This window comes from Methylobacterium sp. EM32, assembly GCF_040593685.1.
Lineage (GTDB): Bacteria > Pseudomonadota > Alphaproteobacteria > Rhizobiales > Beijerinckiaceae > Methylobacterium.
In genome coordinates this window covers 1-57,671 of record NZ_JBEXZS010000019.1, presented here as the reverse complement: position 1 = coordinate 57,671, position 57,671 = coordinate 1, and the positions used below count along the sequence as shown (strand labels likewise).

Genomic DNA, 57,671 nt, shown 5'->3' with positions numbered 1-57,671 from the left:
CGGTTCGAGCGGTGCTCGTCGAACCCGATTTGCGCCGCCACCGGCCCGGTGAACAGGGTGAAGCCGCCCGAGACCAGGGCCGTGTAGGCGCCGTGGGCCTTGAGGGTGCGCACCAGGGTGCGCCCGCCTGGCGTCAGGGTGATGCGCGAGGCGATCACCTCGTCGATGGCGCCTAGCGGCAGACCTTTGAGCAGGGCGACGCGCTCGCGCAGGGCCGGCTCGAAGGCGATCTCACCCCGCATCGCCCGCTCGGTGATCGCCGCGACATGGGCCTTGAGGCCGACCTGATCGGCGAGCTCGTCGATGCATTCCTGGCCGATCATGGTCGAATCCATGTCGGCGAGGAACAGCCGCTTGCGCCGGTGCGAGCTCATGACCTGCACCGCCACGTCGATCGGCTCGGCCTGGAGCGCCGCGCGCAGGCGCTCGGCCAAAGCCGGCGCCGCGGCGGGAGCGCCCTCGACCAGCACCTCCGCCGCGACCTCGCCGTGCAGGATGCGCGGCTGGTGCTCGGTCGCCAGCACCCGCCGGGCTTCGGCCAGCACCGCGTCGGTGATGGCGGGGCGCTCCGGGTTTGCTATCAGGGTCGCGACCAAGGTCATTGAGAAGCTCGGGTTCGTCGTCGGTGGCGTCCCGGCCGCGCGCGAGAGGGGCAGGCATGGACGGGCGGGTTCGGGCGATCCTCATCGCAGGGCCGACCGCCTCGGGCAAGTCGGCCCTGGCGCTGGCCCTGGCGCGCCGGCACGGCGGCGTGGTGATCAACGCCGATTCGATGCAGGTCTACCGCGACCTCCACCGGCTCACGGCGCGGCCGGCGCCCGACGAGGAAATGCAGGTCCCCCACCGCCTCTACGGGACCGTGGACGGCGCGGTGAATTTCTCCGTCGGCCATTACCTTGCGGAGGCGTGCCGCGTTCTGCACGAGACCTGGTCAACGGGTGGCCTGCCGATCGTCGTCGGCGGAACGGGCCTCTACTTCATGGGCCTGACCGACGGGCTCTCGGAGATCCCGCCGGTGCCGGACGAGGTCCGCGCCATGATCCGGGAGGATGCCGAGGGGCGTGACACGCCCGACATCCACGCCGCCCTCGCCCGCCGCGATCCCGACGGTGCCGCCCGCCTCGATCCCAACGACCGCCTGCGGGTGCTCCGCGCCCTCGAAGTGCTGGCCGCCACCGGCCGGCCGATCGCCGCCTTCCACGCCGCGCGCCGGCCGGGCCCGCTTACCGGCCTCGCCTGCCGCAAGCTGTTTCTGACCCCGGACCGGGAGGTGTTGCGGGCCCGGATCGACGCCCGCTTCCTCGCCATGATTGCGGCGGGCGCCCTCGACGAGGTGCGGGCCCTCGCCGCCCGCGACCTCGACCCGATGCTGCCGGTGATGCGCGCCCACGGCGTGCCGGGGCTGATCGCGTATCTGCGGGGGGCGCTCCCGTATGACGAGGCGGTGGCCCGGGGGCAGGCGGATACGCGGCGCTACGCCAAGCGGCAGGTGACGTGGTTCCGGCACCAGGCGGGGGCGGAGTGGGCATGGCTGACGCCGGAGGCGGCGATGGCGGGGGTCGAGGCCGGGCTGTGGGACGGGGTGGGCTGACCGATAGGCAACCCACGATGTCATCCCGGGGCCGCGCAGCGGAACCCGGGATCCATAACCGCTGACATTAAAAGACGAAGCGAATCGCGCTCAGCCTCCTTTTGCATCGTCAGCGGTTATGGATCCCGGGTTCTCGGCTTCGCCGAGCCCCGGGATGACCCGGAGGGTGGTAGTGCCGTATTCAGGACTACGATTCGGCACGCCCTCACACCCGCCCGCGCCGTCCTTCCACCAGCCACATCGCCAGCACGGCCGCCGCCAGCGCCGCCAGCGCTGCCAGCCCCAAGCCCAGCGGGTAGACCGAGACGCCCCGCACCACCGCGCTGTCGCTCGGACGGAAGCCGATCCAGTCGGAGCCGGAGAGCCGGCCCGAGCGGGCGATCTGGAGCCGTGGAATCGCGATCCCGCCGCCCGCCTCGGCGAGGCGGCGGACGGAGCCGCCGGTGGCCTCGGCGATCGGACGCAGGCGCTCGGTGTCGCTGAACACGTCGACCAGCTCGCGCGGGTTGGCCGGGCCGACGCTGACGAAGGCGATGAGGGTGCCGGCCCGCAGGGTTTGCAGGCCGAGCTCGTCGGCCTCGAAAGTGGCGGCGAACAGGCCCGGCTTGTCGGGATTCAGCGTCAGGGTGCGGGCCTTGCCGCTCGGCGCCGTCACGGTGACGGGCTCGGCGGTGTCGGCCATGGTCTGGCGCTCGACCCGGACCTCGCGGCCGTGGCCGGTGGCCGAGGCCCGCAGAGCTTCCTCCTCCAGGGCCGGCTCCTTCATCAGCCAGTGGCCGAGGCGGCGCAGCAGGTCGAGATGCGGCCCGCCCTCCTGGTAGCCGCGGGCCCAGAGCCAGGCATGGTCGGAGAGGAGGAGCGCGACCCGACCCTTCTCCTCGCGGGACAGGGCGAGGAGCGGGAGCGAATCCGCGCCGGCCATGATCGGGGTGATGCCGGGGCGGACCTCGGCGCCGATGAGCCGCAGCCAGTCGCCCCAGGCCGGGGGCGAGGCGTCCGAGCCCGGCAGGTCGCGGGTGACCGGATGGCGCTGGCCGCTATTCGTCAGCGCCGCCTTGTAGGGCCGCTCGACCACCCGCCCGTTCGGCTCGCCCGGCAGGATCGCGGCGAGGCGCGTGCGGGCGAGGCTGGCGGCGGAGGCGAATTCCGGCCCGGCGGCGATCAAGAGCGCCCCGCCCTCGCGCACGTAGCGCACGATGTTGTCGAAGTAGCTCGACGGCAGCACGCTCTGGTTGGCGTAACGGTCGAAGATGATGAGGTCGAAATCCTTGATTTTCTGCTGAAAGAGCTCGCGGGTCGGGAAGGCGATCAGCGAGAGTTCGGAGATCGGGGTACCGTCCTGCTTCTCCGGCGGGCGCAGGATGGTGAAGTGGACGAGATCGACGTTGGCGTCGGATTTCAGCAGGTTGCGCCAGGTGCGCTCGCCGGCATGCGGCTCGCCGGAGACGAGCAGCACCCGCAGCTTCTCGCGGATGCCCTCGATCGGCAGCACCGCGCGGTTGTTGGCGGTGGTGAGCTCGCCCGGCAGCGCCTCGGCCTCGATCTCGACGACGTTGGGACCCCCGTGCTCGACCCGGAGCGTCAGGTTGAACGGCTGACCGGTGCGCACGGACTGGCGCACCACCTCCTCGCCGTCGCGGCGCACGGTCACGACGGCCGAGCCGGTACCGCCGCGCTCCATCACCTCGGCGCGGATGGTCTGGTCGCGCCCGACGATGCCGAAGCGCGGCGCTTCGATCAGGCGGATCTGCCGGTCGCGCTCGTCGGGCCGGCCGGTGACCAGCACGTGGAGCGGCGCCTTGAAGCTCGCCGAGGCGAGGTTCGCCGGGATGTCGTGGACGACGCCGTCGGTCAGCATCACCACGCCGGCGAGGCGGTCGGGCGGCACGTCGGCCAGCGCCCCGGAGAGCGCCGTGAACAGCCGCGTGCCCTCGTCGCCGCCGGATTCCGGCACGTCGACGAAGCGCGGCTCGATCTGGTTGAGGGGGCCGAGGCGCCGCTCCAGCTCGGCCCGGACCCGGTCGGTCATCGCCGGCCGGTCGCCGAGCCCTTGCGAGCCCGACCGATCGACGACGACCGCGACCACATCCTTGACCGGCTCGCGCTCCTCCTGGACCAGCGAGGGGTTGGCGAGCGCGAGCAGCACCAGGGCGAGGACGAGGACGCGCAGCAGCGCCACCGGCCCGCGGGCGAGGAAGGCGACCACGGCGAGGATCGCGGCGAGTCCGGCCAAGGCCCAGAGGACCGGGACGGGGACGAGCGGGGCGAGGCTCAGGCTCAGCATGAGAGATACCGTTCGGTGACGCTGTGCTTCACTGCCCCAATCTCTCCAGCAGCGCCGGCACGTGGACCTGATCCGCCTTGTAGTTGCCGGTGAGCGCGTACATCACGAGGTTGACGCCGCCGCGGAACGCCATCTCGCGCTGGCGCGGGTCGCCGCCGACGAGGGGATAGAGCGCCTCGCCGCGCCGGCCGACCGCCCAGGCCGAGGCGAGGTCGTTGCCCGTGATGACGATCGGCGAGACGCCGTCGCCAGCCCGGGCCGGGCGGCGCTCGCCCCCCTCGCCGGCCGGCGGCAGCGCCTCGACCCAGGTCTGGCCGGTGGCATAACGGCCGGGGAAGCCGTCGACGAGGTAGAACGCCTTGGTCAGCACGTGGTCGCGGGGCACCGGCTCGAGTTCCGGCACTTCCAGGGTCGCCAGCATGCGCTGGAGATAGAGGGCTTCGGGCGTTGGCGGACCGCCGGGGCGGGCCGTCATCGCGTCGCGGGTGTCGAAGATTACCGTGCCGCCGTTCTTCATGAAGGCGTCGATCCGCCGGATCGCCGCCTCGCCCGGCATCGGCCGGCTCGGCACGATCGGCCAGTAGATCAACGGGTAGAAGGCGAGCTCGTCCCGCGCCGGGTCGATGCCGGCGGGCTCGCCAGGTTCGAGCGCGGTGCGGCTCGCCAGCATCGTGGTCAGGCCGGCGAGGCCCGCCCGGCTGGTCTCGTCGACGGTCGCGTCCCCGGTGACCACGTAGGCGATGCGGGTGACGAGGGCCGATTCGATGCCGTTCGGCCGGTTGGCGGCAGGCTCGGCGGCCCGCGCCGTCTCCGGCGCGGCGCCCAGAACCAGGAGGCCGAGGATCAGGGCCGCCGCGGCCGGCCGGCGGCGCAGGCGCGCCGCCATCAGCCCGAGGAAGCCGCCGAGCCACAGGCTCGCCAGGGTGTCGAGGGCGAGGAGCAGCAGGGCTGTGAGAAAGAACGGCCCGCGCAGGTCGCGGGTGCGCGCCTCCTCCAGACCGCCGAATCGGGCGCCGGCGAGCGCCTTGAGGTCGAGGGGCTTCAGCCGGTCCTCCACGGTGAGCGCGTTGACCGCGAGGCCGCCATCGGCCGGGCCGTAATAGCCCGGCGGATGCTCCGGCGTCGCCCGCTCGGTCCAGGTCGCCGGCACGGCGCGCGCGGTGGCCGGGGGGCCTTTCAGCGCGCCGAACCCGTCGAGGGTCAGGCGCGGGGCCAGCACCGGCGGGGGCGCACCCGGCGCGGCGCCGGTCGTCGGCGGCGTGGTGCCGGCGAGCGCCACGACCCGGCGCAGCATGGTGACGAAGAGCCCGGAGAGGGGCAGGTTTGACCAGGTGGTGTCGGCAGTGACGTGGACCAGGACCACCATGCCCTCCCCCCGCTTGGCGGCGGTGACGATCGAGGTGCCGTCCTGCAGGGCGGCCCAGGTGCGCCGGGCGAGTTCGCCGTCCGGCTCGGCGAGGATCTGGCGCCGCACGCCGATATCGGCCGGCGGCGTCAGGCCCGCGAAGGGGCTCTCGGGTACGAAGGGCGCGAGCGTCCGCGGGCTGTCCCAGGACAGGGTGCCGCCCAGCGTCCGCCCGCCGCGGCGCAGGCGCACCGGCACGAGGTCGTCGCTGCCGGCGGCGAGCCGGGGACCGGCGAAGCGCAGGAGCAGCCCACCCTTGTCGACGAAGGCGGAGACCCGCTCCAGGGTGGCGGGATCGAGGGCGCCGACATCGGCGAGCACCAGGACCGACACTTGCGAATCGAGCATCTGGCCGATCGACTCGGCGACGCCGCGCCCCGCCCGCGGCTCCTGCACGTCGGCGAAGGGCGTCAGCGCCCGCGACAGGTAGTAGGTCGGCGAGAGCAGCGGCTGGGCCTGGTCGCTGGTGCCGCCGAAGACGAGGCCGACCCGGCGGCGCCGGCCGCGCTCGTCGGCCAGCACCACCGCGCCGGCCGAGTGCTCGCCGCCGATCTCGAACCGCGCGATGGTGTTGCGCAATTCCACCGGCAGGTCGAAGCGGACCTCCGTCGCGGTCGCCTCGCCCGAAAACGAAAAGTTCGTCTCGGCCAGCGGCAGGCCCTTGGAGTCGAGGGCGCGCACGGTGCCGGAATCGCGGCCGTTGGCGGCAGCCCGCACCACGCTCACCCCAAGCTGGCCGCCGGAGGAATCGGGGCCGGCGAGCGCGAGCGCCGGCGGGCGCTCGGCCTTGAGCACGGTGACATCGGCGCGGCCGCGGGCGGCGGCCTGGGCGAGACCCGCCGGGAAGCCGTCGCCATCGGGGCCCGCGACGCCGTCATGGATCCAGACCACGGCCGAGCCCGGCGCTCGCTCCAGGAAGGCGGAGAGCGTCGCGAGGTGGGCCGAACGGTCGGCGAGGTGCGGCAGCGGCGCGATGGCGCGCAGGCGCTTCAGGGCCGGGCCGGGGCCGGTGGCCTCGAGCGCCACCGGCGCCGAGGCGGTGGGAAGCAGCGCGACGGGGCGGCCGGCTCGGGCCGCCGCCTCGACCTCGGCGGTGGCGACGCGGACCCGGTCGCGCCAATCCTGCGCGGCGGTGAAGCCGTTGTCGAGAACCAGGACGAGGGGATTGCGCCCGTCGCCGGCACCCTGCTGCGTCGGGTTCCAGACCGGGCCCGACACCGCCAGGATCAGGCAGGCGGCGGCGAGGAGCCGGAGCGCCAGCAGCCAGGGCGGGGTGCGGGCCGGGGTCTCGCGCTCCGGCAGCAGGTCGGCGAGGATGCGCAGGGGCGGAAAATCGATGCGGCGCGGCCGCGGCGGTGTCACCCGCAGCAGGTACCACAGGGCCGGCAGGGCGATCAGCGCCGCGAGGGCGGCGGGGGCGGCGAAGCTGAGGGGCAGTCCGAACATCAGGTGCGTCCTCAGCCCGCGCCGCGGGCGGCGGCGACCAGGGTGACGAGGCGGAGCGCGGCCTCGCTCGCTGGCCGGTCGGTGCGGTGCAGCGTGAGCGTCCACCCTTGCGCCCGGACGATCTCCGCCAACGCGTCGCGATGGGCGCGGATCCGCCGACGATAGGCCTCGCCCCAGGCCGCCGCATCACCGACCCGGAGCGACAAACCGGCTTCGAGGTCGTGCAACTCGGCCTGGCCGGAGAACGGAAACGTCTCCTCGACCGGATCGACGATCATCACCAGGTGGCCGCGGCTTCCGGCGGCGGCGATGGCCGCGACCGAGGCCCGCACGTGGTCGGGGGGCGAGAGGAAGTCGCCGATCAGCACTGCTTCGTCGAAGCGACCGACGGGTGCGCGCGGCGGCAGGTCCTCGTCGAGGCCGGAGGTGTCGGCCGACAGCGTCTCCGCCAGCCGCTCGACGATGGTTCGGGCGGCCTGGGGCCGCGACAGGCCGAGCAGCCCGACCCGCTCGCCGGCCTCCACGAAGGTGTCGCCGAGCGCCAGCGCCAGGACGAGGGCCCGCTCGATCTTCGGCGCCTGGGCGAGGACGGAGCCGAAGCCCATCGAGGCCGAGCGGTCGACCCACAGCCAGACGGTGTGGGCGGCCTCCCACTCACGCTCGCGGACGTAGAGCCGGTCGTCCCTGCCTGAGCGGCGCCAGTCGATCCGGGTCGCCGCCTCGCCGGCGACGAAGGGGCGGAACTGCCAGAAGCTCTCGCCCGGGCCGGCGCGGCGGCGGCCGTGCAGGCCGTGCGCCAGGGTCGCGGCGACCCGGCGGGCCTCCAGGATCAGGCGCGGCATCCGCTCGGCGAGCGAGAGGGCGCTCTCGGTCTCGCGCCGGCCGGGGGCGCGGGCAGCGGCGTCGAGGACGCGCGTCGTGGCCACCGGGTCAGAGCCGCCCGACGAGGCGGCCGATCAGGCCGGGGATGGTCTCACCGTCGGCCCGCGCAGCGAAGGTCAGCGCCATGCGGTGCTTGAGCACCGGCTCGGCGAGCGCCGCGACATCGTCGACGGAGGGCGCGACCCGGCCCTCGATCAGCGCGCGGGCGCGCACCGCCAGCATCAGGGCCTGGCTGGCGCGGGGGCCGGGCCCCCAGAGCAGCTTGTCGGCAATGGCCGCATCGCCCCCGGCCGGGCGCGCGGCGCGCACCAGGTCGAGGATCGCCTCCACCACCGCCTCGCCTACGGGTAAGCGCCGCACCAAGCGCTGGGCCGAGAGCAGGGCGTCCGTGTCCATCACCGCCTGCGGCCGATGCTCCTCGGCGCCGGTGGTCTCAAGCAGGATCCGCCGCTCGGCGGCGCGGTCGGGGTAGCCGACATCGATCTCGAGCAGGAAGCGGTCGAGCTGGGCCTCGGGCAGCGGATAGGTGCCCTCCTGCTCGATCGGGTTCTGGGTCGCCAGCACGTGGAACGGCCGCGGCAGGTCGTGGCGCTCGCCGGCGACCGAGACGAAGCGCTCCTGCATCGCCTGGAGCAAGGCCGACTGGGTGCGGGGGCTCGCCCGGTTGATCTCGTCGGCCATCAGCAGCTGGGTGAAGATCGGACCGCGCACGAAGCGGAACGAACGGTGCCGGTCCTGGTCCTCGTCGAGGATCTCGGTGCCGAGGATGTCGGAGGGCATCAGGTCGGGGGTGAACTGCACCCGGCGCGCGTCGAGCCCGAGCACGGTGCCGAGCGTCTCGACGAGCTTGGTCTTGGCCAATCCCGGCAGGCCGACCAGCAGCCCATGCCCACCCGCCAGCACGGTGACCAGCGCGAGGTCGACCACCGTCTCCTGCCCGAAGATGACCCCGTGGATCGCCTCCCGGGCGCGCCCGACGCTGGCGAGGCAGGCCTCCGCGGCGGCGACGATGCCGTCATCCATCGGGGTCGCGGCGGCCGGCGCGCTGGCTTCCATCATGCGGGGTCCTCGTCATCATCCGGGGCGCCGCTGGCGCCGGTCGGGGGATCCGCGAGTGTGGATCCCTTCCGCACCGCAAGGCAAGGTTGGCGCGACGACGCAGGGCGGTAGGGCGAGGGCTCAGTTCGCTCGGCGTGCGGGCTCTCGCTCCACCGTCCTCGTGTACTGCGCTGATCGGTGAAAGAACAGGCGCGGGTGTTCCCCTCTCCCCGCGGGCGGGGAGAGGGCCGTGTCTCCGTTCAGGAGACACGGCAAGCGGAGGCGAAAGCCGGAGCGAGGGTGAGGGGGTATTCCCGGATGAGGCTCCTCCGGCACCACCCCCTCACCCTCGGCTGCGCCTCGCTGCGTCCCTTGAACGGGGACACAGCCCTCTCCCCGCAACGAAGTCGGGTCTGCCCGACTTCGCTCTTGTTTGCAGATCCCGGGCAGGCCCGGGATCTGTCGGGGAGAGGAGGAACCCCCGCGCTACTCCTTTTCCCCGAACAGCCCTGCGCCCGCGGGGAGAGGAGATACCGGCGCGTCCGGATACCCCTCCTCGCGCAGGATTGATCGACCGCCTCGCCTCACGGCGCCTGGCAGGCGAAACTCTCCGCCCGCTCCGCCTCGCCGCCCTGGTAGCGCGCCTCTTGCGGGTACGGGCAGAGCGGCCGGGTCCGGCCCGGGAAGGCGGTGCCGCGGGCGAGCAGCCGGTCGGGTGCCTCGCCGCGCTCGACCCAGGCTTCGATGGCGGTGAGCGGGTCGAAATCGTCGAGGGCAGGCCCGCCGCCGCAATGCGTCATGCCCGGTACCAGGAACAGGCGCGCGGTCTCCGAGAACGCCGCCCCGCCGTTGCTGCGGGCCAATTCCTGCCAATGCGCGACGAGGTCGCGGGCGGAGAAGACCGGGTCGGCGACGCCCTGGTAGACGAGGAGGCGTCCGCCGCGGGCGGTGAAGGTCGACAGGAAGGTGCCGGTCGGGTCGTTGAGGGCGGCGGTCTCGGCGGTACGCGGCGGGTCGCGGTCGAAGTCGAAGCGGAGCGCATCGAAGCCGGGATCCGGCGGGGTCAGGAAGTAATTGGCGATCGCCGCCGGACCCAAGGTCGCGTTGCGGGCGTTCGGCGTCGCGGTCTTCGAGGTGCCGAGCTTCCAGGCGCGCCAGCCGGGCGCCGCGAGGCCCGGATCCCAGGGCCAGGACGCGTAGACCGGCTGCCCCTTGCCGTCTTCGGCGCCGCGGAAGGCGCGCCGCAGGGCCTCGACCTGGCGCTCGCCGAGACAGGTCGCGTTCTTGTCGCCGGGGCAGGCGAGGCTCGCGGGATCGAAGCGGCAGGAGGACACCGCCTCGACCGCGCCGTCGGCGAGCCCGTCGGCGGCGTCGCAGGCCTTGAGGACGGATTGCGCCACGAGGGCGAGATCCGCCTCGCTGAAGGCCTCGGCGAGGATCGGTCGGCCCTCCTGATCCTTCGGCGCGGCGGCGAGGAAGGCCTGCATGTCCCAGATCTGGCCGAGCGCCGCCCGGGTCAGCCGGAAGGCCGGGGCGCCGGCGACGATTCCGTCGAAGGCGGTGGGGAATCGGGTCGCCGCCATCAGGGCGGAGCGGCCGCCGTTGGAGCAGCCCATGAAGTAGGCGTGCGCCGGAGGCCGGCCGTAGCGGGACGCGATCAGCGCCCGCGCCTCCCGGGCGACCTCGCCGACCGCCCGGTACGCGAAGTCGATCCGCGCCTGCTGGTCGAGGCCGAAGGAGGCGTCGGCGTTGTCGCGGCCGCGATGGCCCGAATCGGTCGAGGCGACGGCGTAACCGCGCAGGAGCCCTGGCGCCGCCGTCGCGCCCGAGACCGGGATCGCGCCGAGCGCCTCGCCGATCACCCCGTCGAGCCCGCCGCCACCCTGGAACAGGAAGCGACCGTTCCACGCATCGGGCAGGCGGAGCTGGAAGCCGATGCCGTAGGCGACGCCCCCTGCCCCAGTCCGCGGGTCGATCGTACCCTCGACGAGGCAGTGGGCCGGTAGCGCCGCCTTCGCCCGGGCCGCGCCGGTGAGCGCGGCGCGGCCCGGATTGTCGGCCGGCAGCGTGCCGGCGGGCAGTGCTTCCGCCCGGGTGATGCGCAGGTCGGGCCGGGCGAGTTGCGCGAGGTCGCCGCAGGCGAGCGGCCCGGCGAGGGCCGGCCACGTGAGGCAAGGGATGGTGAGAGAGGTGACGATGAGGAGTGTCAGGGCGAGCCCCGACCTCCGCGTGATGCCGCGCCGCATGATGGCCGCCCTCTCCCAGAGATCGTCCGGGCATCGCGCCCGCCCGGCTGTCATGGCGGGCCCACTCGGCCCCGACGGGCCCGGGCCGTCAAGCGAGAGGAGCGGAATTCATCGTGCGGAACGCTGCGGCAGCGCGTCCCTGCTCTGTCGCGGCGCACGGACCCGGCGCATGATCGCGGGACAACGACAAGGGAGGATTCGCCATGCCTCATCGCGACGCCCCGCATCCCGACCGCCGCACGCTGCTGCTGGCCGGCGCCGGCCTCGCCCTCGCGGGGAACGCCGCCGCCGAGGGAGTGCCCGGCGGCCTCACCGACCTGCCGCTGGTGCCGCCGCGAACCGAGTTCGTCTACGAGGCCGTGGTCGAGATCGCCCCGCTGGTGCCCCTCGGCGATTCCCCGCTCGGCGAGCGCCGCATCGTGCCGATCACCGGAGGCCGCTTCCAGGGGCCGCGGATCCGCGGCACGGTCCTGCCCGGCGGGGCCGACCGGCAGCTCGTGCGCAAGGACGGCGTCCGGCAGCTCGACGCCCTCTACGAGATGAAGGCGGAGGACGGGGCGATCCTCACCGTGCGCAACCAGGTGCTGATTGATCCCGGCCGCGACGGCGCGCCGGATTACAGGTTCTCGACCATCGCGGTGACGGCACCCGAGGGGCCGCATGCCTGGCTCAACCGGCTGGTGCTGGTCGGCACCCTGCACAGCCTGCGACCGGCGCAAGCCGCGGTGCTGGTGCGGGCGTTCCGGTTGGCCTGACCTATGGTAGCATGGTGGTGGACAATCGGGAGCACCCGCCATGCGCGCCGCCGAGACGCGTGATCCGCCGATGAGCCTCGACGGCTTCCTGGCTTTCCTGGAGGACCGCCCGAAGGGAGAGCGCTGGGAACTGGACGACGGGGTGCCGCTGATGGGCCCGCAGCCGACACGGCGTCACGACTGGATCCAGGTGAACATCCTGGAGGGGCTGCGGCAGCACCGGCGCCGGCATGCCAGCCCCTGGCGTCCCTCCGGCCCGAGCCAGGTCCCGGTGCCGGGTGCGGCCCGTACCGTGGCGCCCGACGTCCTCGTGGCGGTCGACGATGGCCGCGACGACCTGTGCATCACGCCGGCGCCGCTCGTGGTGTTCGAGGTTCTGTCTCCCAGCGATCGGCCGCGGCGCCGGGCGTCGAAGCTCGCGGCCTACGCCGCCGTCCCGTCGATCCAGAGCGTCGTGCTCGTGCGGCAGGACCGGCGATCGGTGACGTTGCATCGGCGGAGCACCGATGGCGGCTTTTCCGTCATGACGTGCACCGAGACGGTCGACATGCCGGAGATCGGCGTCACGTTGAGTTTCGAGACGATCTACGACGACACGCCGCTCGCCTGACATGACGGGTTGAGATCATGTTTGATTGGCCTCCACAGACCTATCACCCTCCGTGTCATTCCGGGGCCGCGCAGCGGAGCCCGGAATCCAGAACCGCGGATGGTCCAGGATTTAGCGGAAGCCGTCCTGTCTTCTTCTGAAATACCTGCGATTCTGGATTCCGGGCTCCGCTGCGCGGCCCCGGAATGACACGGAGGGTGTGAGGACCGTCGAGGATCCTCAGACAGTCCTTGAATTCAGCCCTGCCCCCGATGGGGCGGCACCCTCACCGCCCCCAGCGCAACACCGCCGCGTCCAGGCTCCGGGCGATCTCGATCAGCCCGGCTCGGGTCGCCGGATGCGGCAGCTCCAGGGGCGCCCGCACCGCGTCGGAGCGGATGATGCCGCCTTCCTTCATCAGGATCTTGGCGGCGGCGAGCCCGGTCTGGCGGTTCTCGTAGTTGATGAGCGGCAGCCAGCGGCCATAGGCCTGCACCGCCTCGTCGCGCCGGCCGGCGAGGTAGGGGTCGATGATCTGGCGGATGCCGTCGGGATAGCCGCCGCCGGTCATGGCACCGGTGGCGCCGGCATCGAGGTCGGCGAGCAGGGTGATCGCCTCCTCGCCGTCCCACGGGCCCTCGATCGCGGCGCCGCCGAGCTCGAGCAGCGTGCGCAGCTTCGCCGCGGCCTGCGCGGTCTCGATCTTGAAGTAGGAGACATTCTCGACCTCGCGGGCGAGCCGCGCCAGGAAGGCGGCCGAGAGGGTGGTGCCGGAGACCGGCGCGTCCTGGATCATGATCGGGATCGAGATCGCGTCCGAGACCTGGCTGAAGAACCGCGCGATGCCGGCCTCGGTCACCCGGATCGTCGCCCCGTGATAGGGCGGCATGATCATCACCATGGCGGCGCCCATGTCCTGCGCCCGCCGCGAGCGCTCGGCGCAGATATGGGTGGCGAAGTGCGTCGTCGTCACGATCACCGGCACGCGGCCCGCCACGTGCTCCAGCACCGCCTTCATCACCTCGTCGCGCTCGGCGTCGGTGAGCACGAACTGCTCGGAGAAGTTGGCGAGGATGCACAGGCCGTGCGAGCCGGCCTCGATCATGAAGTCGATCGCCCGGCGCTGGCCGTCGAGGTCGAGGGTGCCGTCCGCGTGGAAGATCGTCGGCGCGACGGGGAAGACGCCGCGATAGGGGCGTGAGGTATTCGTCATGGCGTTGCCTCCTTGGCTGTTCAGGCCGCGGCGCCGTGGCGGCGCAGGCCGTTGTGGATGACCTGGCGCACGGCCTCGGCGGCGCCGGCCGGGTCGCGGACGGCGATGGCGGCGACGATGGTCGCGTGGGCGGCGAGCACCGTCTCGCGCTCCGCCGCCTCGACCGGGGCGCTGAGCTGGAACGAGGCGCGCAACGCCACCTCGATCACCCCGCCGATCGAGCGCATGAACGGGTTGCCGGAGGCCACCGCCACCGCGACGTGCAGCGCGAGGTCGCCTTCGGCGAAACCGATGGAATCGGACGGCGCGGCCCGCATCCGGGCGAGGCCGGCCTCCAGGGCGGCGAGATCGGCTTGGGTCCGGCGCTCGGCGGCGAGCGCCGCCGCCGCCGGCTCGACCGCGAGGCGGATCTCCGCCAGGTCGCGCAGGAAGCGCCTGTCGATGCCGGCCTCCAGGTGCCAGGCCAGCACGTCGGCGTCGAACATGTTCCAGGCCGCGCGATCGCGCACCAAAGTGCCGACCCGGGCCTTCGTGGTGAGCAGCCCCTTGGCCACCAGCGTCTTGACGCTCTCGCGCAGGACCGGCCGCGACACCCTGAACGCGGCGAGCAATTCGCCGTCCCCCGGCAGCTTGGCGCCGGCCGGGTAGCGCCCGGCGATGATCGCGGTGCCGAGGCTGCGCGCCACCTCGGCGTGGTTGGAGCGCGACCGCCCCGCCGGGATCACCACCAGGCCCGATGATGCAGTGTGAGGCGTGGCGAAGGGGGCGCGCATCCGCGGGGGAAACCGGCTCGTGAGGCGCGACGGGGCGCCGACCGGATCCTTACAGCACGGCGGCGCCCGGCTGAATAGTCATACTGTTTGACTTTTCACGAGTTCGCTTCCTCCCGCGCCTCGGCCACCGCCTCGGCGCCCTCCCGGTGGTCCTCCGCATCGGCGGCCGGGGGCTCCTGCACGGCCTCGGCCCGCGGGTCGCGGCACAGGGCGATCAGGATGGGAAAGTGGTCGGAGCCGATATGCGACAGCCGCTCCAGCCGGGCGAGGAGGAAGTGCTCGCTGAAGAAGACGTGGTCGAGGGGCCAGCGCAGAATCGGCCAGCCGGCATGGAAAGTCGGGTAGGCGCCGCGTCCGACCCGCGGGTCGATGAGGCCGCCGATCGCCTGGAACAGGGCCGTGGTGCGCGACCAGGCGACGTCGTTGAGGTCGCCCGCCACCACCGTGGGACCGCCCTCGCGCGCGACCTCGCGCGCGACCAGCACCAGTTCCCCGTCCCGAGTCGCGCTGCTGTTGCCCGGATGCGGCGGGCGCGGATGCACGCCGTGGAAGGTGAAGCGGTCGCCCGACGGCAGCGTGACGCCGGCGCGCACGGAGGGCACGTCGTCCTCGATCAGGAAGCGCACCCGCACGTCGTCGAGGGGCAGGCGGGAAAAGAGCAGGAGCCCGTAGGTGTTGTCCTGCGGCTGATCCACCCCGTGGGGGTAGCGCGCCCTGAGCGGCGCGAGCGCGTCGCGCCAGCCCGCATCGGTCTCGAGCGCCAGGATCAGGTCGGGGTCGTGCCGCGCCACCGCGGCGAGCAGGCGGTCGTAGGCCCGGTTCGATTGCAGCACGTTGACGATCAGGATCGACAGGCACCGCGCCGGATCCGCGTCCGCCGGAGCGGCTTTCGCCGTCGGCGTCGCCAGGCGGGTGAAGGGCAGGATGTGGCGCAGCTGCAGGCCCAGCGCGCCCAGGAGCCCGGCCCCGAGGACGAGGGAGGCCGGATCGTGCCCGGCGACCACCAGCAGGACGAGGACCGGCGGGATCGCGGCGGCGATCTGGAAGCGCGGGAAATCGAAGGTGCGCACCACCCCGGCCCGGCTGCGCCAGAACGGCAGCAGGGTCGCCGCGATGAGGATCAGCGCCAGGACCTGGGCGACGATGGACAGGGTCGAGACCGGCACGTGCGCTTCCCCCCGCGGCTGTCACGCCGCCTCGAGGGACGAGATAGGTCGCACCGGTCGCCGCGTCACCCGCCAGCGTAGCCGGGTCAGGCCTCGGCCAGGGCCAGGCCTCGGCCAAGACAAGTCAGGCCTCGGCCAGGGGCAGGTCAGGCCTCGGCCAGGGGATGGAGGTCGCGCACCATCTGCTTCAGGCGCTCGTCGAGGACGTGGGTGTAGATCTGCGTCGTCGAGATGTCGGCGTGGCCGAGCAATTCCTGCACCACCCGCAGGTCGGCGCCGTTCTGCAGCAGGTGGCTGGCGAAGGCGTGGCGCAGGACGTGCGGGCTGATCCGGTCGGTGCGGATGCCGGCGGCGGCGGCCACCGCCTTGAGGTCGCGGGCGAAGGCTTGCCGGGTCAGGTGGCCGCTCTCGCTGTCGGCGGGAAACAGCCACGGCCCGGGCGCCGTCAGGGTGGCGAGATGGGCCGCCATGGCGCTGCGCGCGATGTCCGTCAGGGGCACCAGGCGCTCGCGCCCGCCCTTGCCGCGCACCACCAGGAAGCGCTCCTTGGTCGCGCCGGCGGCCCGGGGCAGGGCGACCAGCTCCGAGACGCGCAGGCCCGTGGCGTAGAGAAGCTCGATGAGGCAGTGCATCCGCCCGGCGCGCGCCGCCTCGGCCGGGTTCGGCGCCTTGGCGGCGGCGTCCTTGGCGACGGCGAGCAGCCGGTCGACCTCGGCCACCGACAGGACCTTCGGCAGGCCGCGGCCGCGCTTCGGCCCGGAGACCGGCGTGGTGGGATCGCCCTCGACCAGGCCTTCCGCGTAGAGGAAGCGGTGGAAACCGCGCACGCAGGAGAGCCGGCGCGCCGCCGAGGTGCTCTTGAGACCGCGCGCCTCCAGTTCGGCGAGATAGGCCCGGATGCCGGCGGGCTCGACGGCGCCGGGATGGAGCCGCTTCCCGGCGAGGTGGGCGAGGTAGTCGTCGAGGTCGCGCCGGTAGGCCGCCAGCGTGTTGGCGGCGGCCCCCCGCTCGGCCGCCAGCATGTCGAGATAGGCGTGCATCAGGCCCTGCGGGGCCAACTCGCTCATTTCGGCTGCAGCTTCGCGTTCGGGATGGTGACGGAGATCTCGCGCGGGGTCGGCTCGACGAAGGTGGCGAGGGCGAACATCGCCGCGAAGGCAAGCCCGGCCAGGATCGCCACCACGGCCAGGAAACGGAAGAGGGTCGGCACGTCGGCGAGGCCCCGGACTACGCGTGACAACGAGCGGCGCGGGACGGGGTCGTCCCGGGCCACCTTGGCCGTCGGTTCGACCACGCAGCGCCCCGTGAGGCAAGGCTCACCGGCGCCCTGCCCTGCCGAAAGCCGGCGGCTGTTGCGCAGGTGCCCAAGACCACCTGGGGGTGCCGCCGCGGAACCGCGGCTTTTCCCCGATATCCGCCGTTTCGCCCTGCGCGAAAAACAGGCTAAAGAACGCCGCATGAACCAGCGTCCCCCTCATGAACAGTCGATCGAGTCGCGCGTGCGCCGGGGTCTCGGCCTGCGCTCGATCGTGCTGGTCGGGCTCATGGGCGCGGGCAAGAGCACCGTCGGCAAGCGCCTGGCGGGGCGCCTCGGCCTGATCTTCAAGGACGCCGACCACGAGATCGAGGCGGCGGCCGGCCTGACCATCCCGGACATCTTCGCCATCTACGGCGAGCCGAGCTTTCGCGATGGCGAGGAGCGGGTGATCGCCCGCCTCCTGCGCGAGGGTCCGATGGTGCTCGCCACCGGCGGCGGCGCCTTCATGCGCCAGGAGACGCGCCAGCGCATCGGCGAGGCCGGGGTCTCGGTCTGGCTCAAGGCCGATCTCGAGGTGCTGATGCGCCGGGTGCGCAAGCGCCCCGGCCGGCCGCTGCTCCAGAACGAGGACCCCGAGGGCACGATGCGCCGGCTGATGGACCTGCGCCATCCCATCTATGGCGGGGCCGACGTGGTGGTGGTCTCCCGCGACGTCTCGCACGACCGGGTGGTGCAGGACGTGCTGGAGGCGCTGGACACCTACATGGCCGGCGATCTGGCGGGGGACCTGCCGGCGGGACGCCTCCCGGAGGATCCGGGGACCGATCCGACGGATGACGGCGGAGAAAGCGGCCCCGAGCCCGGCACGCCCGCCTTCGTCGGCCACGGCCTCGCCGCGCAGTAACGGGCCGGATCGAGCAGATCCTGGGCGACTTCGAGGACGACAGTGCAGACGCAGACCGTTCACGTGCCCCTCGACGGGGGCCGGGCTTACGACATCCTGATCGGCCGTGGGCTCCTCGCCGGGATCGGCCCCCGCGTCGCCGCGCTCAAGGCGAAGGCCGTCGCGGTGGTGAGCGACGAGACCGTGGCGGCGGAATACGGCGACGCGGTCACCGCCTCGCTGGAAGAGGCCGGTCTGCGCACCGCCCTGATCACCGTGACGCCGGGCGAGAGCTCGAAGAGCTATGCCGGTTTTGCCCAGGTCTGCGACGGACTGATCGCTCACCGGATCGAGCGCGGCGACCTCGTGCTGGCGCTCGGCGGCGGCGTCGTCGGGGACCTGGCGGGCTTCGCCGCCGCGTCGCTGCGCCGGGGCGTGCGCTTCGTCCAGGCGCCGACCACGCTGCTCGCCCAGGTCGATTCCTCGGTCGGCGGCAAGACCGGCATCAATTCGCCCTACGGCAAGAACCTCGTCGGCGCCTTCCACCAGCCGAGCCTCGTCGTCGCCGACACGGCCTCCCTCGACACCCTGTCCCTGCGCGAGATGCGCGCCGGCTACGCCGAGGTGGCGAAGTACGGGCTGATCGACGATCCCGCTTTCTTCGCCTGGTGCGAGGCGAACCTGGCCGAGATCTTCTCCGGCGGCCCCGCGCGCGAGGACGCGGTGGCATCCTGCTGCCGGGCCAAGGCCGGCGTCGTGGTGCGCGACGAGCGCGAGGACGGCGAGCGGGCCCTGCTCAATCTCGGCCACACCTTCGCGCATGCCCTGGAGCGCCTGACCGGCTACGAGTCCGCCCGACTCGTCCACGGCGAGGCGGTGGCGATCGGCCTGTGCCTCGCCTTCCGTTTCTCGGCCCGGTTGGGCCTGTGCTCGGGCCAGGATGCGGGGCGCGTCGCCAACCATCTGGCGCTCGCCGGCCTGCCGACCACCCTGGCGCAGGTGCCGGGCGGCTGCGGCGACGCCGACCAGCTCCTCGACGCCATGCGCCAGGACAAGAAGGTCCGCGACGGGGCGCTCACCTTCATCCTGGCCCGCGGGATCGGGAGAAGCTTCATCGCGCCGGGGATCGAGGCGGGGGCGGTGCGCGAATTCTTGGTGACGGAGCTGGGGTGAGGGACCGTCCGACGCGCAACTACCGCGCCGGCACCACTCTCGGTCCGAACCTGTCGGATTGGCCTCGACAGTCTGGACACCCGCCTTCGTCATCCCGGGGCCGCGAAAGCGGAACCCGGGATCCATAACCGCCGACGCTTCAGGATGAAGCGGAACGCGTCCGGGTCCTTCTGAAAGGTCGGCGGTGATGGATCCCGGGTTCTCGCCTTCGGCGAGCCCCGGGATGACACGGAGTGTCGTCGGTATCCGTACCGGATGTCCCAGCGCGAACGCTGGAACAGACCCTCACAACTCCATCAGATCGCGCCCGACGACGATCTCGCCCTTGAAGTGCGGCCGCACCGCGTCGAGCCAGACCTCGTCCTTGATGAACGGGTAGCCGCCCGGCACGAAATGCGACAGGACCAGCGTCTTGACGCCGGCCTCGGTCGCAACGCGCCCGACCTCCTCGGTGGTGGTGTGGCTGGCGATCAGGTGCTCGCGCAGGGTCTTGGCGTTCGGCTCGGTGGCGATCAGCTTCTCGAGCTCGGGCAGGTACATGACCTCGTGGACGAGGATGTCGGCCCCCTTGGCCAGCGCGATCAGGTTCGGCGAATAGCGGGTGTCGCCCGAGATCACGATCGAGCGGTCGGGGCAGTCGAAGCGGTAGGCGAAGGCCGGCTCGACCGGCGGGTGCTGGACGAGAGCCGCCGTCACGGTGACGCGCTCGTCGCGCATCACGGCGCCGGGCCCGGTGATCTCGTGCGGCACGATCAGGTCGGCCAGGGGCGGCCGTCCCTCGTCGGCCATCCGGGTCTTGATGTCGTAGTCGTTGAGATCGAGGAACTGGCGCGTCATCCGGGCGAGCGGGGGCGGCCCGTAGGTGTCGACGCGGTGGGCGAGGTCGGTCGCCCAGGCGAGGAGCAGCACGTTGCCGTAATCGGCATTGTGGTCCGAATGCTGGTGGGTGAGGAACACCGAGTCGAGCGAGCCGAGCTTCAGCTTCGCCAGCACCATCTGCCGGCCGGTCCCGTTGCCGGCATCGATGAGGTAGGTGTGCCCGTCGACCACGATGGCCTGGGCCGGCGCGGCGCGATTCGGTTTCGGCGTCGGGCCGCCGGCGGTTCCGAGCAGGATCAGCCGCGAGCGCCGCGCGGCGGGCGCTGGAATCTGCGCCGAGGCGCCGCCGGCCGAGAGGAGTGCGGCCAGGGCCGCGGTGCCGCCGAGGACCGTACGTCGCGTCGGGTGAGGATCGTCTTCGGGCATCGTCTCGTCCCAGGTAGCTTGCTTGCGCTAGCCATCCGCTCGTCCAGGAACGCGCCGGTGCCGTCAAGATGCGTACCGGGTCCCGGGCGCCGGCGCCTCGGTCACGCGCCCTGCGTCGCCGCCCTCCCCCGGACGGCGGTGAACGAGGTTCCTACCCCGCGCGCCGCGGCAGCAGGAACGCCAGCAGGCCGATCGCCGGCAGGTAGGCGCAGAGGCGGAAGACCTCGACGATGCCGAGCCGGTCGGCCAGCAGGCCGAGCCCGCCCGCCGCGAGGCCGCCGAGCCCGAAGGAGAGGCCGTAGAACAGGCCGCCGACCAAGCCGACCCGGTGCGGCACGAGGTCGATCGCGTAGATCAGGATCGACGAGAAGGCGCTCGCCATGACGAAGCTGGTGACGATGCTCAGCACGCCGGTCCAGAACAGGTCCGCGTGCGGCAGCAGGAGCGCGAGCGGCAGCGGGCCGAGGATCGAGATCCAGATCACGCGGTCGCGGCCGATCCGGTCACCCAGCATGCCGCCCAGGATGACGCCGGCCGCCCCGACGACCAGGAAGCCGAACAGCATGAGCTGCGAGGCCTGCACGCCGACCCCGAACCGCTCGATCAGGTAGAACGTGTAGTAGGAGGTGAAGCTCGCCTGGTAGGCGTTCTTCGACATCAGGAGCAGGACCAGGAGCGTCATCGCGAAGGCGACGCGGCCCGCCGGCAATCCCGGCACCCTCGCCTCCACCGGCTTTCCGCCCGCTGCGGCCTGCCGGCGGCGGTCGTTCAGGTGGAGCGACACGGTCCAGGCCATCAGCAGCATCGCGACGATTGCGATGCCGGAGAACCACGACAGGCTCGCCTGCCCGTGCGGGACGACGATGGCCGCGGCCAGCAGCGGTCCGATCGCGTAGCCGACATGGCCGCCGATCTGGAAGACGCCCTGCGCCAGGCCCTGCCGGCCCGCCGCGGCGTGCCGGGCCATCCGGGTGGCCTCCGGGTGGAACACCGCCGACCCCGTCCCGACGAGGGCGGCCGAGGCCAGCACCATCGCGTAGCTCGACGCGAAGGACAGGCCGAGGATCCCGGCCAGCGTCGCTCCCATCCCGGCGACCATCGCGTGCGGCCACGGCCTCCGGTCGGTCACGTAGCCGAGCAGCGGCTGCAGCAGCGAGGACGTGACCTGAAAGGCCAGGGTGATGAGGCCGATCTGCGCGAAGTCGAGGCCGTAGGTCTCCTTCACCAGCGGGTAGATCGCCGGAATCATCGACTGCAACGTGTCGTTCAGCAGATGCGCGACGCTGAGCGCCGCCAGGACCGGCATGGCCGGTCGGGCAGCGGACTGGACGAGGGAGGCGGCGGTCATGGGGGCAGCCTATGGAGCCGGTGCGCATCCCGTCAATCGACGATGCCGCAACGCTGGCGCGCCGGGAATGCCGGTCGATCCGGCACCGCCCGGTGGCGACCGCGCCGGGGCGCGATTCGTTTCATCCTCACGGGACCGGCGGCAGGGCGCCGCCCTGCCCGCTAGCGTCAGTCATCCGCACCGTCGAACAAGAACAGGGTTTCCGGAGGGACCGGGGGGACGATGCGGACCGGCACCGTGGTCCGGCCGAGAACGTCGACCAGGGCCCTGAACTCGTCCCACCCCGAGATCACGTCGTAGGGCCGGGCGGAGCAGGCCTTCGGCCGCATCATCACGACGATCGGCGCGAGTTCCTCCCCCCGCTCGATCGTCGCCGCGAGAGCGTGAACGCGCGGCTCGTCCTCCGGCGGCACGGAATCAGGAACGGCTCCGACGCGCCGCACCTGGCTCGCGGGCAGCTCGGTTTCGGCCTCGTCCTCCGCGCGAAGCACGTGGGCCAGAATCTCCGCCCTGCGGCAGGCCTCCGCCATAACCGTTCCGAACCGTGCGAAGAATGCGGCGGCGACATCCTCTCCCATGACTTCGACGAGGAAAGACGCGGCAATATCGGTCTCCCCTGGTCGTCCGCCTGCTCCCGTGGCTCCGTCCGTCTCGCGGCGATCGAGGCTGATCGGCCCCGAATCCGAGGGCCGCTGAGGCATTTTCATCGCGCTGCTTCCTAAGCCGGCAAGGCATACGAGCACCCCATCCCCCATAATCCCTCGATACGGCCGAGCGCGGTAGCGACCTCAGCGCTGATCGCCCCATCGGCCAAGTCATGGGCAACGCCGAGATCGGCCCTGGTCAGCGCGCCACCCTGCCCCATACACGGCCGGCCTCCCCGCCCACCCGATCGGCGGTGCGCCACCTCGCGCTGTCGTTCCGATTGGAGTAACCTCGTCGCAGTTGCGTCCGTGCAGCCGCTTCTCAGAGGAGCGCTCCATGCCTGAGATCCGCATCGTCGGGACCGAGGACGGCACCTACACGATCTATTGCGGCCGCGAGGTAATTGCCTCGGGCCTCACCCACGGCCAAGCCATCGCCCACTTGATGCATGAGGGTGCGCGGTTGGGCTGAAGACGGGGGCCCGGCAGATGGGCTTGAACGGCATGGCCGTCGTCATGCCGGCAACGGTCGCGCGCTGATCGCCCGTCTTGAATTGCGCGGCTGGTTTCCGGAGGACGAGGCGCGGGACGTGCCGAACCTGCCGGCTCTCTCGCGACGCGCCATTCCGTGTTGCGAGGAGCAGCCCGCGTCGCGCCGTGATCCGCCGTGAAAAGCCCGCACTCGCGCTGCAGGCAATCGCAACACGTTTCGACAGATCAACAGGCACGAAAAAGCCCGCCAGGTCGGTGACCAAGCGGGCTGAACTGGTGGTAGCGGAGGAGGGATTTGAACCCCCGACACAAGGATTATGATCTGAGCTGAAAGCCCCCTACCCTGCTGATCGGACAGAGCTTTTTTCAAGCTGCGCTAGGAGCGCGCTAGATCGCCCCCCAAGGGCTTCAAGGGCGTCGCCGGCCGCTGATCCGCTAAGCAAGCGAAACGCTGCAGTCAGTTACAGGTTGTCATAATGCCGAAGCAGCGTGCGAGAGGCCTCGCGCCTGTTTTTGGGAAACCAATTCCGCTTGGTGCCAAAGTGTGCATACATAGCTGCCACACAGAGGGGCATAAGAACCGTCCTCGCGTCAGTCGCTAAGGCTCTAAGATAGATCAAAACAGACGGACATGTCGCCGATGGATAGAGTACTTGAAATTGCAGCGAAAATCCAAACGCCAATATCTTTGGCGGCGCTTGCAATACTGATTTTACTGATTTTGTTTAAGTACATGCTCGATAAATTGCGCGTATCTTCCGTGATACCTGCTGATACCTTCAAAATATTGATGAGAATGATGACATACGTATTTATAATAGCATTGGTGGGATTGTTCATGGGTGTCGCCGCTTTCATTTTGACTAGCCTTCAAATAAATCAGTCAAAGAATTCGTTTAATAAATATTCTGACCAATTGGAAGATGTGAATATAACTAATAGAACGACTGCGATATCCGAATTAGGCAGATTAGCGCACGAAAATACATCACTCATAATGCCTGCATGCGAGCGTTTAGCAGCCGTAGTGCATGCTAAATACGCTAAAACCGAAATTAATGGCGTTATTCTGCCGTCGCAAGATGTATTACAGGCCATAACCACTATCAGTTCATTATCTAGTTATCCCGACTGCACCGCAAGAAATTTTGACAACGCACTATTTAGCCGACTTGTACTCAAAAATCTAAGCTTCGTTGGTTTTAATTTTACTAAGTCAGTATTGCAAGAAGCTAATTTCTCCGGCTCTAAGCTAAAAAATAGTGACTTTACACGTGCAGATCTGTTTGGCGCTATATTCCGAGCCGCCGATCTTGAAGGTGTAAAATTTAATGGAGCACGTTTAAGCGAAGTCAATTTTGAAAATGCCAATCTAACAAACGCATCAGGTCTATCTGGATCGAATTTGCGAACATCGATTATGGACGGTGCAGTGCTTGCGAACGTTGACTTACGAAAATCACAGCTGCCATCGGACCACATGCGCAGGGCGAAGCTTAGCAAGACCGACTTACGTTCGACTGATCTAAGAAATGTTAAGGGCCTGTGCCTGTCCGAGTTCTTGATGTCGATACATGACGAAACCACCATGGAGCCTGAGTTCGATGACTGCCAAGGCTAGCCGAAGAGATATTATTTGTTTCGCATCATACTTACTTGCCACGTCAAAATTGCACTCGCAGACCGCCGATACTGTCGTAAAAATTTCAGATTGTTATGTAAGTCAAAGTGGAAACGTGAATAGCGGCTTTTTTGTTATAGGAATGTTACAAACCAGAGAATTTGCGCGGCATGCTAGAAATCTTCAAGAACTTCGACTACATCGGCATTACACACGGGAACTGGTAGCAAATTCAACAGACAAGTACAAATTACCTTATGTGGAAGGGCTGATTGATTATATTACCAATCAGCAGGAAATGCGTTTCGCTTGCTGCATTGTAACAATAAAAAGTTGGCCTGATGAACCTGATGCCAGAGACGCAATAACCCTTCAATGCCATAACCGGCTTATATCGCAATTCAACAGCAAGCGTGATGAGATCGTCTCTCTCCATTTCAAAAAATTTACAACAATACGTAATTCAATTGTGATGGAGGCTCTCGGAAATAACGAAATCAGGGTTCGTCGTACCGATTACCACTACCCTGGTGGTAGCGAGATGCTGAACTACTCAGATTTGCTATCCAATATAGTCGGATCTAGTTATCGAAAAATTAAGTCAGGATCTCGCGCATCCGCACTAAAATATCTAAAAGAAAAATTAAATGTTGAAAACTTCGAAGACAAGGCCCTCGTAACGCACCCTGTATTCCGAGTTCGATTTCTCAATCTATAAATCTACTTGCTAAGAAGGTGCCAGCTGCTTCAACCGCGGCGGCGAAGCTGCCTTGTTTCCACAGCCGACACCCGTGTTTTACAATGCACAAAAGCTTATCCATGTCAATCGAGATGAAGCGCCCTTTCTCTATAAAATGTGGTTCGTAGCAGCGTTGTATAATGCATCGCGCCAAATCTGCAGCGATATACCCTTTGAGACTGAAGCTGTCGTGCTGGGCTCATGATGCCCTAGGACCGACGGAGCGGCTCGACAGCATCGTGAGCACCAGGACGCTCCTCGAACGCGCTGCATGGTGCTCTCTGCGCTTCGGCGCGGGCTGCTTCGCCCCAAGCAGGCATAGGGGCGAACTGCCTCCTGGGAGGCCGCTCACTGCGGGCTCTCGACATCTCCGTGCGCCCCATGCTCACGGCAGCAGCGAAGCCCCACAAGGCTTCGCTGCTGCCGCACACATTCGATCAGCGCAGCAGCTGAAGGATGCCCTGGCTGGCCTGGCTCGCCAGCGACAGCGAGGACACGGTGAGAGACTGTCGGGTGGCCAGCGCCTGCGAGTTCGCCGCCTCCTCGTTCATGTCGGCATTCGTGAGGTTGATCAACCGGCGGATCGGCGCCAAGCCCGGCCCCGGCGGCAGCCGACGTACCGGCCGGGTCGGGCCTTAACGCGATGGAGCTGTCGGGCAGGCATCAGGTGCGGGCCGCAGCTGGGGCGGACCTAACACTCCTCCAGGGCGCTATCGTGCGCCGGTCGGCATCTTTGACCTCTCATCCACCTTCCTTCACCAAGTTCGCGTATCAAATAGCTACTCCCGGAGTACCAAGAGCAAGTCTCTTGGCGAGTTCTTCACGATGCTGCAAGTTAGCAGAATTTGGTTTCGTGTCAACCAAATTCGCAAGAAGGTTTAGGTTCACGGGCCGAAGAATAACTCGTGCTAATTTGTTGTCGCCATGCGGATCAAGTAGTGCTACAGCTTGCTCGCGCGCAAGCGTGTCAAGCGCGGGATATAAAATAACTGCCTCTCGCGATACTCCCTTGCAGCTCAACGCGTACAAAGCAAGCTGGTAGAGCATCTCCCGCGGCAATCGCGTTTCCCAAAGATCTCTATATTTGGCGTCGAGGACTGCAACCACATTATTTCCGTCTTTGACTAAGAAATCGGGCCGCGGCGCAGGAGCTCTGCGCCGAAGTGGGTTCATGTTTGTTTCCCAGGCGAACATCCCCTTCAAAACGCGCTCGTTTTCTATGTGCAGAGCTGGCAAATTCTCGGATAGGAACCGAGAGAGGAGTGTCTGGAAAAAGCGGTTCATATCAAAAAGAAAGCCGGGCAATGGGACGAGTGCATCGCCCGTCTCTAATGAGGTCCCTGCGCCTTCCAGCAGTAGACGAGCAATCCGCAAGCATGGATGGTAAGCGCGATGGCGCCGATCCATGATTGCCTCAGTGGCATCTAACGCGGATAACGTGAGTGCGATCCGAGGTGTGACTACTTCCAACGATCGCGCCAGGCGTCCGGCGCGGTGGCGGAGCTTGGGATCAATTGAGAGCTTGCGTCCTAAATCGATGGCGCCCAGCAGTATCACGTTGATCGGGTTCGCCTCTGACCGGGGATGATGAACACAGGGCAACACCGCATGTGCGCGACCTATCACGTTTGCGAGTGCCGCGAAATCGAGGCGGCCCTTTGGGCTGGCGAGGTTCTCGGGGCTCCGGATGTAGTCCCGGTACAAGCCTCGCGCGAACAGTTCTTCTGCTTCGTTAACCAGCTGGCTAATAAGCAATTCACGAATACCACCAAGAATTGCAGCGTGTGTCGTTTTCTCGTGGAGCTGGAGGTCGCGCAGGCCATAGGCATACTGCAACAAGGTAGCAAGAGGCGCCCGTTGTAGCTTCGGTTCGACCGTTATGATGAGATCATCCAGTTCGAGGCGGCCAACCCACGAACTCGTGCGAACAAGTAGCCCTCGCGAAAGCTCGAGGATCTCCAACCTACCACTGCTCGCGAGCGCATCACAGGTCGCGCGCAGGCGATCTGAAATACACCGTCCGGAGAGTTCCGGAATGCCGGGTCCCCGCTCGGACCACTCCGGTACGCGCAGTTCCACGAAGGCCGTCAGGGGGCGTCATCCTGTTCGTCGTCGGGATCGATTTCGGGGGCATCCTCGGCATGAGCGACAGCACCGAGCGTCGTCACGATGTCCGGGAATTGCGCTACTAGAGCAGCGAGCAGATCTTCGACACGACCAGCCAAGAAAAGCTCGGATCGAACTTTCTGGTTCGCGCTGTCAATCAAGCCTTTACCGAGTATGCGTTCAAGCGCTTCGTAATCCTCGTAGCAGTACTCCTCTAGCAGAGGTATGATGTCTTCTGCGATGATGCGAGCGAGCCGTACTGGATCGGAGACCGGCTGTCCCCGATCCATGAGGTAGGCATGGCCGACCTGAAGATTGCGCGCATCGCGTCCGACATGCTCTCGGATGCGCGCATTTAGGTTTCTAAGCCAAGGGCCAAGCGGCACCCCACCGGTCACGGCATCGGCCAGGATCTGAGTGTCTGGAAGGAGTTCAACGAAGCCGAAGCGCCGTCGAAGCGCTGTATCGAGAAGGGCGATCGACCGGTCCGCTGTGTTCATCGTGCCAATAATTCTTACATTGGCAGGAACTGAGAACACCTCCCCCGATACGGGCAGATTAAGCGAGTGGCCACGTTTATCCATCTCAAGCAACGTAATGAGCTCTCCGAAAATCCTCGGTATGTCTCCGCGGTTGATTTCGTCCACAAGTAGATAGAATTCGCGGTCAGGATGTTCGGCAGCCTCCCTACAAAGGCGCTTGAACATTCCATCTCGCCGCTCAAACGAGAGCTGTCCCGATGATCCGGACGTTGGCCGGAACCCCTCTAGAAAATCCTCATAGCCATAGCTTGGATGAAACGTGCATGATCTTACCAGGGCTGGGCCGCCATTTCCTTCTATTTCGGCCTGCTCAGTCTCATTGATAGCATCGTAGTGTGCACCGAAGGCCGCGAGCGCAGCTAGGTCTCTGGCTGCCTTGCGTGCCCAGTACGTCTTTCCCGTTCCCGGCGGCCCGTAGAGTATCGCCTGCCCCTTCCGGTCCAAAATACCCTGAAGGCGCCCGGGCACTCCGTCCAGCCGCACCTTCGATCTGGTCCGCGCGGTCGCAGGAACGACAACTGGCGAGGGCTCGGGCGCAGGATTGAGCAATCGTCCTTCAATCGCGACGCGGTTCTCAGGATCTCGGATGGGGTAAAAAGTGGTCCGTAATCCTTCGTTAGAGTGTGGCAGGCTCCACTCAGCAGCGTCCAGCCATTCAACTGCTCTGCGGTGAGGGGCGGCCCCCAACCCGTGAGGATCGTAGCTGTAGGGCCCGCTTACCTTACCAATACCGAGTACACGTGAGCCGTCCGCAGCCAGCACGATGTCGCCCTCGTCCATGCCGACTAGAAAGCTGAACACCTCTCCAGCTTTGCGCGAAGCAACCTGAGGAGAGGCTGCGTAATACGTCAAAGCACTCATCCTCCGCTTAAGCTCATCCTTGCTCTCGCGTTTCTTTTCTACCCAACTCAAGTCGCCGAGATCCTCCCAACCTATGGCAACGTTGCCCGCATGCCTCATCAGCTCCCAGATGCTCACATCAGCCTGACCGTTTGACGTCACGCGCGTGCCGACACGCCATACGCGCCGAGGCTTTCCGTTAGCTCGGTTCAAGATGGTCCCGAGATGGCTAAGAGGCACTCCCAACTCAGCGGCCATGCTGACGAAGCGTCCGGCGGGTATATATTTGCCTCTGCCACTTGGCGGTATCTGAAGAGTTTTTACAAGGTGAAAATCATGGAATTCGTCTGAATGATAATCGTCTAGTTTCGTATGATGCAGCAGACTTAGGTACTTGTGCCCCCAAGCGCTGTCCTGAACATCAGGCGCGACCTCCTCCATTCTCTTCTGCAAGCCGGCGTAGTCTTCGTCAGAGCCGCCCTCGGAAAAGCTATCCAGGAGGGCCGATGCCGCTACTAGTTGGTCGCGATGCCGTCTCGCGATGCCTATAGCATCCTCAGTCGACAGCTCGATTTGCTTAGCAGCGTGACCTGTCATCCAGACGCCCGTTTCCTTGCGCCTGTAGATCCCAAATTTTAATGCACTACCGCCAGCAATGCTACCAAATACTCCTGGCAAATCTTCGTCGTCTTTAAACTCCAGCCAGTACACAAGACTATCGCGGCTTCCATGGAGGTGCATAGTCTCCAGAAGATTAGGACCGTCGAGTTCTTGTAGCTTTTCTGGTCCAAACCTTTCCCGAAAGAGGGTGTAGCATTCTGCTAGCTTCATCTGCGAAAGAAGCGCACCCTCTTCTTCCAGGGCTTCACGCGCATTTCGGAGCTTTGATCTAACGGGTTCGGCTAATGTCATGGCCACCTTACCGCGACAGGGACACGCCTCAGTTAGCGTTTGGTAGTTGTGTCCGCCGTCGCTTCCTCACTGCATATCATCACAATACCGTAGCCGAGTGACAGGTGCCAGTTTCGGCCCGTCAAGGCATCGTCGTCCGTCCCAACAGGGCCTTCCAGCGCCGTGGCCAGCGCCGGCACGGGATTGCCTCGTGCCGGAGCCTCCCTCAATCCACGACCTTGAGGTCGTTCACATTCACGTCGCCATCCTGAGTGGTGAAGCTCGGCGCCCGGCCGTTCGACTGAGAGACGCCGCTGATGCGGTGGTCTCCGCTATCGTAGGTAGCCAGCTTGCCGTCGGTCTCGACGAGGAGCCGATGCTTATCGGGGAAGAACGCGTAGCGCATGCCGTTCTGGCCACCGCTGGTCGAGGGCTGGCCGAGTTCCTGTGGCCACCAGGGCTCCGAGCCCTTCATCGGCTCCATCGGCTTCATGGGTTCCATGGGCTTCATCGGTTCCATCACACTCGGTCCTCTGGCGGGATGTCTGAAGCCAACGCTACGCTCAAAGTGCCGAAAGGTTTCCCAAAGAACTAGGACGACGAATTCTGCTGTTGAGCTTGTCGTTCGGAGACGTCGAGATAAGCGCGGGGATCGCTGCGGAATTGGGTGAGCTGGGTTCGGACCTGTCTCTGGATGTTGAGGGACCCGCATTAGCGGAGCTGCTCGTTGCAAGCTTAAAGCTACCGTGCTGGGCTCAGGATGCCCCTGAACCAGCGGGGCAGCGCGGGAGCATGCGAGCAGCAGGACGCCCCTCGAACGCGCTGTATGACGCTCCTAACGCGTCAGCGCTGCCTGCCCTTCCCTCAGCGGGGCAGAGGGGCGAACCGGCCCTTGGGATGCTGCTTGCTGAGGGTGCCCTCGATATCTCGGTGCGCCATCGCTCATGGCAGCAGCGAAGCCCGGGAAGGCTCCGCTGCTGACACACGCGAGGATCAGCGCAGCAGCTGAAGGATGCCCTGGCTGGCCTGGCTCGCCAAGGACAGCGACACCATCGCCAACGATTACTGGGGGGCCAATGCCTGCGAGTTCGCCTCCTCCTCCGGCAGCAACGCAAATATTAACGCTGAAAATCGACGTCGCAGGCGTTCTTCTTATCCGGAGGTGACCAGTCATCGTGCGGCAGTGCAAGTGCATTAGCACCGGCCCGGACGATCACAGCGATCCACCTGTGCGAGGGGCATTTCACGTGCAGTCCGCAGGCCACTGCGTCAGTGTAGTACATACGCCAGCCAAGGCAATCGGGTTCATAAGCATAGACATAATATGACCCTTGAGGAACAGGAATTAGGCAGCGAACCTTACCTTTTGGGCCCTTAATATGGCGTGTCGTGCAATATGTCCTTGTCTCATTGGTCGTGTCGCGTGCGCAAACCGTTAGATTTTCTGGTATGTGTTCACCGCCGTAAGCGAGATGCCCCGTGATGGTGCCGTACCCGCTTGGAATGGCAAGCGCCGGGCTCGAAAAGCCCACTAATACGAAAATTACATTCAAAGCTTTTCTTATCATCATGATTACCTTCTCTTCAATGATCGTGAATATGGGACTATAATATTAATAACGTCGCCCATGATGATGGTTTAAAAAGCGGTATTTGCACGTTTCAATCGGTACATATTCATCTCGTGATATAGAATGACATATTTACAAAAACTTTACACTGATTTTATTAATCATGATGCCCATATAGCTATTACATCTGTAAAGATATTACAATATCCTTCAATGCCAATGTTCTGACCGGGGCGTTTTTATGCGTTACAAATGTCTTGCAATCGCTTTATCGATGCTATCATTTTCTCATGGCGACGCCACTGCCCAACAAGCCATGCTAACACACTCCGTTTGGTTTCATCGAGAAGCGGATCGGTATCCGGATAAGCGTATCTACAGGCGGTTTGCAGTCACGCCGACCGGTGATATGCCAAACGTCGAGCTTTATACGTGCCCTAAAGACCCAGAAAATTTCGTGCATGTCAGTTTTGAGATGCGCAAAATTCGCGAACTCACAAACGATTTTGGTACGGATTTTCAGAAAGTAAAGGGACGATTTCTTATAGATGGTAAGCGGGCCTTTTCCATGCACGGAGAACTCATAAAGACAGAAATGTTCTTCGATCGCACGCCTGCAAACATCCAGCAATTCGACAGCGTGGTTGCCGCCAGAGATATAGTCTTTATGTTTGGGAGAAATAGCGCTACTGTGAAATATATAAGATCAGAAGATCTTAGTCAGAAAATACCCAAATTCTTTGCGTCTGCTAAAGTAGGAGCCATGAAGCCGTTTACTCCCGAAGGTATGTATCAGGATTGCATGCGGTATCGCAGCAGTTGATAGAGTTTTTGCATTTTAATGCTTAGAAATTCCTGTGCGAGTAACTATCAAGGGAATTAGAATGAGAAAATCTGCTGCACTTCTGATCTTTACGCTTGCTTTGATCGGGCGGGCTCATGCTAGCTCCTGCGAAGTCGCTGACATTCTATTTGGAAATGTACAACTAGACATAGTTCGTAAATCAAATTATGAAACCGCTATAGTCCGTTCGGACAACTTCAACAATCCAAAAAAGAATTATGGAGCGGTCCTTGGTGAAATTACCGTAGATCGCGGTGGATTTGCCATTCGCGACATCAATCAGGTGGTGGTAGGCGTAATTTCTCCAAAGCTCATCGTTGAGGGGTGGGATGATGTTTGCGACAAGCGCAGTGTTATATCCATCAGCTCAGCCAAACCCGGCGTCTATGTCATTACAAATGGCAGCAGACCGGTCGGAACGATTTTGGGTCGATTTCCAAAAAATGATTTCGGTGTTAAATAGTAAATCGTAATCAACTAGCGGGGCGCAACGTTGGGTTCGGGATGTTTTAGGACCGAAGGGCAGACGCAGCAGCAGCCCAGCTGTCAGCGGGCCTTTGAGGGCGCTGTACAACGCTCCTACCGTATCAGCGTTGACCGGCGCGAGGCATTAGGGCGAACTTTATCTCGAATTGTCGCTAACTGGTGGCGCGATATAATTTGTATGATGGCCGTTACGATTGATATCGGCTTTGTGACGCGCTAGTCAGTCGGGCCTGTTATCAGAGCCTGTTCCAGGAGGACGCCATGAAGACGCTTGTTGTGACGACCGCTGCCCTGCTGATGCTCAGTGCTGCCCCCGCCCTCGCCATGAGCTGTTGTGGCGGCGGCAAGGGCAAAGGTGCGATGATGTGCGGCAAGGGTGGCATGGCGATGAACCATGCCGGCAAGGGCAAAAAGGGCGGCTGCTGCTGTGAGGGTATGAACGGCGGCAACATGAGCCGTCGCGGTTAGGCGTGCCGCCGCACCTTTACCGCTGACACGGTCAAAAATATCTGGCAGCGCGGGCAGCAGAACGGCCGGAGGGCGTCAGCCCAAGCAGCTGCCCGTGGAGGAACGCGCCGACGATTGAGCCGGCGGCCATGGTCGGCAGGAACGACCGATTGCGGCCGAGCACTTAGATGCTCTGAGCCCGGCTGTCGCGGGTGAACGCAACCAGCATCATCGTTAGGCTGGCCACCCGCGATAGGCTCTCGGCGAGCTTGATGTCAGCACCGAGTAGCAGGACCGGTGTTGGGAACAGCTATTCGCTGCCAGCGACGCCGAGCTGCGACGCCGCCACACTGATCCCGAGCCCGACCACGATCTTGGCGATAAGCTGCGCCGGTCCCTGACCGGTGCTGTAACGGCACCTGCGTCGTGGCTAAGCAGCATCACGGCGATGACCAAAATCAGCAGAGCTGCTCCTCGAGAGCTGAAGGTGTCGTGCTAGGCTCAGGAAGCCCCAGAACCGTTGGACCACCGCAGCAGCGCCCTTGCACGCTGGCGGACCCTCGAACGCGCTGTCCGACGCTCCTGGCGCGTCAGAGCTAACTACCCTCCCCTTGTCGGGGCAGAAGGGGAACTGGCGACCCTGAGGCTATCTGCAACCAGAGCTAGATTTCGCGCACTTGCTGTGCTGGGTGAACCGGCGCGTGCCTAAGCTATTGTGGGATCATTCGTTTTTTCTGTGGGATCGGCGGTTTTGACGACACTGCGCCACGCCGGGATAACCGCATCTCGGGGTGACGGCGCTGCCGGTCATGTGCGTTCGCGCCGTCACCGCAACGGGGTCACGCCGCCTTCTTCTTGCGCCGCTCCGCCATCATGAGACCCCGAGCCACCGCCGCCTCCTTGATCTGGGCGTCCAGCTCCCCTGCCCTCACCGCGTTGATCAGGGCGTCGATGATCGCCGGCAGCTTGTCGAGCGTGCCGATGCCGATGGCGGCCTTCCCGGGCTGCAGCGCCATGGGCTTGCCGCCCACACGGAGGATGAAGTGCGTGGTACCGGCCTCGTCTTGGAACCAACCGCGCCGCACACGCCGGTTGACCTCCATACGCACGCGCTGGCCCTGGGCGTCCTTGCGCATGCCGAGGGTCTTGGGGGGCTGGTACGCCCGGCCTTCGAGGGTGGCCGTCACCATCTCCTTCTGCTCGGCGAGCTGTCCCAGCAGCTTCTCCCGCGCCCGCGCGAAGGGATCGTTGGCCGACACGGCGGGAGCAGCAGCACTGAGCTTGAGGGTCTTGAGCACCGACATGTGTGTGTCCTTTGCTTGAGCACGACCAGTTCTCATGTCCAGAACATTACTGCCGTTGTCCTGCTGTTCAACCTGAGATTGGCGCGTAATGATATAGGACGCCGCTCCATCCGTGATTGATCGCAAAATGCACCAGAACGCACAAGGACACTGTCCAGTCAGGATCCAATTCTTAAGTAGTTGATTTTGCGCTCTAATTTTTCGCTATTTCGGGCTTTTTGGTGTGGCCGCGGTGCCCGCTCGCCCGCGGCATCCTCTCCCAAAACCATTACGACCCAAAACCAGATGGGTAGACTGGAAGTCCGCGAGTGGCGCTCTCCACGTAGCGGCAGCGAAGTGGCGCCGCGAGCAGCCCTCGTCTGACAAGACGAGGTGCGACAGCGCCTAACCGGCGAAGTTCCCGCGAGTGGGTTGCGAGCAGCGCGAGCACACACGTCGCGAGAACTCGCAGGCAAGGACGGTGATATTTGTGCTAGTTTGGGTGGTAGTGGGTTGTGTCTATCTTCTACTTCGTAGAAGATGGATCCAATCTATTACTTCCATCTAGTGCAAATGTTACCTCCTCTAAATATACATACAACCAACCTATTATTGCAACGCTCGCCGCAGCCTACTGTGACAACGCCATCAGATCCTCGATGGAAAAGAAAATATCGCAACTTGGCGTGCTGGCCGTTTAAAAGAGTATATTGCCTGATAAGGAGAGCCAAATGACACAATTCAAATCTGAACGCGATCAGGAGTTGGAAAAATTTCTTCGAGGTCGCTACGAAAGCAGCAAGGCATATCAGGAAAGCGAGGGTCGAGTTTTTGATATTTCATGGGATGAATATCTCGTCTTGTGGAAGCGGAAACGCTATTTTTACAACACACTCAAGCAGAAAATGTTGTTCGGAGATGTCATGGCCTTTATGCTTAGCGATGATGGTTACGTACTAAGCTGGAAAAATAAAAATGCTTTCATGGACGGCATCTGCAGCATCCATACAATGGAAATCAAAACAAAGGAGATGAGCAAGCGCGTGTGCCACATGCAAAGCGGCGACACTCACAGCCAAGAAAGCAAGGACAAAATCAGGGATGCGCGAACCGGTACCAAGCAGTCAGACGCCACCAAGCAGGCCATCAGCGCTTCCCTCTCGGGCACTCCAAAAAGCGCCGAAACAAGAAAGAATATGAGTGAGGCGGCCAGTAGGCGTTGGGCGAGGGCGAGGGAAGAAAAAGCAACAGCAATGGCCGCAATGCTTGGTAGTCACCCCCTTCAGCAAAATGCTGTGGTTTCAAATCTGTAAGCCGATCTTCTAAGCGCGACCGTAACCCAACTTGGAGACAAAAAATTGAATGGCCCGGCTTGCATTTTTGCTCCGGGTCACTGCCATCCCCAGACCCCGGTCGTCAACTGAGTGGCAAGGCTTACTGATATCGTTTCCTTACCAATCTAGCTGCTATCTGCTCAGATGGGAGGTTTCGACATGGATACGACTATTAAGCTATTGGGCGAGGTGGATGCCATGCGGAAGCTAGGCATGCGCAGTCATGACCGGTTCGTTTATGCGGTGCAGGGCGACAAAACGCATGAGGTGATCGACTGGGTGACCGCCGAGCCACTTCGAATTAGCATGTGCGCGGTGTGGGATGTCGGTATTTTGTTGGCTGCTTATGTTATGTTCGATCGAGAGGCTCAGACAGAACAGAGAGTGAAAGAAATCAATCACGCGCTGGAGATGTTCGTTATGACGTTCCACGGTGCGACTGACTTCGATTGGCAGGTCCCCAAGAATGTGCCTCGGGCGACAAAGCGACCCTGAAAGAAATATTTAGCGTTACCCGCCTGCGATTGCCTTCCGACAGATCTATGCGGTCGCAATTCGGTGGCAGCAGCGTGATGGGTGCATCAGAACAGCCACCGCGTAAGCTTCCTGCCCAACCCAGCCGTGAGCGGAGCACCGGCATTTGAGCGGATGATCGGCTGTCGGCCGGATTGCTCCGCAGTTCTGGCGAAAGAACGAACCAAGAACCATATTCTCGTTCATGAACTGGGCCCTGCCCTGGTTCGGCGACAATCGCCCTGCCAAGCTATGGCAGCGGCAATGGGTCGAGACCCTGAGAGGAAGCGTGAGCGTAATGGGCCCACCGAGGCAGGTCGACAGAGCCAACCCTGTCGAGGCTCTCGCGGGCACGGTCGAGCGTGTCACCTTCCACTCGCCCGAGACCGGCTTCTGCGTGCTGAAGGTGCAGGCCCGGGGCAAGCGCGACCTCGTACCGGTGATTGGCCACGCCCCTGCCATCGGCGCTGGGGAGTGGATCACCGCCACCGGCGTCTGGATCTCCGATCGCACTCACGGCTTGCAGTTCAAGGCTGAAACGCTGAAGGCCACGCCCCCCACGGGAGCCGCTGGCATCGAGAAGTACCTCGCCTCCGGCCACATGCGAGGGATCGGCCCTGCCATGGCCAAGCGCATCGTGGCCGTCTTCGGCGAGAACACCTTCGAGATCATTGAGGCCGAACCTGATCGGCTCAAGGAGGTCACCGGCATCGGCCCTTGGAGAGCCGCGAAGATCGTGGCGGGTTGGGCCGAGCAGAAGGCCGTGCGGGAGATTATGATCTTCCTGCACGCCCACGGTGTCGGCACGGCCAGGGCCGTGCGTATCTTCAAGACCTATGGCCATCAAGCCATTCAGGTGATGACCGAGGATCCCTACCGGCTCGCCCGCGACATACGCGGCATCGGCTTCCGCACCGCCGACGCGATCGCCATGAGGCTTGGCATGCAGCGGGATGCTCCTCCCCGGCTGCGAGCTGGTGTCTCCTTCGCCCTTCAGACGGCCATGGATGAGGGGCATTGCGCGTTACCGGCTGAACGCCTCACGGTGCTGGCGCAGAAACTGTTGGAGGTCGAACCCCAGCTGATCCGCTTGGCCATCGCCGAAGAGTTGCGACGCGGGGAAGAGGTGATCGCCGACACGATCGGCGACGAACCCTGTGTGTTCCTGAAGGGCCTGCACGCGGCGGAGCGCAGCATCGCCGAGCGCTTGATCGCGAGGGCCGCGGGCTCGGCACCATGGCCCCAGATCGACATGGAGAAGGCTCGGCCATGGGTAGAGCAGAAGACCGGCAAGGTGCTCTCTCCCTCCCAGGTCGAGGCGGTTCGCGTCATGCTCGCCTCCAAGCTCTCGGTGATCACCGGTGGACCGGGTGTGGGTAAGACGAGCACGCTCGACACCGTGCTGCGCATTCTCATCGCCAAGGGAGTTCGCGTGCTCCTCGCCGCCCCCACTGGCCGCGCAGCTAAGCGGATGACCGAGCAGACCCAGCTGGAGGCCAAGACCATCCACCGGCTGCTGGAGATCGACCCCAAGCACGGTGGCTTCTCTCGCAACGAGGAAAACCCTCTGGATTGCGACCTGCTGGTGATCGATGAAACGTCGATGGTTGACGTGCCGCTGATGAACGCGCTGCTCAAAGCCGTTCCGGAACGATCAGGGCTGCTGTTGGTGGGCGATGTCGATCAGCTGCCATCGGTAGGCCCAGGGCAGGTGCTGGCCGATGTGATCGCGTCCGAGCGTATTCCGGTGGCACGTCTCACCGAGGTGTTTCGGCAGGCCGCCGAGAGCCGGATCGTGGTGAATGCCCATCGGATCAACGCTGGGAAGATGCCCCACCCGGTCGGGACCGGCGAGCAGACGGATTTCTACCTCATCGAGATTGCCGAGCCTGAGGAAGGGGTGGCCAAGCTCATCGAGGTGGTGACACGGCGCATACCCAAGCGGTTCGGCTTTGATCCCGTTCGGGATGTCCAGGTGCTCACGCCGATGAACCGGGGCGTGCTTGGCGCCCGCAACCTCAACCACGAACTCCAGGCGGTCCTGAACCCCAATCCGCCTGCCATGGTGGAGCGGTTTGGTTGGAAGTTCGCCCCCGGCGATCGGGTGATGGAGACGCAGAACGACTACGACCGCGAGGTGTTCAACGGCGACCTCGGCGCCGTGCTGCGCATCGACGACGATGAAGGTGCGCTCGTGGTGGAATTCGACGGCCGGGAGGTGGTGTATCCCTATGGGGAACTCGACACGCTGGTGCCCGCCTACGCAACGACGATCCACAAGAGCCAGGGGTCGGAGTACCCAGCGGTGGTGATCCCGATCGCCACGCAGCACTGGACCATGCTGGCGCGCAACCTGCTCTACACGGGCGTGACGCGCGGCAAGCGCCTGGTGGTGCTGATAGGACAGCGCAAAGCGATCGGCATGGCCGTGCGCGGGGGCGCTGCAAAGCGCCGGTACACGAAGCTGCGCGAGTGGTTATCCATCCCGCGGTCGTGGAACATCAACGGCGGTGATGCTGCCAGCGGCAGCAGCTCCCCGGCGCGGGCTACGCGCGCCATCAAGTACCCATAGCGGAGCGGTTGCGGCGTTCGTCGCGGACCCTCGACATGACGTCAGGCCAAAGGGTCCATCGCTCGGCACCGCCCGCGGGGACCAGGATGCCGGCATGTGCCGCAGCCCTCATCCAGGCCGAGACGGCCTCCGCCGGCGGAGCGAAGGAGGGATCGAGCTGCTTCAAAGCCTGGGCGTCAGCCGTCGTGAGCCGTGCAAAGCGCGACCGAAGCCAACCTTTCTGTTTCAGCTGCCGGAGAGCAACTGCCGGGGTGATCACAGGTCGTCCCCCCGCGAGCGCTCGGTCGATCATTTGTTCCAGGATCGCGGCCTGCCAATCGGAAGGCGAGACCGTAAAGCAGCCACTGCCCGGAACGGCCATGCCGACCGCCTGCGGGAAATCGGTGGCGAGGTGACCAGCCGCCGTCGTGATTGATCGGCTTGTTCGCGCCTCCGCGTGAGCTGCGCGGTATGTTCGAGCCAACGACACGGCATTTACCGTGGCAGACGGCCTGGGCAGATCCACGCTCGCTTGCCTGAGCGCCTTGGATGGCAGCAGCTTGGGGTTGTGTAGCCAGCGCCGCGGTGCCTCCGTGAGGATAGCTTCCTCCAACCCACTACGGCTCACATTTCGCGGGGCCCACGACAGATCGATCTCAACAGCTGCCACGTTCAGTTTGACGAGTTTCGCGATTTTGGTCGCATCGCAGGGGTGTGTGACGCGAAACTCCACCAGCAGGTCGCGGCCACCTCGGCGAGCGATCACGTCGGGAACGATGCCGCTCAGCCGGTGCTCCAAAACCACTTCGTCGAGACGGAGGGCTCCACCGGGGTAGCTCTTGCCACCTGCGCCTTCTGTCTCCTGCCAGCCCGGCAGGACCAGCTCCAAACGTCGAGCGAGGCATTCCTTGGCGAATTTATGAAGGGCCGTCTCGGGCCCGGTCGCGCAGCCACTGCCGTCTGCCGAACCGTAGTGGCCGAAGTGGTGATCGAGGTGTTCGCCCCGGCGAGCAACCAAAGGTGCGCCACAGCCGGGACACCGACATCCGCAGGCCAGCCCGGAGGCAACCTCAGAGATGTGGACGATCGCACCGTCCGGCATCTCACCGAAAACGAGGCTGCTGTCACCGTGGGGTCTCATATGGGCCTGGAGTTTGCTCCTTCGATCCAGCGCGGCCTTCTCGCTACTCTACCCTATCATGCCTGCCTTCCGAATGGATCGACGGCATGGTCGGCGACCATGCCGTCGAAGGCGTATGTCCGCATCCGTCCCGATCTCACGCGGCGAGCACGCGATCGTAGAGGTCCGATCCGGAGAAGAAGCGCGAAAGCTGCTGCTCGCATGCTGTGAGGCTGTACCCACCACTGACCACGCGATCCAGCACCGCCGAGAGGTGCGCCACCAATGCCGGCTTATGCCGAAGGTATGCCTCCCAGCTAGCAGTCCACTCCGCGGGGTACCGGAACTCCTCGGGGTACATCTCGCGGTAGCTGAGACGATCCGGCACCACCGGCACTGCCCCCGCCAGTACCCCCTCATAGCTGCCGATGCCCAGGGTCTCCTGCAGGCTGCACGAGAACACCACCCGGGTCCGGGCGAGCAGGTCGTGGTAGTCCCCCTTGGCGAGAGCCGTCTCCTGGCACGCCACGAACTGCCAGCTGGGGAACGACCCCGCCAGATCCTTGAAGATGTCCGGCTGCTTCTCCGGGGCCAGCCGGTGGGGGAACAGCACGATGTTCTCCTTGGGTTGCCCAAGGTGCGGCTGTAGCTCCGCCGCAAGGTACTCCATGGGCCACCCACACACGGCCACTCGCGGATCATCCGCCGCCACGCTCACCCCTGCGCGGAACAGCTCGGCATGGGCCTGCGTCGCGAACACGCTGACATCGTAGGCCTCGAACAGCGCGCGCTCCATGGCCTTTGCCCAGGCCACGTCCCGGGGCGCGATCCGGCCAAGGAAGTCGTTGGGATCATAATGACCCGCGTGGAGCATTCCGATCAGGCGCACGGGTTTCCGCAGCAGCGCGCTCATGTACCGGATCTGATGCACGCCGGGATGCCATGCGTCGGTGATCAGGAACGTGTCGCAAGGCCTCACCTCCCCCCGCTGGAACCGCCGAGCTACCTCGGCGATTTGCGTGCTCTTGAAGATGTTGGTGCCGGCGAAATCGAGGAAGGCGCCCGCCAGGGGCACCGGCGGGGGTGTCTCGCCCTCGATCTGGATCACCCTCACTTGCATGCCGCGAGCCGCAGCTGCCTGCGCCAGCTGCACGGGGAGATGGTGCAGCCACTGTTCCGTGTAGCGCTGCTCATGACCCTCGATGGGCAAAACCCAGATGGTCACTTGCGTTGCTCGCTAGCCGCGTACTGCGAGAAGCTACCGCATTCACCGTCTTCGCTTACCTCGATCCATACATCACGGCCGGGGTAGTTGGAAGCAATGTTTCCGTACAGCTCGTCGCTGATTGTCTCGCAGCTCTTTCCATCCAACTGGAGTATGTTGTCGCGATACAGACCTTCCAGCCATTCGAGGAACGTATGGAACTCAACCTCGCGATCACCGTGCCACACCTGTATCCAAACACGAAATTTGAACAGGTGGCGATGTTTAGCGGAAAGGTATTCTCGCTTCTTGGGAGCATCAGGCCAACAATGGAAGCCTGCACGCTGGAACGTAACCCAGATCATGCGAAGCGGCGTAGCAGAAGCGATTGTTGCAGCAGCGTTCATGTTCATTCAGCCGGGGCTAGAGAGTTACGCTTGTTGTGCAGATGCCAGAGAACCAGCCAGATCACGAAAGTGGCCAGCATTTTTCCAGCGTAATGAGAGATATAATTGGGCCAGGTGAGTTCATTGAGCCCATACAGTATGAGGGCCCCGTCGAACAACGTTGCGACGGCTGACGACCAGAGGATGCGATCTTTGAGGTCTTCTTTTTTGAGGGCATGGAAAGCTATCTGGTCAATCCCCTCGCTTACGAGGAAAGCCAATGCACTATAGTAGGCCAGATCACGATCTACGCAAAAAAATACGATGATCGTCGCAATGAGCATGAATGCTGCGACCCAATCGCCGATGAGCCTTTGCGTATAATCGCGCATCACGAAAATCAGGCCCACCAGCAGCGTGCCGGGGATTAGAGGGAACGACACCGGCGGGTTGCCGCTGAATGGAACTTTTACAGGGTATACGGGCAGATATTTCGCGAATGCATTGACCGCGACACCAGATGCAACATACATCACAATGAGCAAGATCGTAAGATCGAGATGATCGTTCCATTTAGGTCTGTAGTCGCCTTTGAAAAAGGCCGCGGTTTGGTGTCGTGAGATCATCATATCAGCTCCGCAAGTAAACCGTATTCGCATAAAAGAAATAGATGGACTTTCGGTGAATAAACCTTAGAAATACCTATCAGATTGGTCGCTCTAGGCGAAACCCAGCTTCCTTGATTACTTGACGAGCCAAGTTTATTTTATTCCCCAAGACATATTTTGCGATGTAGTCAACCGCCTGAACGTTTCGGGAGAACCGAAACCTGCCCTCAGGCGTATCATGATAAAGATGTATGGCTTCGGAATGCGCTTCAGCGACAGCCTGAACATTGTGGTTGCAGCCGATCATGAAGGCTCTCGCATCAGGCTGCGGAGGCAGCTCTCCTTGCTTGAGCAACTCACCCACTCGCACGCGAGAACCAACATGCGTGCGCACCGGGCTTTGCATTTCCTGGCCGATGGCCTCGCATGCGTCATTGCGCTCTTCGGTGAGCTTCTCGCACCAAGCGTTTAATGTCAGGCCGTAATGGGACGGATCGACCTTACTCGGCGCGTCGTTCGCCATGCCTGAATTGACATAGTCGAGGCCATAAGACGTGTAGATCTCGTATGCTCGACCAGACAGAAGGAACGGACTTGCGGTATCATACGTTATTTGCACGTATGGATTGTCATGCTGCCTAATAAGTCTCTGTATGCACGTGAAGAGAATTGCGCTGCCTATCGTGCTGGTTCCAAGAATATGTATGTGCTTGAGACGCCTCAAAGTCCCATCGGCGCGCATGTCGAGCAGTCGGCTGAGCAAAAGCGCGTAGTTTCGAGCGTGGGCTCCAGCAAAGGCAATCCCATCCTCAATGAACGGCTGAAATTCCTTGTACCATGCCGCACTCTCGCTTTCGTTGCGCCCTTGTAGAACAACGAGGAAGCCAGCTTTCTGGGTATCACGCTCCTTGAGCATCAGCTCGGTATTCAGTCGTGTTTGTTGCATGCACGCGTTGAAGCCGAGCCCCAACGAGTTCACAGAACTCATCTGGTCAATAGCCTGTCCTTCACGCAATAGGCGCTTGATGTGCGGGGTGACCGTCCCCTTCGATATGCCGCCCGTGGGGAAATCCAACGCCATCACCCAATCGGCAGCGTTCTCCATCCACTTCAGCATCCGGCGAACGGTCGCCTCGCCTTCCCATGGCAAAGTGCCCTGCTGGACCTGAAAGCCCCCGCTGTCGGCGATCACGAACGTGCTGTTGCGATCACGCTGGGATACAATGGTAGCTTGCCGACCTTTGGCGTCCGTAATAGCAGCTTGCCCTGCGCTGGTCAGCGTGCACGGGTAGTGGAAATGCTTATCGATGTAGGGGATGTCTATAGCGCTGTTTCCAGGCTGCAGGTAGTCGAGATCACTGCCTGTTAGCCCCAAACACCGCCAGCCCGGCTGCGCTGCGATAACCGCATAATTGTGGCTGATGGCCGGTAGATACCGGGCTCGGTTGGGCTCATGGGGAAAGAGGACATCGAGATCGCGCATTTCCTCTTCGTTGCGCGAAATCGTTAATTTTTGACCGATACGACCGAGGCGAAAAAAGTTTAGTAGCTAAACTTTTTTGACCCGCCCCGTGCGGGTTAGTCAATTGCGTCAGCCTGCGGATGGTAGGGATGAGAGCCAGCAAGAAACCGTCCGGCAACATGGTCGACGTTGTCAGTTTGCAGCAGAAGTTCGAACCTATTCGCCTACACGCACATACAGCTGCAGATCTGGGGAAAATTGCCCAAGACGAACTCAATGCGGTGCTGGGCAAAATATACGAATTTGGGCTAGAGCTACGTAAGGATACGGCGATTGCGGAAGCATTTATTGTAGCAAATGGCGAGAAATATTCGCTTCCAGCGAAAGGAAATATATTTATCCCGCTCGTCAAGATCGCATTCAGAGGCAGTAGTGCGGATAAGGCAACTTTCAGTCAGCGTAGCACTGCGCTAGATATTGCAACGCGTGAAAAGCCAAAATCAGAGCCTGCCAAAGACTGGTTCGATAGGCATGGTGGCTACGCAGGCGTCTACAAGAAATTTGATAAGCAGGCCATATCTGCCAACAGCGGTAGCACCAACGCGTTCAGCTTCAGCGGGCTTGCGAAGCCTCTCCTTGAGCTTGAGCGCGCCGTACGCCTGCTGCGCGACCTCACGCTGCCCGTCATCATCAAGCTGCCGGGCGAGGATAAGGCTAGGCCGACCCGTGCCTTCGTCATTGGCAATGTGGAAGGCGATAGGTGCCGCGTGGAGGTGGTGGGGCACGAACGAGGGTATTCCTTCCCTTGTGGCCATGTGATGCTGGGCGCGCCCATTCACGGGCTGGGCGACGGCATCTTCGTACTGACCGATCAGGAGGCCGAGCGCTTCGCGCATGCGTTCGCCAAGGAAGACACCGGCTGGCAAACGGCCGCCACGGCTGACGTAGCCACGTTCACGAGCCCCAGCGGTGTGACGATCAACGCGGTTGCCTTCTCGCGGTATCCTGACGGCCAGTATCTCGTCTGTGCTACTGAGCAACTGCGAAATCGCAGCTCTACCCTCACACTTACTCACCAGGCGATGGATGCCTTTATAAACGGGGTCCAGACCAATCCGCCATCATCAAACGTCTTTGGCTGGCACGATACTGTAAAAATTGCGCACGCGAAGCAGTCGAAGCTTCTAGAAATCAATTGGACATTGGCCCAGCGGCGGCGAACATATTTGAGCGGCGGTCCCGACGTGCCTCTGAAGGCCACAAATCCGGTGATCCCACTCCCTGATAAGCTAAATCTCACGAGCGATTACACAGGTGTTTCTGTGGGGTTTCACGAAGAGGATTTACCTTTTTGTGCCGCAGCATCGAACTTGGTGAGCCATCTCTTCAGTGCGTCGACACTCATCCCCATCCGTGACGAGCGATGGTTGGACTTGGATGATGCGAATAGGCTTTGCCGTGCTTTGCTACCTCTGAAAGTAGATGCGGAAGCTAAGTTCGTTGACGTGGATCAGCCGCAGGGCGCGCTCTGTGTGGTCGCAGCGTTCGATAACGACGAACTCCTTCTTGTGCTGCCGCTCGTGCATACGCCGGGAGGAGATCGCGTTGGGGTTTGTGAACCGTTCGCTGCATGGCCGACCCAACCTCAGCCAGCCATAGCTCCTTCCACCAGCCCGCCTGCATTGCTCCCTGCCAGTTCCTCGGTGGCGCCTGGGTCCGTCTCTGCGAGCGCTCCTTTGTCGATAATAACTTCCAGCCTGCCGGTCAGCACCAGTTCGCTGGTGAAGCAACAGTTCGGTGCGTTCATTACTTCGTTTCGGTCGCCTGATGAAACCGTCTGGAAAGCACGACGGGATATTTTCCGACAGCAGTTGGAATGGTGGATCGAGCATACCGATATCCCTCTTCATCTCAGGCTCAGCGGCTGGACTGACGCCGAAGTAGAAGCGTTTGACAAGGATACCGCAGGCCTTTTGAGCAAGTTCGTTGCGCTCGATGGCAGCTACAGCGTGGCTCCCGGAAGCCCGCTAATTATTAATCGCATTGCTTGCTTGGAGCAGTTTTACCGCAGCTCATATGATTGGGGCATCATGATGGACGATGATGCTATCCTTGAAACCAAATATGACGAGGGTCGCGGGCTGAATTTCTTCGCTGAAATGGCCATCAACAGGCCGCTCAAATACGATGAGGTAGATATATTCTTTCCGTATTGGGATAAGAAGCCGCCGCGCCATCCAAGGGCATTTTGGAACCAGGCTGACTACGACCGCAATCACATATTCCACAAAGACGCCGACCTAAAGGGAAGTATGTTCGTAATGCGCAATTTTCGGAAGGAGGGCAAAGTAGAAATATTTCCTGACAAAACCTACACGATACATGGCGAGGACACTTTGCTCGCCACTGAGGCGATCGCGCGCGGGTACACGGTGAGGAAGTGCGCGAATATCTGCTTATTCGAATTTAAGGGGCCAAGTTATTTCGAGGCGGACCGTGTAAAAAATATGCGCGAGGCTCACGTGCGTATCGCTAAGATGTACGAACAGTACGGGCTTCGCATGCTGAAGCCCGATGATCCCAGCAGGAAAACGCTGTACAGGAAGGAATTTTTTAAGCGATGCTGGAAAGGACCTGATGATAAGATTGTTGCGAAGCCCTAAGAGTGCAAAGGGGAGCCGCCTTCGTAGCTCCCCCTCATCCATGAGGCGGCGGTCTACTCATTGCAAAGTTGCTTTGGCCGTCGGCACCTCATTCAGTCGCGTGGTGAAGCGCGGTGAGCGCATCTCGAACTTGGTGGACCAGCTGCGCTTGTCCACCAAGCCCGCTCTCGCAGACACCACAGCGCCACGCCCGAACCGGCTGTTGCAGGCGTCCATCGCCGCCATCAGCGCGCCAGACTTCTCCCGATCGTGCGCGTCGAACAGGGGGCGCGGGGCATCCTCCAGCGGCACGAGGTCCGTGGTGACGAGCCCGGCCTTGCTGTAGCGCCATGGCGATGGCCCCTGTTCCTTCCAGGTCCTCTCCACTCCCCGCAGCGCCGCCTGGATCAGGTGCCGGCTGTCATTGGTCGCCTCGGGCATATGAACGACCGTCGAGACGGACCGCATGGGGTCGCCGCGGTCATGCTCGCTGGTGTGGTAGAAGACGGTGACCGCCGACACGGCGAGCCCATCCCGCCGCAGCTTCTCGCCGAGGCGCGTCGCGTGGGCGGCAACGGCCTGCTCCAGCACATCCCGCTGGGTGATCCGGGTGGAGAAGCTACGGGTCACTGCGCAGCCCTTTCGCCGGGCGGGCACGATCTCAAGGGGCAGGCACGACCGCCCACGCAGCTCGTGGATGATGCGCTCGCCCACCACCGTCAGCGAGGCCCGCGCCGGTCGGGGATCGAGGTCGCGCAGATCGGCCACCGTATCCACGCCCATCGCAGTGAGCCGGGCCAGGGAGGCACGCCCAATGCCCCATACCTCCCCTACCGAGATCCCCACCATCCACGCTGCACGTTCCACCTCGTCGGAGAGATCGCACACGCCCCCAAGCTCCGGGATCGATTTGGCAATGTGGTTGGCCAGCTTGGCGAGGGTCTTGGTGGGGCCGATGCCCACGCAGGTGGGCAGGCCGGTCCATCGACGCACGGTGGAGCGGAGATCCCGAGCCAGCGCCACCCGGTCGCGTTCCCGCACGTCGGAGAGGTCGAGAAAGCTCTCATCGATGGAGTACACCTCCACGTCCCGCGCGAACTGCCGGTACACCGTGTTGGCGCGGGCACTCATGTCGCCATACAGGGCGTAGTTGCTGCTGAAGACGCGCACCCGCTGCCGCCGGCAAAGATCGCGGATTTTGAAGTAGGGCTCGCCCATGCGGATGCCGAGGGCCTTGGCCTCGGCGGTGCGGGCGATGGCGCAGCCGTCATTGTTGGACAGCACGATCACCGGCACGCCGGAGAGCTTGGGGTCGAACACGCGCTCACAGGAGCAGTAGAAGCTGTTGCCGTCGATCAGCGCGAGGGCTCGGCTCATCGCGCGACACCCGAGCGGGCCTTCACATGGTGCCAGCGCACGGAGAACAGCAGCACGCCCCAGAGCAGCCCCTCCTCCAGGTCCTCAAGGGCAAACTCCTGGTCCATGTCGGGATTGTCGAACGTGAGGCTCAGCCGGTTGCCCGTCATCAGCAACCGCTTGATGCTCATCTCGCCGTTCACCACGGCTACGACGACGGCGCCTGAGGTAGGCGACAGCGACCGATCCACCACGGCCAGATCCTCGTCGTGGATGCCGGCGCCCTTCATGCACCAGCCCCGCACGCGCCAGATGAACGTGGCAGGTGGGTTGGGGACCAGCCAGCGCGGCAGTTCCAGCGCACCTTCGATGAAGTCCTCGGCGGGGCTCGGGAAGCCCGCGCACAGGGTCGTGCGCATGAACGGCACGCGGACGAGCCCGCTGCCATCTGCTGCTTCTTCACCGACCCGGTAGAAACCCACTTGGCGCTCTCCGCTTCAGAACGAAAAGAGAACAAACAGGCCTGTGGTTCCCGGTCAAGGCCGAGCTTGGGTCGGTGAGGAGCGGGGACGGCTCGATCAGGTGATTGTGAGAGGACGACGGTCGCGATGGCGTGAGCAGCCCTGACCGCGTATGGCATCGGCGCGGCAGTCGGGATGCATCCCGGGGGTAATCGGGTCGGCGTGATGCGAACCGATTGGTCGCACAACCAGGCAGGATTGGTCGCTGAACTCTGAGTGCCTCCCGCCGCTCCAAAAAACACGAAGGGTAGGAAACCGTGGCTGTGAGTGTGGGGCGTGCCGCCGTGCCGGTGGGCGCCGTCGGTGGCATCGTGATGATGCTTCTCGGTGTGCTGTTCTTTGCGTTGAACGACACGATGGGCAAATGGCTGCTCGGCACCTACGCGGTGGGTCAGCTCATGCTGGTCCGCAGCATCTCCGGCCTGTGCGTGATGGCGCCTGCCATTCACCGGGTGGGGCTCAGCGGGTTCCGCGATGCACCGCGCCCCGGATTGCAGCTGGTGAGAGCGGGCTTCTCGACGCTCGAAGCCTCGCTCTTCTTCTGGGGCGTCAGCACGCTGCCCCTGGCTGAGGTCATGACCTACTACATGGCGGGTCCGATCTATGTGACCGCCCTCTCGCCCCTGCTGCTGGGCGAGCATGTGGGCTGGCGTCGCTGGGCAGCCATTGGGGTAGGCTTCTGCGGGGTCACCCTTGCCCTCCATCCCTCACCGGGATCGTTGTCCGTGGGAGCGGTGTGCGCCCTCGCCGGCAGCTTCTTCTACGCGCTGTTCCTCATCACCACCCGCAAGCTCGCCGCTGTGCCCGGCACCGTGCTGATGACGAGCCAGCTCGTGTCCTCCCTGATTTTCGGGGCGGCTCTGGTGCTGGCCTACGGGTGGACCTCCACCGGACCCACGGACTTCGCGCTGATGCTTCTGCTGGGCGTCGGATCGCTGCTGGGCAATCTATGCGTGAACCAGTCCCTGCGTTTGGCACCTGCGACGACGGTCGTGCCGTATCAGTACACGTTGATCCTATGGGGCATGCTCTTCGGCTACGTGTTCTTCGGTGAGATGATCGGCCCACTTACGATGGCTGGCGCCGGCATTATCGTTGCCAGCGGTCTCTTTATCTTCCTGCGGGAGCAGCAGTTGGAGCGGAGATCGAAGGCTCGTGATGTGCCAACCGAGCCAGCGATCGCGAAGCTGCACGACCTCGACTGAGCATCGACAGCACCAGCCCCCGGTCGGTCCTCACGCGCAGACGGTCGCGGAGATAATCAGGAACTGAGGGCGTTCCCGTTGCAGCCAGCTGCCTCGGGGCTGCGCCTTAACCTCCATCCTTCCGCTCGCCCCGAGCGACTTCGGTCATCATCCCGTTCGGCAGGGGTCGTTGCAGCTGAAGTGCCTCGTCGACGGGCGCTTCGAGCCACGTGCGCCACTCCTGGGGGGTCGTAAGCAGGACCGGCATCGCCTTGGGGTGAACCCGACCCACTACCCCGTTTGCCTCCGTCGTCAGGAACGAGAACAGACGGTGCTCCTCCGGTACGGGCTCGTCCCGCTTCGGCCCACGTACACCGGTCCAGGGCCGCCAGATCCCCGCGAAGGCGAACAGCGGCCGGCTCTCATCGAGAGCGAACCACACTGGCGTCTTCCGGGGCTTGGTGTCGGCATACTCGCTGAATGAGGTGACGGGCACGAGGCAGCGGAACGCGGGCTTGAGCCAAGGCCGCCAGTAGGGCGAGGCGACGTTGCGCACGTTGGTGACCGGCTGCGTGCCGAGCTTCGGGGGCGGTGGGAAGCCCCAGCGCATCATCGTCAACACCCGCTCACCGTCGCGGCGTGGACCACGGGAGCCATCTGGTCCGGAAAGATGCCGGGCAGTGGCGGTAGGTTGCCGGCTTCGTCGCGATCGATGGCGAAGGTGCGCCGGATCTCATCCTGAGAACGGGAACTGCTGTAGAGGTTGCACATGGCCGGGATCGTAACCGATCGAGCCCTGCCAGTCCCCCAACACCGCTCTAGCGATCTGATCGCATTAATATGCTGCTCGCGACGCCCAGCGGTGGGCTGTCCACCTCTCATTGGAAGACCCAGGCGGGACGCCTACATTACGTTCGCTACAAGCTCGCCGGCATGGGACTTCGGCGAAGCATAGGATAATTCTAGGATCCTATATGGCCAAATTCAAGATTACCCTCGACACGAACGCGATCATCAATCATTTTGATCTTGTTCACACTTCCCCGACCTCCCGGGCTGAATTAGAGGAAATTATGCAGATGTGGGAGGACAATGAGATCGACGTGGCAATTACAACTCGCGTTGAGGCAGACCTTGGGCAGGACAGGGATAAGGCGCGCCGGGACGCGATGCTAGCGAAGGCCGAGGTCTTACCTGTTTTCGGATCGATTTTCCGACTAAGCTCCTCGGATCTCGATGGTGCAGATGTAATGATGAGCGACAAGCATAAAGATACAGTAAAAAAGATCGCAGATATTTTGTCGCCCGCAGGCATCGACCGCAACGCAAAAACCTTCTTAAATAAGATCAATGACGTAGATCATTTGGCGGGCCACAAAATGGCCGGAAGGGACGTCTTCGTGACTGACGATGGTACTATGAACAAAAAAGCACCCGAGCTGAAGGTGCTTGGCATTGAGGTCATGAGGCATGCGGAAGCCTTGGTAGAGATCCGACGGCGACTGCACAGCCTCTAAGCCTACAAACCGGTCGCCCTCGCAACCGAGGTGGTTTTGAGCCGCCGCCTTGAAACAGTTCGCTGTTCGGCGTCCGCTTCCCACCCCAGGAGGTCGCCTGCTCGGTTACGCTGAGCGGACCTGTACCACCTCGACAATCCGCCCGGCCTCGCGCGCTGCACTCGCATAGGTGGAGATCGGATGCATGGGCCGGAACGACGTATCCCGCTCCAAGCCGATCGCGAGCCCCGCGCTGACCTCCTCGATCTCGGCGAGGCTCACATAGCCGAGTTCGGGCTCGCCAAAGCCGAGGTCGCACAGCCCGTAGAGGGTGTCGCCGTCGGCCTCCATCGCGCAGATCAGCCACGTGGCTGGCCCCATGGGGTTGAACAGCTTGAGCACCGGCTGGTGATCGGCATCGCGATCCCGGCCATTGGCCAGCAGCAGTTCGCGGGTGGCGGCATCGATCAGGCGCATGGGGGCTCCTCGCTTGTGGGGCGAGGAAGCCGTGCAGCCTTTGGCGAGGGAGCGCGAGCTTGGAGGGCGGATCAGCTGCAAGGGCAAAACATCACAAAAGTAGAATTCTGTGATATTTGCGGCTAAGCCGTTGATCCCATTGAGCTCGCCTATGTGCTCGCCCTCACGCGGGCCTGGAAATATCATACTTTGCAGCAAAACAGCTTGAAGTATGAGGTTCCGGTGAAGCAGGCGCGTGTGCCAACCGAGGCCGAGTTCAAGCGCCTCACCGCGGTGGTAAGCCAGGGGCGCTACGGCCATCGTAACAGGATGGCCCTCATGCTGAGCTATCTGGCGGGGCTCCGGGTGGGCGAGATCGCTTCACTCCGTTGGAGCGATCTCCTTGACGGCGAGGGCAAGGTACGGGAGCAGCTTCGGCTCAGCGCGGCTGTCACGAAAGGCGGGCACGCCCGCGTGGTTTTCCTCAATGCACGTCTCCGGCGCGAGATCGAGCAGTTCCGTTCCTCCTTGCCCTCCACCCCTCCCCGCGAGCAGCCGGTGCTGGTCACGCAGAAGCGCGCGGCATTCAGCGCCAATACCCTCTGTCAGCTCATGCGGGGCTGGTACGATCAGGCGGGATTGGACGGCGGCTCCAGCCATAGCGGTCGCCGGTGGTTCATCACCCGCCTCGCGCACGCAGGCATCTCGCCCAAGGCCATCATGATGTTGGCGGGCCACCGGCATCTTTCGACCACACAGCGCTACATCGACGTGAACGACGACATGATGCGCTCTGCGGTCGAAGTACTGTGACAAATTGGGATGACTGTAGCATCGCACAACCATTCACGAAATTATTTTATTGTATGATGCTTTGTAACATTCCTTCAGCTTCATCAGGCAGCACATCGAGTATATCTTCAAACAAATCAAGTGTTTTTTCTCGGAACATATTCTCTCTGTGGAGAGTAATAACAATAGGTATAAGCCCCCTGGCCATTATCGGCCCGTAACCACTGTAATTTGACATCTCATATTTGTGAGTTTTTATCATTGATTTCATAAATTTAAATATTGGCGCATACGATAGGAAATCATTTAATATATCGCTCAGTCGGTCATCTACAACAGAATTGGCTGCATGTTTCAATAAAACAGGATTTTCGGAAAATATTTCGAGGAGACGGCGCGTGTCTGCCTCAGCGGGCCAAGGCGAAATACGAAGGAAAAAATTTCCACAGGCCTGTGCAACACGCTCATTTTGGTATGTAGCAAGCAATGCAAGAGTACGGCGGGCCCATGTACGCAATGATAAATCATCCTCATTCCAACATGAAACTGCAACATTGGCGACGCCAGTTAATGTGTCCATGGGAACCGGCGAGGCTTGAGCGATAGCTGGCCATTCATCTGCATTAGTGTTCGGCTGGAAGATTGCTGTTCGCAGAGCCCGAATTTCACCGACTGCGACAGAAGCTAATGGCCATTCTGAATTAATCCAACATTCTAGCACTTCATCGATAAGATCGCCTGGAACAGTGCGTATCATGCGCGCAATGACACGAGCGCTCTCTTCGCTATCACGGAACTCTGGCTGTTGCCTCATAAGCAAAGTGAGGAAATTATTGGCCTGTGTGCTATCAGCGTGAGCAAGCTGAGGAAGCAGATACCCTAACCCGGCCCAAGTTTCAGGAGCATCATCTTTGGCAAGATGGTTCTCCAACAGATTGATGAATTCGGAATAGGAGGGCTTGTTCCGCCTCAAATACCCAAGCGTGCATACCCTTAAAATGACGGAATTTTCACCACCTGGGAGTATGCGAAGACCACCACTTTCGAACAAAACCGTGGTGGGCAGCGGTTTATCGACACTTGCTTTGTCGAAACTAGAGACGGAACCGGGGAGTTCGAGTTTTGCCTGTGGCGGTTCTATCCAAGAAACAAGGATTTTGATCCAATCATCAGATAAGCCGGGCATTCGATTTGTCAGATTGTGCAATGTCCAAACAACATCAGCGCGGAACCCTTTATTTCCAAAACCACGCTTGAGAGCGTCTGAAACTAGACCTAAGATAACAAATGGGTCAACCGATGCACACTCGGAAAGCGCCCGGAGGGCATATCCTACAGGTTCTTGCTGTGTTGACGGCGAAAATTCACCTAGCAATTTTTGTACTCGTTCTGGCTGACGCTTCGCTAGTTCGCCAAACGCCATTGAGGCTTCACGCATGCCGCCGATCAGCGAGTTGGCTCCGCGCGAAATCCACCTATCCTTTTCATCCGGCAAATCTCGGAAAAGATTGATGATTTGTGTGTCGCTGGCGCGTTCCATTGCATCAGTCGACATCGGTGATTGTACCCAGCCCACAACCGATCTGAACCTTTCGCGGTGATCAGCGGGGACAGCGCGCAATTCTTCTTGCACGAAGCGCCGGGCTTGGGTCGATAGCCGAGAAATATTCAAAGCATTTAGAAGCCGAGCGCGCAGCCGACGGTTTCCATATCGCAGCATTCGCCTTTGACGAACATCATCAGATAGATCAAATTCATATTCGTTCCAATTTCTTATCAAATCAACAAGTTTATCATTATCATTATGGCCAATATAATTTGACAGCTCTTTTATTAACTCCAACGTATTGTAGTGCTCGTCACTTGAACGATCCCCTAGCCTTAGCCGACTTGCGTCTAGAGATAAAAATTCTAGCGCCAGTCCGTGAGTTGTGGCAACATTTGATGCGAAAGCAGAAGCAAACACTCGATCCAATAGGTGATTACCAACGCCGGCAAGCGCGTATAACTCTGAAAACGCCGCAATGTTGGTGCGAACAAGCTCTGTCACAGCAACTCTCAGGGCTTCTACAAGAGATATATCATACTTATAATGTGCAATATTTGAGACTTGAAGCTCAGCGGCATCTTCTGCTTCCAGTGCTTCAGCAGCAGTCGATGTTAACGATCTAAAAAAGGTCACCAGAGTTCTTGCATATGGCTCAGGCGAATTGCGCACAATTTCCGGCAGATCGTGCAAGCCATGAAGCTCGCGCAGCTCCCTTGCAAAACGGTATGAGAATGAACGGTCTTGCTGGGACCGAAATCGCTTCATAGCAGCAAACAGATCGCTCTCATCGTGCTCAGAAATATCCTCGTTTTCGGATCGTGCGTCTTGCAAAGCATCCCGAGTTTGGTCGGCAACACGATTTAAAATTACGCCCAGAAGTGTGGCAGCAACATCATGTCGACCTGACTGCGCTTGATGACGCACTGTAGCAAGAACAAAAGCATTTATTTTTTCGAAGTGAAAAAGCGCATCCTTAAATAGGCTATATGAAAAATCATCCCATATCACAAGTTTTTCTAAAATGTTAGGTATCAGGCGGCTGTGAGCGGGATGGTTCCGCCAATTACGTCCGAGCAAATCGACAATACGATCGCTGTGACTAGGTATATATGCTGAAACCCATGGCCATACGCTTCTAGCATGTGTCTCGTCATCACTCAGCATTCGGTCAGATATTAGACCATACAAGATGTCAAACCAAGCCGCCTTACCAGCGCTCAAGCGGAGTGCGCGCTCTGCTAAGGCGGCATCGCTGCTTGCTAGAACGCTGACCACTACCTGCTGTTCAGCTGAGGTAGGTGCATCATTTCCAGCTGATAGATCAAGTATTAGATGCTGTAGATGACGCCTCAGGGATGGCTCACACCAAAGACTGGTTATGGCGGAGTTATAGTCTGGCGTTGAAGTCTCTCGCGCATATCGCAACACTGCAAGAGCATGAGGGCGGGCCATCAAATTATGACTTGCTTCGATAACCCGCTTGGTTAGCCCACCGTCAGCAAGCGCGAGACGAGCATCGAGGGTTTCAGCCCAGGTCTGATGCGCGAAACCAACTGCATTACCATCATCACTACGACGGAGAATTCCTTCGGCGCAAAGACGGTCAATCGCTGGTGTTATACCGAGCGGCAATCTCCCGTTGGCTAGCCATAGGGTACCTGTATCCCGCAGGGCATCAACCATACAGCCAATCAGACGGTCGATACCGAGATTTGGGTAAGTAGCGACTAAGCGTTCAAAACGAAGCGCTTGGGTGCTACGCCAACTCTTCATCGCCCCCCAAGCAAATCCAGCTTGTCGCGCAGCTACGATGTCGCGTAGTGCTTGTGGCACACGGATGATTTCGTCGAGTTCAGTTGGGATTTCTGCCGGATCGATGTCGAATGCTGACAAAATATTATTGATTTCGTTGCGTTCTGGTAGTGCAAGGTCTATTCTTTCTACTGTGTCCGCCGGAAACGCCGCTCGGAAACCTCCGTCTGCAACGAATTCAAATGGCCGGACTGATACTACAATTTTGATTTCAGGCCATGATCGCAACCGTTTTGCTAGTGCGCTAAGAGCCCGCAATCGCCCGCCGCTGCCATCGATGAGTGAAGCCACTGCGTCGAGTTGATCAATAAGAATATATACTGGACCACTCGTAGAATGCGAAGTAATTGCCTCGACAATATCAGGTCCAAGATCTAGTGCTGGTCCTAGCTCCGCTAAGCTGCTCACGGTGATCGGCAAAGCATCAGCCTTGATGCCGAGAACCGTATTACCGCTCTTGCGCAGTCGATTTCCGAGGGAGGCGAGTAAGGCTGATTTTCCAGAACCCGGTGGCCCAAAGAGCAAAATGCTGCGTCCAAACGCGCTGCTGACTGGAGCGACAAGTCGTTGTTCCAGATCAATGAGTTCGGGCCGGGGTATCACTATCCCGCCGATGTCGCCTGGCCAGGATAGAAGCTCTCCGGAGACGCTGGCAAACTCCTCCGCTGTGTAAGCTGAGGGCTTATCTACTAGTTTGTCTTTAGGTATCTCTCCACCTTCAAACAGTCTTGTAAGGGTTGCGTCGATGCGATCGGAACCAGTTTCAATAGCTTTAACAATCAATGTTCGATCAGCGTTCCCTCGTTCTTCGGCGACCCTTTCGCCCGCCGTCTGCGCTGACCGAATGGTGAGGGAGAGGAAAGTAACAGCATCATCAAATGGACGATCAGCTCGTTGTTGGGCGTCCGAGCAGATTTCTGCATATCTTTTAAGTGCCAGCTTTTTGTCCGGCCCATAAACATCGAGCCCTTGTGAACGGCGGATCGCCGCTTTCCGAAGCACTGCTCTAGTTTCGGTGTCAGCTGCCCACCGCTGAAATCGATCTTCACGAAACGCTGATGGCAAATCAGACGCCAGAGCTTTAGCACTCGCTATTGCTCCGCCTACTACTCCTGCACCTCCAGACAAAACATCTAATGCTTCATCTAGCTCTGGCAGTCTTTGAGTTAATCCTTGCTCCGCTCCTCTCCTCATCAACTGCCGTTTAGTTGGCAACCACAGCGATTTTGCAATCGAAGAGATCCCGGCCTTCAAGTACGCTACAAGGACCGAATTCATCGTTTGCCATCGCGATAGCCGAGCACTTTAACGTGCTCGAGTGAGCATATCGCCAAGCCGGTGTCATTTTGAATGGCCGCCGGCAGGGAGTTTGTGCGGCATTAATTCGCGGCCTCTCAATCAACCACATCATAAATATTAACTTTGGTTTTTCTTCGGCGGCAATGAAAATGCATTCGATATTTTAATTGTTTTTAGACTGCATCAATATATTTTATGCTTTACATCGTTTGTAGGTGATTATTTTTGTGTCATACACGCGTCCAGTCTGGCCGTAGCCGATCCACCACACGCTCCAGCCGCACCTGACCATAGTGCTTGTCGATCATAGCTAGCGACGTGCGGCAGTTGCGAGCTACGTCGAGTACTTCGGAGCCGTTGGCCAGCTGCTCGCTGATGTAGAAGTGCCGGAGTGAGTACGGCGTGCGTTTGATACCGCGGTGATCTCGCTCCAACCCAGCCGCCTTCAGCAGTTCGGTGAAGCCGTTGGCCACGGACGTGATCCGCTTGCCCTGCTCGCTCGCAAACACCGGATCAGCATCCACGGGCTCACGGCCCATGCTGCGCTCGAACAGCATCCATAGGGTGTCAAACCACGGGATCGCAGCCTTCTGCGGGATGGCCTTGCCGCTCTTGCCCTTGCCTCGAACCTGCAGCCGGATGTCGCGCTGATCCACGGGCTTGCCCCGCCCCGCCCGGTAGCCCAGCACATCGCCCCAAGTGAGATTGTACATCTCAGTGGGTCGCAGCCCGGAGAATGCGCCGATCATCACGTAGGCGTGCAGCAGGGTGCGATCCCGCCGCGTGTGATCGTCCAGCCGTTTGATCCGCCAGCGGCGCTTGTCGCTGGCCTCCACGAGCGCACCCGTGCCGTCCATGATGGGATCCACTAGCCGGCCAAGGCTGACCGTCTGCAGATGGGCGAACTCGTGTGGCTCGAAGCTGGGTCGCCGATTGTCCGGAGTGCGGCGAGCCTTGATGGTGACTTCGGGCGGCGTCTTCAGGTAGCCCTGCCGGGAAGCCCAGCGTAGCAATTGCCGCAGCACCACCAGCTCGCCCCTCTGGCGGCTCAGGGAAGGCGCAGAGCGGCGTACAGGCCGGCGTAGCCGGTGGCCTCCCCTATCATACTCGATGTGCGTGATCAGCTTGCCAGGGCCCTCGGTCCAGTAGGTGCGCCGCCACTCCGCATAGCGCTCCAGATCGGCCTCACTGACCGCATCCACGGGCTTCTGGCCGAAGTACCCCACGAAATACCGCCGGATCACCGCAGGCTCGCTCTTGCCCTGGTCGGCCCGCCGTTCGCCCCGCTCCACCTCGCGCAGGATCTGCGCGATGTACTCCTCTGCCACGCTCTCAAAGGTGTGAGCACGAGCGGTAAGGCCCTGCTGCGCGCGGTAGGTGGCTTCGTACCAGATGGCCTCCGCCCGGCGCTGCGCTTCCCGGAGATCGTCGGTGTCGAGGGAGCGTTTGAGCTGCCCCTGCCCGCGGATGCTGAAGCGCATCTGCCATTTGGCGCTGCCCTTGCGCTGGAACAGCTGGAAGCGCTCGTCGGGGACGTTGCCAGGGGGTCTCAAGGGGCGGCCCTGTCTGGTTACTGCGGTGCAGA

47 protein-coding genes and 2 pseudogenes (1 of these 49 running past the window's edge) are annotated in these 57,671 nt (G+C 62.9%); 19 read left to right on the top strand and 30 right to left on the bottom strand.

Annotated elements, in window-relative coordinates; genetic code table 11:
* Nucleotides 1-602, bottom strand: partial view of a phosphoserine phosphatase SerB gene (gene serB / locus ABZT49_RS03420; RefSeq protein ID WP_355283048.1) — the 5' portion only. It extends 295 nt beyond the left edge of the window; only the first 602 of its 897 coding nucleotides appear in the window; its start codon is at nt 600-602; its stop codon lies beyond the left edge, outside the window.
* A 56-nt stretch (nt 603-658) separates the two neighbouring features.
* Here serB and miaA point away from each other — a divergent pair, with 56 nt between their 5' ends.
* Entirely contained in the window at nt 659-1,591 is a 933-nt protein-coding gene (gene miaA, locus ABZT49_RS03415; RefSeq protein WP_355283045.1) for a tRNA (adenosine(37)-N6)-dimethylallyltransferase MiaA, read from the top strand.
* Between the two features lie 205 nt (nt 1,592-1,796).
* Here miaA and ABZT49_RS03410 read toward each other — a convergent pair whose 3' ends face one another.
* From ABZT49_RS03410 to ABZT49_RS03390, 5 genes are all read right to left on the bottom strand, one after another.
* Nucleotides 1,797-3,875, bottom strand: coding sequence for a hypothetical protein (locus ABZT49_RS03410; RefSeq protein ID WP_355283042.1), 2,079 nt, complete (start codon nt 3,873-3,875; stop codon nt 1,797-1,799).
* A gap of 28 nt (nt 3,876-3,903) precedes the next feature.
* Nucleotides 3,904-6,726: a DUF4159 domain-containing protein gene (locus ABZT49_RS03405; protein ID WP_355283038.1), complete on the bottom strand. Its 2,823-nt coding sequence runs from the start codon at nt 6,724-6,726 to the stop codon at nt 3,904-3,906.
* 11 nt (nt 6,727-6,737) lie between these two features.
* Complete coding sequence (locus tag ABZT49_RS03400) at nt 6,738-7,652, bottom strand: DUF58 domain-containing protein (protein WP_355283035.1); 915 nt, start codon at nt 7,650-7,652, stop codon at nt 6,738-6,740.
* A 4-nt stretch (nt 7,653-7,656) separates the two neighbouring features.
* Entirely contained in the window at nt 7,657-8,667 is a 1,011-nt protein-coding gene (locus tag ABZT49_RS03395; protein WP_355283032.1) for a MoxR family ATPase, read from the bottom strand.
* Nucleotides 8,668-9,230: 563 nt separating this feature from the next.
* Complete coding sequence (locus ABZT49_RS03390; protein WP_355283029.1) at nt 9,231-10,892, bottom strand: tannase/feruloyl esterase family alpha/beta hydrolase; 1,662 nt, start codon at nt 10,890-10,892, stop codon at nt 9,231-9,233.
* 203 nt (nt 10,893-11,095) lie between these two features.
* Between ABZT49_RS03390 and ABZT49_RS03385 the strand changes: the two genes are divergently transcribed.
* Both ABZT49_RS03385 and ABZT49_RS03380 read left to right on the top strand, forming a co-directional pair.
* Nucleotides 11,096-11,647, top strand: coding sequence for a DUF3237 domain-containing protein (locus ABZT49_RS03385; RefSeq protein WP_355283026.1), 552 nt, complete (start codon nt 11,096-11,098; stop codon nt 11,645-11,647).
* A 40-nt stretch (nt 11,648-11,687) separates the two neighbouring features.
* Nucleotides 11,688-12,257, top strand: coding sequence for a Uma2 family endonuclease (locus ABZT49_RS03380; RefSeq protein ID WP_355283023.1), 570 nt, complete (start codon nt 11,688-11,690; stop codon nt 12,255-12,257).
* Nucleotides 12,258-12,522: 265 nt separating this feature from the next.
* On the opposite strand, the gene ABZT49_RS03375 is transcribed toward ABZT49_RS03380, so the two are convergent.
* From ABZT49_RS03375 to ABZT49_RS03355, 5 genes are all read right to left on the bottom strand, one after another.
* The gene (locus tag ABZT49_RS03375; RefSeq protein ID WP_355283020.1) at nt 12,523-13,449 is read right to left on the bottom strand and encodes a dihydrodipicolinate synthase family protein; all 927 of its coding nucleotides are present in this window, start codon (nt 13,447-13,449) and stop codon (nt 12,523-12,525) included.
* Between the two features lie 20 nt (nt 13,450-13,469).
* Nucleotides 13,470-14,222 carry a FadR/GntR family transcriptional regulator gene (locus tag ABZT49_RS03370; RefSeq protein WP_355283017.1) on the bottom strand — a complete coding sequence of 251 codons (753 nt, stop codon included), beginning with the start codon at nt 14,220-14,222 and terminating at the stop codon, nt 13,470-13,472.
* Between the two features lie 95 nt (nt 14,223-14,317).
* Entirely contained in the window at nt 14,318-15,388 is a 1,071-nt protein-coding gene (locus ABZT49_RS03365; protein WP_355283015.1) for an endonuclease/exonuclease/phosphatase family protein, read from the bottom strand.
* Between the two features lie 146 nt (nt 15,389-15,534).
* The gene (locus ABZT49_RS03360) at nt 15,535-16,455 is read right to left on the bottom strand and encodes a site-specific tyrosine recombinase XerD (protein ID WP_355283012.1); all 921 of its coding nucleotides are present in this window, start codon (nt 16,453-16,455) and stop codon (nt 15,535-15,537) included.
* Complete coding sequence (locus tag ABZT49_RS03355) at nt 16,452-16,598, bottom strand: hypothetical protein (protein WP_048433578.1); 147 nt, start codon at nt 16,596-16,598, stop codon at nt 16,452-16,454. The genes ABZT49_RS03360 and ABZT49_RS03355 overlap by 4 nt, the downstream gene beginning before the upstream one ends.
* Nucleotides 16,599-16,845: 247 nt before the next feature.
* On the opposite strand from ABZT49_RS03355, the gene ABZT49_RS03350 reads away from it, so the two are divergent.
* Both ABZT49_RS03350 and aroB read left to right on the top strand, forming a co-directional pair.
* Nucleotides 16,846-17,550 carry a shikimate kinase gene (locus ABZT49_RS03350; protein WP_355283009.1) on the top strand — a complete coding sequence of 235 codons (705 nt, stop codon included), beginning with the start codon at nt 16,846-16,848 and terminating at the stop codon, nt 17,548-17,550.
* 42 nt (nt 17,551-17,592) lie between these two features.
* Entirely contained in the window at nt 17,593-18,702 is a 1,110-nt protein-coding gene (gene aroB, locus ABZT49_RS03345; protein ID WP_355283006.1) for a 3-dehydroquinate synthase, read from the top strand.
* A 285-nt stretch (nt 18,703-18,987) separates the two neighbouring features.
* Here the strand turns inward: aroB and ABZT49_RS03340 are convergent, their stop codons facing one another.
* From ABZT49_RS03340 to ABZT49_RS03330, 3 genes are all read right to left on the bottom strand, one after another.
* Entirely contained in the window at nt 18,988-19,947 is a 960-nt protein-coding gene (locus tag ABZT49_RS03340) for an MBL fold metallo-hydrolase (RefSeq protein ID WP_355283003.1), read from the bottom strand.
* Between the two features lie 151 nt (nt 19,948-20,098).
* Entirely contained in the window at nt 20,099-21,295 is a 1,197-nt protein-coding gene (locus ABZT49_RS03335; protein ID WP_355283001.1) for an MFS transporter, read from the bottom strand.
* Nucleotides 21,296-21,462: 167 nt separating this feature from the next.
* On the bottom strand, nt 21,463-22,002 hold the full coding sequence (locus ABZT49_RS03330) for a hypothetical protein (protein ID WP_355282999.1): 540 nt from the start codon (nt 22,000-22,002) through the stop codon (nt 21,463-21,465).
* Nucleotides 22,003-22,276: 274 nt separating this feature from the next.
* Here ABZT49_RS03330 and ABZT49_RS03325 point away from each other — a divergent pair, with 274 nt between their 5' ends.
* The 3 genes from ABZT49_RS03325 (at nt 22,277) to ABZT49_RS03315 (ending at nt 24,770) form a co-directional block, all read left to right on the top strand.
* Complete coding sequence (locus ABZT49_RS03325) at nt 22,277-22,411, top strand: hypothetical protein (RefSeq protein ID WP_355282996.1); 135 nt, start codon at nt 22,277-22,279, stop codon at nt 22,409-22,411.
* A gap of 660 nt (nt 22,412-23,071) precedes the next feature.
* On the top strand, nt 23,072-24,052 hold the full coding sequence (locus tag ABZT49_RS03320) for a pentapeptide repeat-containing protein (RefSeq protein ID WP_355282993.1): 981 nt from the start codon (nt 23,072-23,074) through the stop codon (nt 24,050-24,052).
* The gene (locus ABZT49_RS03315; protein WP_355282991.1) at nt 24,036-24,770 is read left to right on the top strand and encodes a hypothetical protein; all 735 of its coding nucleotides are present in this window, start codon (nt 24,036-24,038) and stop codon (nt 24,768-24,770) included. The genes ABZT49_RS03320 and ABZT49_RS03315 overlap by 17 nt, the downstream gene beginning before the upstream one ends.
* A 458-nt stretch (nt 24,771-25,228) precedes the next feature.
* Here the strand turns inward: ABZT49_RS03315 and ABZT49_RS03310 are convergent.
* From ABZT49_RS03310 to ABZT49_RS03295, 4 genes and pseudogenes are all read right to left on the bottom strand, one after another.
* A pseudogene (locus tag ABZT49_RS03310) lies at nt 25,229-25,360 on the bottom strand (flagellar protein); the annotation flags it as partial.
* 202 nt (nt 25,361-25,562) lie between these two features.
* The gene (locus ABZT49_RS03305) at nt 25,563-26,753 is read right to left on the bottom strand and encodes a 5-methylcytosine restriction system specificity protein McrC (RefSeq protein ID WP_355282988.1); all 1,191 of its coding nucleotides are present in this window, start codon (nt 26,751-26,753) and stop codon (nt 25,563-25,565) included.
* Between the two features lie 125 nt (nt 26,754-26,878).
* A complete protein-coding gene (locus ABZT49_RS03300) occupies nt 26,879-29,191 on the bottom strand; it encodes an AAA family ATPase (protein WP_355282985.1) in 2,313 nt (770 codons plus the stop codon).
* A 205-nt stretch (nt 29,192-29,396) separates the two neighbouring features.
* Entirely contained in the window at nt 29,397-29,690 is a 294-nt protein-coding gene (locus ABZT49_RS03295; RefSeq protein WP_355282982.1) for a hypothetical protein, read from the bottom strand.
* 492 nt (nt 29,691-30,182) lie between these two features.
* Between ABZT49_RS03295 and ABZT49_RS03290 the strand changes: the two genes are divergently transcribed.
* The 4 genes from ABZT49_RS03290 to ABZT49_RS03275 all read left to right on the top strand — a co-directional run bounded on the left by ABZT49_RS03290 (nt 30,183) and on the right by ABZT49_RS03275 (nt 32,539).
* Nucleotides 30,183-30,368 carry a hypothetical protein gene (locus ABZT49_RS03290; RefSeq protein ID WP_355282980.1) on the top strand — a complete coding sequence of 62 codons (186 nt, stop codon included), beginning with the start codon at nt 30,183-30,185 and terminating at the stop codon, nt 30,366-30,368.
* Between the two features lie 614 nt (nt 30,369-30,982).
* On the top strand, nt 30,983-31,564 hold the full coding sequence (locus tag ABZT49_RS03285; RefSeq protein WP_355282977.1) for a hypothetical protein: 582 nt from the start codon (nt 30,983-30,985) through the stop codon (nt 31,562-31,564).
* A gap of 61 nt (nt 31,565-31,625) precedes the next feature.
* Entirely contained in the window at nt 31,626-32,048 is a 423-nt protein-coding gene (locus ABZT49_RS03280; RefSeq protein ID WP_355282974.1) for a hypothetical protein, read from the top strand.
* Between the two features lie 284 nt (nt 32,049-32,332).
* On the top strand, nt 32,333-32,539 hold the full coding sequence (locus ABZT49_RS03275; RefSeq protein WP_355282971.1) for a hypothetical protein: 207 nt from the start codon (nt 32,333-32,335) through the stop codon (nt 32,537-32,539).
* Between the two features lie 818 nt (nt 32,540-33,357).
* Here ABZT49_RS03275 and ABZT49_RS03270 read toward each other — a convergent pair.
* On the bottom strand, nt 33,358-33,822 hold the full coding sequence (locus tag ABZT49_RS03270; protein ID WP_355282969.1) for a hypothetical protein: 465 nt from the start codon (nt 33,820-33,822) through the stop codon (nt 33,358-33,360).
* 710 nt (nt 33,823-34,532) lie between these two features.
* On the opposite strand from ABZT49_RS03270, the gene ABZT49_RS03265 reads away from it, so the two are divergent.
* From ABZT49_RS03265 to ABZT49_RS03255, 3 genes are all read left to right on the top strand, one after another.
* Nucleotides 34,533-35,114, top strand: a complete 582-nt coding sequence (locus ABZT49_RS03265) for an NUMOD3 domain-containing DNA-binding protein (protein WP_355282966.1) — start codon at nt 34,533-34,535, stop codon at nt 35,112-35,114.
* Between the two features lie 180 nt (nt 35,115-35,294).
* Nucleotides 35,295-35,630 carry a hypothetical protein gene (locus ABZT49_RS03260; protein WP_355282963.1) on the top strand — a complete coding sequence of 112 codons (336 nt, stop codon included), beginning with the start codon at nt 35,295-35,297 and terminating at the stop codon, nt 35,628-35,630.
* A gap of 316 nt (nt 35,631-35,946) precedes the next feature.
* Complete coding sequence (locus ABZT49_RS03255) at nt 35,947-38,220, top strand: ATP-dependent RecD-like DNA helicase (protein WP_355283063.1); 2,274 nt, start codon at nt 35,947-35,949, stop codon at nt 38,218-38,220.
* Here the strand turns inward: ABZT49_RS03255 and ABZT49_RS03250 are convergent.
* The 5 genes from ABZT49_RS03250 to ABZT49_RS03230 all read right to left on the bottom strand — a co-directional run bounded on the left by ABZT49_RS03250 (nt 38,207) and on the right by ABZT49_RS03230 (nt 43,000).
* Nucleotides 38,207-39,301: a hypothetical protein gene (locus tag ABZT49_RS03250; protein ID WP_355282960.1), complete on the bottom strand. Its 1,095-nt coding sequence runs from the start codon at nt 39,299-39,301 to the stop codon at nt 38,207-38,209. The genes ABZT49_RS03255 and ABZT49_RS03250 overlap by 14 nt on opposite strands.
* 175 nt (nt 39,302-39,476) lie before the next feature.
* Nucleotides 39,477-40,544 (bottom strand): hypothetical protein, encoded by a 1,068-nt coding sequence (locus ABZT49_RS03245; RefSeq protein WP_355282957.1) that lies wholly within the window; start codon nt 40,542-40,544, stop codon nt 39,477-39,479.
* Nucleotides 40,541-40,930 (bottom strand): hypothetical protein, encoded by a 390-nt coding sequence (locus ABZT49_RS03240; RefSeq protein ID WP_355282954.1) that lies wholly within the window; start codon nt 40,928-40,930, stop codon nt 40,541-40,543. The genes ABZT49_RS03245 and ABZT49_RS03240 overlap by 4 nt, the downstream gene beginning before the upstream one ends.
* 2 nt (nt 40,931-40,932) lie before the next feature.
* Nucleotides 40,933-41,538 carry a hypothetical protein gene (locus ABZT49_RS03235; RefSeq protein WP_355282951.1) on the bottom strand — a complete coding sequence of 202 codons (606 nt, stop codon included), beginning with the start codon at nt 41,536-41,538 and terminating at the stop codon, nt 40,933-40,935.
* Between the two features lie 76 nt (nt 41,539-41,614).
* Entirely contained in the window at nt 41,615-43,000 is a 1,386-nt protein-coding gene (locus ABZT49_RS03230; RefSeq protein WP_355282948.1) for a hypothetical protein, read from the bottom strand.
* 128 nt (nt 43,001-43,128) lie between these two features.
* On the opposite strand from ABZT49_RS03230, the gene ABZT49_RS03225 reads away from it, so the two are divergent.
* Complete coding sequence (locus tag ABZT49_RS03225; RefSeq protein ID WP_355282946.1) at nt 43,129-45,642, top strand: hypothetical protein; 2,514 nt, start codon at nt 43,129-43,131, stop codon at nt 45,640-45,642.
* Between the two features lie 57 nt (nt 45,643-45,699).
* On the opposite strand, the gene ABZT49_RS03220 is transcribed toward ABZT49_RS03225, so the two are convergent.
* Nucleotides 45,700-46,998 carry a Y-family DNA polymerase gene (locus tag ABZT49_RS03220; protein ID WP_355282943.1) on the bottom strand — a complete coding sequence of 433 codons (1,299 nt, stop codon included), beginning with the start codon at nt 46,996-46,998 and terminating at the stop codon, nt 45,700-45,702.
* Nucleotides 46,995-47,459 carry a LexA family transcriptional regulator gene (locus ABZT49_RS03215; protein ID WP_204165498.1) on the bottom strand — a complete coding sequence of 155 codons (465 nt, stop codon included), beginning with the start codon at nt 47,457-47,459 and terminating at the stop codon, nt 46,995-46,997. Before ABZT49_RS03215 ends, ABZT49_RS03220 begins: the two co-directional genes overlap by 4 nt.
* A 296-nt stretch (nt 47,460-47,755) precedes the next feature.
* Here ABZT49_RS03215 and ABZT49_RS03210 point away from each other — a divergent pair, with 296 nt between their 5' ends.
* Nucleotides 47,756-48,703 carry a DMT family transporter gene (locus tag ABZT49_RS03210; protein ID WP_355282940.1) on the top strand — a complete coding sequence of 316 codons (948 nt, stop codon included), beginning with the start codon at nt 47,756-47,758 and terminating at the stop codon, nt 48,701-48,703.
* 106 nt (nt 48,704-48,809) lie between these two features.
* On the opposite strand, the pseudogene ABZT49_RS03205 reads toward ABZT49_RS03210, so the two are convergent.
* Nucleotides 48,810-49,453, bottom strand: a pseudogene (locus tag ABZT49_RS03205) (SOS response-associated peptidase).
* Between the two features lie 203 nt (nt 49,454-49,656).
* On the opposite strand from ABZT49_RS03205, the gene ABZT49_RS03200 reads away from it, so the two are divergent.
* Nucleotides 49,657-50,199, top strand: coding sequence for a hypothetical protein (locus tag ABZT49_RS03200; protein ID WP_355282937.1), 543 nt, complete (start codon nt 49,657-49,659; stop codon nt 50,197-50,199).
* A gap of 105 nt (nt 50,200-50,304) precedes the next feature.
* Here ABZT49_RS03200 and ABZT49_RS03195 read toward each other — a convergent pair whose 3' ends face one another.
* Complete coding sequence (locus ABZT49_RS03195) at nt 50,305-50,655, bottom strand: DUF2958 domain-containing protein (protein WP_355282935.1); 351 nt, start codon at nt 50,653-50,655, stop codon at nt 50,305-50,307.
* 153 nt (nt 50,656-50,808) lie between these two features.
* Here ABZT49_RS03195 and ABZT49_RS03190 point away from each other — a divergent pair, with 153 nt between their 5' ends.
* Nucleotides 50,809-51,447, top strand: coding sequence for a site-specific integrase (locus ABZT49_RS03190; RefSeq protein WP_355282933.1), 639 nt, complete (start codon nt 50,809-50,811; stop codon nt 51,445-51,447).
* A gap of 46 nt (nt 51,448-51,493) precedes the next feature.
* Here ABZT49_RS03190 and ABZT49_RS03185 read toward each other — a convergent pair whose 3' ends face one another.
* Together ABZT49_RS03185 and ABZT49_RS03180 are read right to left on the bottom strand one after the other, a co-directional pair.
* The gene (locus ABZT49_RS03185) at nt 51,494-56,065 is read right to left on the bottom strand and encodes an ATP-binding protein (protein WP_355282931.1); all 4,572 of its coding nucleotides are present in this window, start codon (nt 56,063-56,065) and stop codon (nt 51,494-51,496) included.
* 251 nt (nt 56,066-56,316) lie between these two features.
* Nucleotides 56,317-57,639, bottom strand: a complete 1,323-nt coding sequence (locus ABZT49_RS03180; protein ID WP_355283060.1) for a site-specific integrase — start codon at nt 57,637-57,639, stop codon at nt 56,317-56,319.
* Between the last annotated feature and the right edge of the window lie 32 nt (nt 57,640-57,671).

Bases quoted from the DNA above. Each gene is read 5' to 3' on its own strand.
- miaA (WP_355283045.1), top strand. From the start codon at position 659: ATGGACGGGCGGGTTCGGGCGATCCTCATCGCAGGGCCGACCGCCTCG.
- ABZT49_RS03410 (WP_355283042.1), bottom strand. From the start codon at position 3,875: ATGCTGAGCCTGAGCCTCGCCCCGCTCGTCCCCGTCCCGGTCCTCTGG.
- ABZT49_RS03405 (WP_355283038.1), bottom strand. From the start codon at position 6,726: ATGTTCGGACTGCCCCTCAGCTTCGCCGCCCCCGCCGCCCTCGCGGCG.
- ABZT49_RS03395 (WP_355283032.1), bottom strand. From the start codon at position 8,667: ATGATGGAAGCCAGCGCGCCGGCCGCCGCGACCCCGATGGATGACGGC.
- ABZT49_RS03390 (WP_355283029.1), bottom strand. From the start codon at position 10,892: ATGCGGCGCGGCATCACGCGGAGGTCGGGGCTCGCCCTGACACTCCTC.
- ABZT49_RS03385 (WP_355283026.1), top strand. From the start codon at position 11,096: ATGCCTCATCGCGACGCCCCGCATCCCGACCGCCGCACGCTGCTGCTG.
- ABZT49_RS03380 (WP_355283023.1), top strand. From the start codon at position 11,688: ATGCGCGCCGCCGAGACGCGTGATCCGCCGATGAGCCTCGACGGCTTC.
- ABZT49_RS03375 (WP_355283020.1), bottom strand. From the start codon at position 13,449: ATGACGAATACCTCACGCCCCTATCGCGGCGTCTTCCCCGTCGCGCCG.
- ABZT49_RS03370 (WP_355283017.1), bottom strand. From the start codon at position 14,222: ATGCGCGCCCCCTTCGCCACGCCTCACACTGCATCATCGGGCCTGGTG.
- ABZT49_RS03360 (WP_355283012.1), bottom strand. From the start codon at position 16,455: ATGAGCGAGTTGGCCCCGCAGGGCCTGATGCACGCCTATCTCGACATG.
- ABZT49_RS03350 (WP_355283009.1), top strand. From the start codon at position 16,846: ATGAACCAGCGTCCCCCTCATGAACAGTCGATCGAGTCGCGCGTGCGC.
- ABZT49_RS03340 (WP_355283003.1), bottom strand. From the start codon at position 19,947: ATGCCCGAAGACGATCCTCACCCGACGCGACGTACGGTCCTCGGCGGC.
- ABZT49_RS03335 (WP_355283001.1), bottom strand. From the start codon at position 21,295: ATGACCGCCGCCTCCCTCGTCCAGTCCGCTGCCCGACCGGCCATGCCG.
- ABZT49_RS03330 (WP_355282999.1), bottom strand. From the start codon at position 22,002: ATGAAAATGCCTCAGCGGCCCTCGGATTCGGGGCCGATCAGCCTCGAT.
- ABZT49_RS03325 (WP_355282996.1), top strand. From the start codon at position 22,277: ATGCCTGAGATCCGCATCGTCGGGACCGAGGACGGCACCTACACGATC.
- ABZT49_RS03320 (WP_355282993.1), top strand. From the start codon at position 23,072: ATGGATAGAGTACTTGAAATTGCAGCGAAAATCCAAACGCCAATATCT.
- ABZT49_RS03315 (WP_355282991.1), top strand. From the start codon at position 24,036: ATGACTGCCAAGGCTAGCCGAAGAGATATTATTTGTTTCGCATCATAC.
- ABZT49_RS03300 (WP_355282985.1), bottom strand. From the start codon at position 29,191: ATGACATTAGCCGAACCCGTTAGATCAAAGCTCCGAAATGCGCGTGAA.
- ABZT49_RS03295 (WP_355282982.1), bottom strand. From the start codon at position 29,690: ATGGAACCGATGAAGCCCATGGAACCCATGAAGCCGATGGAGCCGATG.
- ABZT49_RS03290 (WP_355282980.1), top strand. From the start codon at position 30,183: ATGCCCTGGCTGGCCTGGCTCGCCAAGGACAGCGACACCATCGCCAAC.
- ABZT49_RS03285 (WP_355282977.1), top strand. From the start codon at position 30,983: ATGCGTTACAAATGTCTTGCAATCGCTTTATCGATGCTATCATTTTCT.
- ABZT49_RS03280 (WP_355282974.1), top strand. From the start codon at position 31,626: ATGAGAAAATCTGCTGCACTTCTGATCTTTACGCTTGCTTTGATCGGG.
- ABZT49_RS03275 (WP_355282971.1), top strand. From the start codon at position 32,333: ATGAAGACGCTTGTTGTGACGACCGCTGCCCTGCTGATGCTCAGTGCT.
- ABZT49_RS03270 (WP_355282969.1), bottom strand. From the start codon at position 33,822: ATGTCGGTGCTCAAGACCCTCAAGCTCAGTGCTGCTGCTCCCGCCGTG.
- ABZT49_RS03265 (WP_355282966.1), top strand. From the start codon at position 34,533: ATGACACAATTCAAATCTGAACGCGATCAGGAGTTGGAAAAATTTCTT.
- ABZT49_RS03260 (WP_355282963.1), top strand. From the start codon at position 35,295: ATGGATACGACTATTAAGCTATTGGGCGAGGTGGATGCCATGCGGAAG.
- ABZT49_RS03255 (WP_355283063.1), top strand. From the start codon at position 35,947: ATGGGCCCACCGAGGCAGGTCGACAGAGCCAACCCTGTCGAGGCTCTC.
- ABZT49_RS03250 (WP_355282960.1), bottom strand. From the start codon at position 39,301: ATGCCGGACGGTGCGATCGTCCACATCTCTGAGGTTGCCTCCGGGCTG.
- ABZT49_RS03240 (WP_355282954.1), bottom strand. From the start codon at position 40,930: ATGAACGCTGCTGCAACAATCGCTTCTGCTACGCCGCTTCGCATGATC.
- ABZT49_RS03235 (WP_355282951.1), bottom strand. From the start codon at position 41,538: ATGATGATCTCACGACACCAAACCGCGGCCTTTTTCAAAGGCGACTAC.
- ABZT49_RS03230 (WP_355282948.1), bottom strand. From the start codon at position 43,000: ATGCGCGATCTCGATGTCCTCTTTCCCCATGAGCCCAACCGAGCCCGG.
- ABZT49_RS03225 (WP_355282946.1), top strand. From the start codon at position 43,129: ATGAGAGCCAGCAAGAAACCGTCCGGCAACATGGTCGACGTTGTCAGT.
- ABZT49_RS03220 (WP_355282943.1), bottom strand. From the start codon at position 46,998: ATGAGCCGAGCCCTCGCGCTGATCGACGGCAACAGCTTCTACTGCTCC.
- ABZT49_RS03200 (WP_355282937.1), top strand. From the start codon at position 49,657: ATGGCCAAATTCAAGATTACCCTCGACACGAACGCGATCATCAATCAT.
- ABZT49_RS03195 (WP_355282935.1), bottom strand. From the start codon at position 50,655: ATGCGCCTGATCGATGCCGCCACCCGCGAACTGCTGCTGGCCAATGGC.
- ABZT49_RS03185 (WP_355282931.1), bottom strand. From the start codon at position 56,065: ATGAATTCGGTCCTTGTAGCGTACTTGAAGGCCGGGATCTCTTCGATT.